Source organism: Streptomyces sp. NPDC033845, from assembly GCF_055576225.1.
The window spans coordinates 43,177-100,020 of sequence record NZ_JBVIRI010000005.1 but is presented as its reverse complement, the minus strand read 5'-3'; the positions used below and the strand labels follow the sequence as shown (position 1 = coordinate 100,020).

Genomic DNA, 56,844 nt, shown 5'->3' with positions numbered 1-56,844 from the left:
CATCGACATCTCCAACGCCAACACCCTGATCGTGGAGCGCGGCGACAACTTCGGCCTCTCCCAGCTGCACCAGCTGCGCGGCCGGGTCGGCCGCGGCCGGGAGCGCGGCTACGCCTACTTCCTGTACCCGCCGGAGAAGCCGCTGACCGAGACGGCGCACGAGCGGCTCGCGACGATCGCCCAGCACACCGAGATGGGCGCGGGCATGTACGTGGCGATGAAGGACCTGGAGATCCGCGGCGCCGGCAACCTGCTGGGCGGCGAGCAGTCCGGGCATATCGCCGGGGTCGGCTTCGACCTGTACGTGCGGATGGTCGGCGAGGCGGTGGCCGACTACCGCAAGTCCCTGGAGGGCGGCGGCGACCAGGAGGAGGCGCCGCTGGAGGTGAAGATCGAGCTGCCGGTGGACGCGCACGTCCCGCATGACTACGCCCCGGGGGAGCGGCTGCGGCTCCAGGCCTACCGGTCGATCGCCGCCGCCACCTCGGAGGCCGACATCAAGGCCGTCCGGGAGGAGCTCACCGACCGGTACGGCAAGCTGCCCGAGCCGGTGGAGAACCTGCTGCTGGTGGCCGGGCTGCGGATGCTGGCGCGGGCCTGCGGGGTCGGGGACATCACCCTGGCCGGTCCCAACATCCGCTTCGGACCGGTGGAGTTGCGGGAGTCGCAGGAGCTGCGGCTGAAGCGGATCTACCCGGGATCGGTGCTCAAGCCGGCCGCCTCGCAGGTGCTGGTGCCCCGGCCGAAGACCGGGAAGATCGGCGGCAAGCCGCTGGTCGGGCGGGAACTGCTGGCCTGGACCGGGGAGTTCCTCACCACCATCCTCGGATCGTGACGGCGCGGCCGGGGACCCGATCGGTCCCCGGCCGTCCGGGCACTGCTCCTTCGGGCGCTACTTGGTGGGGTCGTCGTCGATGCCTAGTCGCTGCTCGGCCTGCTGCTGCGCCTTGTCGATCTGGTCGGCGTACTTGCCGCCGGTGCGCTCGTTGGCCTCCTGCTCGACCTGGTCGGAAATCTGCTTGCCCTTGGACTTGGCCTGGTCCCTGAACCTGTCGAAAATCCCCATGCGAGGACTCCTTCCATTACCCGTTTGCGACGGTACGCCGGATTTGATCCATTCGCCTGCCGGGGGCCGGTCTAGGATCTGCTCCCATGCGCTCACGCCCGCTGGTCACCGCCGTCCTGCTGAGCTGTGCCACCGCCCTCGCGGGCTGTACGGCGGATCCGGCGCCGCCCGCCGCCGGGCCCGGCCGGGGCGGGGGAGGCGGGGCGGCGCTGGCCGCGGTGGGCTCGCTGCCGGTGAAGGGCCGGGCCCCGAAGACCGGCTACGAGCGCGCGGAGTTCGGTGCGGCCTGGCTGGACACCGACTCCAACGGCTGCGGCACCCGGGACGACATACTCAAACGGGACCTGGCCGGCACCGCCTTCAAGGGCGGCAGCTGCAAGGTGGTCTCCGGGGTCCTGGAGAAGGACCCCTACACCGGCGGCCGGATCGAGTTCGAGCGCGGCGGCGGGCAGGGCGTGGACATCGACCACCTGGTGGCCCTCTCGGACGCCTGGCAGAAGGGCGCCCGGTCCTGGGACAAGGGGAAGCGGATCGCCTTCGCCAACGATCCGCTGAACCTGCTGGCCGTCCAGGCCGCCGCCAACCGCCGGAAGGGCGACGGGGACGCCGCGACCTGGCTGCCGCCCGCCAAGTCCTACCGCTGCGCCTATGTGGCCGGGCAGGTCGCGGTGAAGCTCAAGTACGGGCTGTGGGTCACCGCCGGGGAGCGGGACGCGATGGAGCGGGTGCTGGCCGGCTGCCCCGACCAGAAGCTGCCCACCGGCGGGAATCCGACCGCGCCCCCGCCCCGGCTGGTCCGCTGACCTGCCGCCGGGCGGGTCAGCCGCCGAGCTTGTCCAGGTCGACGATGTCCTTGGCGGCCGGGGAGTCGGCCTTGACCGGGGCGTCGAATCCGGAGAAGTCCATCGTGCCGGCCTCCTTGCCGGTGCTGACCACCCGCAGCGGGTAGGGCTTGCCCTCGGTGGCCACGTGCACGGTCTCGGTGCCCTCCGCGGTCTTGGTGGTGATGGCCATCGCGGACCGGCCGCCGACCGTGCCGACCTCGCCCTTGTCGGCGCCGGAGCTCTTGTCGAACTCCTTGGTCAGCTCGTTCAGGTCGCAGAAGGCCGCTATCTCCTTGGAGTCGGCGTCGGAGGCCTTCGACTTGACCCACTTGTTGGCGATCATCCCGAGTGCGAGATCGGCCTCCTCCTTGGGCAGGTCCTTGAACTCGGCCCGGTAGAAGGACTCGTCGGCCCGGATGTAGACCGCTTCGCTGTTCTTGATGACCTCGGCCTTGCCCTGGCCGACGTACTCGAAGCTGCCCGCACACCGGGCGCCGCCCTTGGTCATCGACATGTCCAGGCGCACGGTCTTGCCCTCCTCGTCGGGGAAGGAGCCCTTGACGCTCAGCGAGGAGGAGGCGCGCAGGGTGTCCAGGGAGGAGTTGACCACCTCGGACCCCGACTTTCCGGCGAAGGGCCCGGTCTCGCCGCCGGGGAAGCAGCCGGTGAGGCCGAGGGCGGCGACCGCGGTGAGGGAGGCGGCGGCGGTGGTGGTGCGGAGGGCGGTGCGCATGGCGTGTTCTTCCTACGGGTGAGGTGGGGTGGGCGGGGGGTGGGGACGGCCCCCGGGGGCGGAGCCGGGTCAGCGTACGCGGGGCGCACGGAAATCGGAATCCGGGAGTCCGTTTAATCCCCGTCGGTCCCGGTGTCGGAGCAGGCCCCGGAGGTGGCGAGGGCCAAGGCGACGGCGGCGGTGGTGACGGGTCACATCACAGCAGAAGCTGTGAACCGAGTCAACATGGTTCACGAGGAATCGTCAGTTCACGTTGTGAAGGGGGTTCTCCGCTGTGTACGGGTAGGATCCGCACATGCCGGAGAACACCGCAGAGGTCACCGCCGCCGAGATCGCCCGCCTCGCCGGAGTGGGCCGCGCCGCCGTGAGCAACTGGCGCCGCCGCCACCCCGACTTCCCCAAGCCGGTCGGCGGCACCGACACCAGCCCCTCCTTCGCGCTCCCCGAGATCGAGGAATGGCTGCGCGCCCAGGGCAAACTCGCGGAAGTGCCGCTGCGCGAACGGGTCTGGCAGCAGATCTCCGGCCACCCCGGCGGCCCCGCCGCCGCCCTCCTGGAAGCCGGCCGCGTCCTGCTCCTGGTCCGCGACCGGCCCACCGAATGGCCCGCCCTCGCCGCCGTCTCCGACCTGCGCATGGCCGAACTCCTCGGCCCCCTCCTCGACGGGGTCCTGGCCGACCGGCTCGGCCCCGGACACCCCCTCTCCGGTACCGCGCGACCCGGCCCCGAAGCCATGCCGGCGGCCCGCGCCACCGCCGCCCTCGCCGCCGAACTCGGCGCCCGCCAGGCCTTCGAGTTCCTCCTCGGCCGCCATCTCGACGCCAGCCCCCGCCAGTACACGCCCACCCCGGCCGGCCCCGCCGAGCTGATGGCCGCCCTGGCCGGCCCCGCCGCCCGCACCGTCCTGGACCCGGCCTGCGGCACCGGCGGCCTGCTCCGCGCCCTGCGCACCCCCGCCACCCTCTACGCCCAGGACGACAACCCCGAGGCCGCCGCCCTGGCCGCCCTCCGGCTCGCCCTGCACGGCGGCTCCGAGGTCCGCACCGGCACCGCAGACAGCCTGCGCGCCGACGCCTTCCCCGGCCTCGCCGCCGACGCCGTCCTCTGCCACCCGCCGTTCAACGAACGCAACTGGGGCCACGAGGACCTCGCCTACGACGCCCGCTGGGAGTACGGCTTCCCGGCCCGCACCGAATCCGAACTCGCCTGGGTCCAGCACGCCCTGGCCCACCTCCGGGAAGGCGGCACCGCCGTCCTCCTGATGCCCCCCGCCGTCGCCGCCCGCCGCTCCGGCCGCCGGATCCGCGCCGACCTGCTGCGCCGCGGCGCCCTCCGGGCCGTCGCCGCCCTCCCGGCCGGGGCCGCGCCCCCGCACGGCATCCCGCTCCACCTGTGGGTGCTGCGCCGGCCCGCCGCCCACGCCCCCGCCGCCCCCGGACTGCTGCTGGTCGACACCGCCGCGCTCGCCGCCGACGGCCGCGAACGCGCCGCCTGGCCCGCCGTGCACCAGGCCGTCCTGGACGCCTGGACCGCCTACGACCGCACCGGCACCACCGAGGAGGTCCCCGGCATCAGCCGGGTGGTCCCGGTCATCGAACTCCTCGACGACGACGTGGACCTCACCCCGGCCCGGCACCTGCCCCCGCCGGCCGGCGGGGCCGGCGCCGCCGAACTCACCGCCGTCCGCGACCGGCTCGACCGCACGCTCACCCTGGCCGCCGGACTCACCCCGGAGCCCGCCGAGCAGGCCCCGGCCGATCCCGGACCGGCCCGGCCGCCGTCCACCACCATCGGCGAACTCGCCCGCGCCGGAGCCCTGCTGCTCCGCACCGGCACCGGCGGCGGCGCCGGGGCCCCCGTACCCGTCCTCACCGAACAGGACGTGCACGCGGGCACCGCCCCCTCCGGTACCCCGTCCGGCACCGCCCCCTTCGGCACCGCCTCCTCCGGAACCTCCTCCTCCGGCACCGCCGACGAACCCGTCCTCACCGAGCCCGGCGACGTGGTCGTCCCGGTCATCGGCGGCACCGCCGCCCGGGTCATCGGACCCGACGCGGCCGGCGCCGCCCTCGGCCGCAACCTCCAGCTGCTCCGGCCCGACCCGGCCGCCCTCGACCCCTGGTTCCTGGCCGGCTTCCTGCGCGCCACCGCCAACAACCGGCAGGCCAGCAGCTACGCCTCCACCGCCACCCGGCTCGACGTCCGCCGGCTCCAGCTGCCCCGGCTGCCGCTCGACGAACAGCGCCGCTACGGAGCCCGGTTCCGCGCCCTCGCCGAGTTCGAGGACGCCCTCCGGCTGGCCGCCCGGCTCGGCGAACAGCTCGTCCAGGGCCTCTACGACGGACTGGCCGACGGCACCCTCACCCCCGACACCCCCGTGCGGGCCTCGGTTCCGTCCCCGCCGCGCAACGGTTGAGCACCATCACGCACATCCCCTGACCAGGTGTCGCCCCCCGGCTATACGCTCAGTCCCGAGCGGTTTTCCGCCACCCTCCGTCCGTACGGCCCGTCAGGAGCAGTGAATGCACGGCCCCGGCTATCCGCCGCCGCAGCACCAGAACCACCCGTCCGGCAGCGGGTCCGTGGTGACCTGGCGCGTGCTGTTCGCCCTGCTGCCCCTGCTGAGCTGCGGCATGCTCGCCTTCGGCACGCTCATCAGACTGGCGGTCGTCACCCGCCGCAGCCGTGACTGGTTCCTCTGCGGCGCCAACCTCGTGCTGATCGTGCTCAGCCTCTACCTGGTCGGCAGCGACCCCACCCCCGACGCCGACACCTGGCGCGGCAACACCGGCATGGGCGTGCTCCTCGGCATGGCCGTCGCCGTCATCGCCTACTTCCTCTACGCCGACATCCGGCACCACTCCGGCGCGGACCGGGCCCCCGCCGGCTGGTACCCGCCCGCCGCCCAGGCCCCGCCGGCCCGCCCGCAGTACGGCTACCCGCCGGTCGCCCCGGACACCCACCACACCCCGCCGCCGGCCCACACCCCGCCCCCGGCCCGGACCGGCACCCCCGCGCAGCCTCCGGTGCCGCCGGACCGCACCCCGCCGCCGGCCCCCCGGATCGGCCAGGTCCGCGCCGAACTCGACGAACTCAGTGAACTGCTGCGCAGGCAGGAAGGCCAGGAACGGGACTCGTGACCGAGCGGATCATCGCGGACCGGTACCAGCTCGCCACCGTCCTCGGCCAGGGCGGCATGGGCCAGGTCTGGACCGCCTACGACCGGCGGCTCGACCGGCGGGTCGCCGTGAAGCTGCTGCGCCCCGACAAGATGACCGGCCCCGGCACCGTCGCCGAGGAGCTCCGCCGCCGGTTCGTCCGCGAATGCCGGGTCACCGCCCAGGTCGACCACCCCGGCCTCGTCACCGTGCACGACGCGGGCAGCGACGCCGACGACCTCTACCTGGTGATGGGGTACGTCGAGGGCGCCGACCTCGCCGACCACCTCGCCGAGCACGACCCCTACCCCTGGCACTGGGCCGTCGCGGTCGCCGCCCAGCTCTGCTCGGTGCTCTCCGCCGTACACGCCGTCCCCATCGTGCACCGCGACCTCAAGCCGCGGAACGTGATGGTCCGCCCGGACGGCACCATCCTGGTCCTCGACCTCGGCGTGGCCTCCGTGATGGACAGCGACACCACCCGCCTCACCCACACCGGCTCGCCCATCGGCAGCCCCGCCTACATGGCCCCCGAACAGGCCATGGGCGGTGCCGTCGGCCCCCGCACCGACCTGTACGCCCTCGGCGTGCTCATGTACGAACTCCTCAGCGGAAGCGTGCCCTTCGCCGGTTCCACCGCCCTGGGAGTCCTGCACCGCCATCTGTACGAGCCGCCGCTGCCGGTCCGCCAGCTCCGCCCCGAGATCCCCCAGCAGCTGGAGACCCTGCTGCTGCGGCTGCTCGCCAAGGACCCGCAGGACCGGCCCGGCAGCGCCCAGGAGGTCTACGAGTCCCTCGCCCCCCTGCTGCCCGGCCACGGCACCCCGGCCGGACCCCTCGACCCCACCCGGCCCTTCCTGCGCCCCATGGCCCCCTGGCCCGACCGGGCGGCGGCCACCGTGCTGCCGCCCCGCCCCGCGACCCCGCCCCGCCCGGACATCGCCTCCCAGGTCGACGAGGTGAAGCGGCTGCTGGACCAGGGCCGGCTCACCCAGGCCGTGGACATCCTCGGCTCGCTGCTGCCCGCAGCCGCCGAACGCCACGGGGAGAACTCCCCGGTGGTCCGCAGCCTCCGCAAGCAGTACGCGGCCACCCTGATGGACGACGGCCAGTACCGCCGCGCCCTGCCCGAACTGCGCCGGCTCGCCGACGAACTGCCGCCCGGCGACGCCCAGGCCCTCCGGTTCCGCTACGAGGCGGCCCAATGCCTGGACCAGCTCGGCGAACCCGCCGCCGCACTGGCCGAATACCGGTCCCTGCTCCCGATGTTCGAGAACCACTACGCCAACCCGGACCCGGACCTCCCGCTCCAGGTCCGCCGCCGGATAGGCCACCTGCTGCTGTCCCTCGGGGACCGGCAGGCCGCCCACGACACCCTGGCCCGGCTGCTGTTCGACGCGGAACGGCTGCACGGCCCGGCGCACCCCTTCCCCGCCGAGATCCGCCGCACCCTGCACTGGCTGGGCCAGGTCAGGGGCTGACCCGCACCACCGGCCCGGCCACCGGCCCGTCCGGCACCCGTCCGTCAGGCCCCTGCCCGTCCGACACCCGTCCGCCCGCCGCCGGCCCGTCGGCCCCGGCCCGGCCGGCCCGCCGGCGCAGCGGCGGCCACCCCGCCATCGCCGTCAGCCCCAGCAGCCCGGCGCCCGCCGCCGCCAGCCCGGCGGTCAGCCCCGGCGGACGGAACTCGCAGCTCACCGTGGTGGTCCGGCCGTCCAGCGGGACCGCGACCAGCCCCAGCCGGCTCCCGGCCGGCCGGCCCTCGCAGTACCAGCCCCGGGTCGCCGGCACGGCCAGCACCGCCGTGCCCCCGGCCCGGGCCGCGGCCGCCGGGAGTTCGGCCCGCACCCCCCGGGAGCCCACCGTCACCGACACCGCCGCCGAGGCCCGCAGCCCGGCCACCGCCGACTCCAGCCGGGACCGGTCCAGACAGCCCAGCTGCCAGGAGCCCGGTGTCCCGGCGGTGAACACCAGCCGGGAGGCCGCCCCGTGCGAGGGGCCCAGCGGCTGGAGGGCCGCCCGGTTGCGGGGCGCGTTGCCGTGCAGCCGCACCCCCGGCCCGTCGGCCCGCCGGACCGGTCCGTCGTAGGACGGGGCCCACAGATAGGCCTCGGTGCCGGCCGCGCAGACCCCGGGGGCGACCGGATCCTCGTACACCCGCGCCCCCAGCAGGAGTTCCTGGTTCCGGAAGGGCGAGGAACCGTACTCCGGGACGGTCCCGCCGGGGTCCGGCGGGCGGACCGTGACCAGTGGCAGGGCGTCCCGGCGGGCCACCGTGCCGTCCGGCATCAGCCGGGCCCCGACCCCGAACAGGGCGTCCGTGACCGGGTTGTCGATGCTCTGCACATTGCGGCCGCGCGAGGTCCAGCCGGCCCCCAGCGCCGCCATCGTCCGGGTGTACACCTCCGGGGTGTGGCTGCTGTAGTAGCCGCCGCCCTCCCCGCCCAGCAGCAGCGGATCGTTCCCGGTGAGGGCCGGCCGGCTCGGATCCGTCCGGTACCGGGGCCACCCCTCGGCACCGGCCAGCGCCCGGGCCCGCGCCTGGTGACGCTCCCCCCAGGGCGGGTAGTCGTCCATCCGCACCAGCTTGCCGTGGTGGGCGAAGGAGGCCGTGGCGGCTGCCTGGCCGACCAGCACCAGGGCCAGCAGCCCGGCCGCCGGGAGCGCGAACCGGCGCTGCCGCGGCAGCCGCCAGCACAGCGCGGCCACCGCCAGCCCGCCCAGGAACAGCGCGTAGGAGGCGGCGCCCGGCAGGGCGCTGCCGGTGGACCAGAGCGCCACCGCGGCCAGCACCCCGGCACCCGCGGCCAGCGCTCCGGTCCCCGGCCGGCCGGCCGCCAGCCCGGTCCAGGCGGCGATCACCAGCACCCCGGCCAGCACGAACGTCTGCCGGTACGGACTGCCGTTGGGGGTGGCGAAGACGTGCCAGGCCAGATGGGTGGGCTCCCACTGGAAGGACAGCAGCACCCCCAGGACCAGCCCGGTCCAGCACAGCCGGGCCCGCCGCGGCACCGACCGGTGGAAGGGCAGCGCCGCGGCGAGCAGCAGGGTGCCGGTGCCGACGAACAGGGCGGGGGAGGAGAAGTCGTAGGTGGCGGGCAGCAGCCGGGCCCACAGGTCCGGCCAGGACGCGGGGACGAACTCCCGCACCAGGCCCGGGTAGGCCTGTTTGCTGCCGAGGTACACCGGGACCAGCAGCGGGGCGGCCAGCGCGATGCCCAGCAGGGTCCGGGCGGCGGCCCGCAGCAGCACCCGGGCCCGGTCCCGTACGCCCTCCCGCTCCAGCAGCACCCGGACCAGCAGCACCAGGGCGGCGCCGAGGGTGGCCATGTACGCGGTGTAGAAGTTCGCCGTCCAGCACACCGCGACCACCAGCGGGCCGAGCACCGGGCGGCGGGCCCGCAGCGCCCACTCACCGGTCAGGCACAGCATCGGGAAGGCGATCAGCCCGTCCAGCCACATCGGGTTGTACGAGGCCTCCATCAGCGACCAGCCGCACAGCGCGTACGAGGCCGCCAGCACCGCGGCAGCCCACCGGGGGCCCGGTCGCAGGGTCCGCAGCAGCCAGGCCGTCGCCGCGGCGGCCGCCGCCGTCTTGAGCACGGTCACCACATAGACCGCGAGGTCTATCTCCGACCGGGGGAACAGCGCGACCAGGGGTGCGAACGGGCTGCTCAGATAGGTGCCCAGGTCGGGCAGGAAGCCGGTCCCGTACCCCGACTGCCAGTTGAACAGCAGTCCGCCGGCCGCACGTCCGTGCAGCAGGTCCCAGAGATGGGCGTGGAAGGGCACGAACTGGTTGCCGAGGTCGTTGATGCTGCGGTTGCGCGGACCGTAGGGGAACACCCGTGCGGCCGCGTCCCCGGCGCACACCCCGGCCACGGTGAGCAGCGCCGCGAGCGCCGCTCCGTGCAGGCCCGGGCGGCGGGCGGTGCGGTGCGGTGTCGACATGGTGGGACGACCTTGGCAGGGCGGGAAGACCGGGGCATGGCCACCGGGTGAACACGCACCCCAACACAGCCGGAATCGTTGGTCGAACCAGTGGCTCTGATCAACCTGAGCTCATACCATCGATCACCGCAAGGCCCTTGTGCATGAACGCACAATCTCAGCCCCGGCCCTGGAGGCTCCTTTGCACCGTCGCACTGCGCTCTCCGTATCCGCCGCCCTGCTCCTGGCGGCCCCCCTGCTCTCCGCCTGCTCCGGCGAGGCCCGGCCCGGCACCGCCGCCGTGGTCGGCGGGGAACGGATCACGACCTCGGCGCTCCAGGCACAGGTGAACGACGTCCGGGACGCGCAGAACCGGTCCGCCAACGCCGCCCAGCTGATCTCCGGTTCGGCCCGCCTGGAGCGGGTCAAGCTCAGCAAGATGATCCAGCTGCGGGTGCTGGAGCGGGCGGCGAAGACCGCCGGGATCGGCCTCACCACCAAGGAGATCGAGGAGGTCCGGGCGAACCAGCTGGCCCAGACCGGCGGCCCGGAGAAGATGGCCGAGCTGATGCTCGCCCAGAGGGTGCCGCTGGCGCCCGACCAGCTCGACGACGAGATCCGCTTCCAGCTGCTCTTCGCCAAGCTCAGCGACCGCTACGGCCAGGAGAAGGTGGTCGAGAAGCTCGCCGAGGCCGCCCGCACCCTCGACATCGAGGTCAACCCCCGGTACGGCTCCTGGGACACCAAGCAGATCGCCGTCGGCGACTACCAGACCCCCTGGATCACCCAGAAGACCCGCACCGAGGAACCCCCGGCCGGAGCCTGACCCCGGCCGCGGCGGTAGGTTCGACGGGTGACTGAGCACCCGCCCGCCGAGCCCACCGGCCGCATCGTCCTGCTGACCACCAGCCACCGGGTCGCCCCCGGAGTGCTGTCCTGGCCCGCCTGGCAGGTGCTGCGCACCGCCGACCGGGTCCTGTGCGCCGACCCGGGCCATCCTCAGCTGCCCTATCTGCGGGAGGCCGGGGTGGACGTGGTCCTGGCCGGCGCGGACGCCGAGGGGCTGGTGGCCGAGTGCGCCGGCGGCCGGACCGTGGTGGTGCTGCCCGGCGGCGAGGGCGACCGGGTGCTCACCGACGGACTGGCCCGGCTGGCCGGCTCCGGCCGGTACGCCATGCCCGACCTGGAACTGCTGCCCGGCTCCTACGACCTGCCCGGGGCCCGGCTGCTCGACCTGGTCCAGGTGATGGACCGGGTCCGCCGGGAATGCCCCTGGACCTCCGCCCAGACCCACCGCGGGCTCGCCAAGTACGCCATCGAGGAGGCGTACGAGCTGGTGGAGGCGATCGAGGCCGGGGACCGGGAGGAGCTCCGCGAGGAGCTCGGGGACGTGCTGCTTCAGGTCGTCTTCCACGCGCGGATCGCCGAGGAGGGCGGGCCGGACGAGGAGGACGAGCCGTTCTCCGTCGACGACGTGGCCGGGGCCCTGGTCGCCAAGCTGATCCACCGGCACCCGCACGTCTTCGGCGAGGAGAAGGCCGAGACCCCCGAGGACGTCCAGGAGCACTGGCAGCGCACCAAGGCGGCGGAGAAGCGGCGCGCCTCGGTCACCGACGGGGTGCCGCTGGGCCAGCCGGGCCTGGCACTGGCGGCGAAACTGGCCGGCCGGGTCCGGTCGGCGGCCCTGCCGGTGCCGCTGCCGGTCGGCGAGGGCATCGGATACGAGCTGCTGGCGCTCGCCGCCCGCGCCGAGGAGGACGGGGTGGACCCGGAGACCGCGCTGCGCGCGGCGGCCCGCGCCTACCGGGACGCGATCCGGGCGGCCGAGGGCCTCACCGGCACGCCGTAGCGGCCCTGGCGCCGCGGTGACGTGGTCAGAAGTCCCGGGGGGCGCGGGCCGAGGGGTCGTGCCAGTGGGTGGACGGGGGGTTCAGGAACCATTCGCCGAAGCCCAGCGGGCGGGTCCGGGAGGCCCCGTCCGCCGGGACCGAGTCGTGGAAGACCCGGTCCGGGCGGGCGCCGAGCTCCGCCAGCAGCCGGGCGGTCCCCTCGATGAACCGGGGCGGGCCGCTGAGGTAGGCGTCCTGCTCGGGCCACAGCCCCCGGTTGGAGAGTGCGGTGGCCAGCCGGTCGGTGGCCTGGTTGCGGGGCCGGCCGGGGGCCGGGGTGATGTAGGTGACGCTCAGCCAGGGATAGCGGGCGGCGTACTCGTCGATCAGCGGCCGGTCGTACAGGTGGGGCTGGTCGCGGGCCACCACGAAGAGCCGCACGTCCTGGTCGGGAGGGTGTTCCACCAGCTCCTCCAGGATGGCCAGGATCGGGGCCCAGCCGGTGCCGGCGGCGACCAGGCTGATCGGCCGGCCGTCCCGGCGGAGGGTCATGCGCCCGCCGGGGGCCCCGAGCCGGAGCGTTTCGCCCGGCCGGACCTCCTCGACCAGCGCGGTGCTCAGCCGGCCCGTCTCGATCCGGCTGACGTGCAGGTCGAGGGTGTGGTCGGGGCGTGGTGCGTTGCCCAGCGAGTAGGTGCGCCAGGTGGTGGGCACCCGGTCGCTGCTGACGCTCACGTACTGGCCGGCCCGGAACGGCAGCACCTGGTGCGGGCGGAGGGTGAGGACGGCGATGTCCCGGCCGTACTGGAGGTGGCGCACGACCTCGCTGTCCCACCAGGGCGGGTCCGCGCTGTCGGCGGCCCCGGCCGCCATCGTCTCCGAGATCAGCCGGTAGGCCTCGGCCCAGGCCTTCTCCACGACCGGGTTCCAGGCGTCCCCGGAGGCCTCCGCGAGCGCGGCGAGCAGACTGGCGCCGACGGCCGCGTAGTGCTCGGGGCCGACCAGGAACTTGCGGTGGTCCCGGCCGAGGTCGCGGAGGTAGGGGCCCGCGGTCTCGTCGTCCAGGTGGGCGATGACATGGGTGAGCGCGGCGAACAGCCGGTCCCGCTGGCGTTCCATGTCCTCGGCGGAGGACGGGAAGAGGGCGCGCAGCCCGGGGTGGTGCCAGAACAGGTGGGAGTAGAAGTACTTGACCGCGTGCTCGGCCCGTCTCTCCACCACCGCGAAACTGCTCTTCAAGATCCTCACATCCACAAACCCGAAAGTAGGAAGGCAGCGCGAGGTCAGGTCAAGCTCCCGCCGATCTGCGGACAGCCGCGGCGAAGCTCCCAAATGGGGTCGGCGGTCCGGGCCGGGATACCGTCGGACGGTGCACGAGGAACCCGCAGCCGCCGCCCAGCCCGCCGCCCCCACGCTCTTCGACTGGGAGTTCGCGACCGACCCCTACCCGGCCTACGCCTGGCTCCGCGAGCACTCCCCGGTGCACCGCACCAAGCTGCCCAGCGGGGTCGAGGCCTGGCTGGTGACCCGCTACGCCGACGCCCGGCAGGCCCTCGCCGACCAGCGGCTCAGCAAGAACCCGGCGCACCACGCGGAGCCCGCGCACGCCAAGGGCAGGACCGGGATCCCGGGCGAGCGCAAGGCCGAGCTGATGACCCATCTGCTCAACATCGACCCGCCGGACCACACCCGGCTGCGGAGGCTGGTGTCCAAGGCGTTCACCCCGCGCAGGGTCGCCGAGTTCACCCCGAGGGTGCAGGAGCTCACCGACCACCTGATCGACGGGTTCGCCGCGCGGGGGGAGGCGGATCTCATCCACGAGTTCGCGTTCCCCCTCCCCATCTACGCCATCTGCGAGATGCTCGGGGTACCGCGAGAGGACCAGGACGACTTCCGCGACTGGGCCGGGATGATGCTGCGACACACGAAGGCCGGGCAGGGCGGCGGTCCGCGCGGCGGGGTGGCCCGCTCGGTGAAGCAGATGCGCACCTATCTCGGAGAACTCATCCACCGCAAAAGGGATGATCTGGGCGATGACCTCATCTCCGACCTGATCCGGGCGAGCGACCACGGGGACCACCTCACCGAGGCCGAGGCCACCGCGATGGCCTTCATCCTGCTCTTCGCCGGATTCGAGACCACCGTGAACCTCATCGGCAACGGGGTCCACTCCCTCTTCATGAACCCGGACCAGCGGGCCCGCCTCCAGGCCTCCCTCGCGGCCGGCGAGAGCGACCTGCTGGCCACCGGAGTCGAGGAACTCCTGCGCTACGACGGCCCGGTGGAGCTCGCCACCTGGCGCTTCGCCACCCGCCCGCTGACCCTCGGCGGACAGCGGATCGAGGCCGGGGACCCGGTCCTGGTGGTGCTCGCCGCCGCCGACCGCGACCCCGAACGGTTCACCGCACCCGACACCCTGGACCTCTCCCGCACCGACAATCAGCACCTCGGATACGGACACGGCATCCACTACTGCCTCGGCGCGCCGCTGGCCCGGCTGGAGGGCCAGACCGCGCTGGCCACTTTGCTGACGCGTCTGCCGGACCTCGAACTCGCCGCGGACCCCGCCGACCTGCGCTGGCGCGGCGGGCTCATCATGCGGGGGCTGCGCACCCTGCCGGTCAGGTTCACACCCGCTGATTAACTGACCCGGAGTCAACGATGTGACCTTCGCGTGATCTGCGCTGCATCGACTTGTGACAAGCGTTCGAGGAGCGCTAGGTTCCGTGACCTCCCCGCTGTCACGCGAAAGGTCCACCCTCATGCGTTCCGGGAACGGCCGGCATCGCCGGCCCCGTCAGGTCCCCGCGATAGTCGTCACGGCCGGAGTCACCGGCACCGCCCTGGCGCTCCCGCTGTTCGCCGCCACCGGCGCGAGCGCGGCGGACACCGCCACATGGGACAAGGTCGCCGAGTGCGAGAGCGGCGGCACCTGGAGCGCCGACTACGGCAGCGGGGCCTACGGCGGGCTCCAGTTCACCCAGGAACGCTGGGAGGCGGCCGGCGGACTCGACTACGCCCCGCGCGCCGACCTGGCCAGCCGCTCGCAGCAGATCGCGGTGGCCGAACGGGTGCTGGCCGACGAGGGCCCCCAGGCGTGGTCCTCCTGCGCCGAGTCCGCCGGACTCGCCCGGGGCGGCCCGGCCGCCGCCGTCGACCCCGGCCAGCCGCAGGTGGCCGCCCCGGCGGAGAAGGAGCCGGCCCCGGACTCCTCCGCGGGCTACGAGCTGCCGGCCGCGCCCGGCGGCGCCTACACCCCCGGCGTCCCGATGATGCCGGCCCCGCTGCCGCCCGAGGAGCCGGCCCCGCTGCCGCACGGCCCGCTGGTGCCCGAGGTGCCGACGGCGCCGACTGCCCCGACGAACCCGGACGTTCCGGCTCTTCCGGACGTTCCGACCTCGCCCACCGATCCGACGGACCCGACCGCCCCGACGCGGCCGGTGCCGCCGACCGGCCCCGAGGACCCGACGGCGCCCGCCGACCCCACGGCCCCGCCCACCACCCCGGTGGGCCCGACCGCGCCGGCCCTGCCCACCGACCCGACCGCCCCCGCCGACCCGACGGCCCCGGCCGACCCGACGGCCCCCGAGGGCGGCACGGGCCTGCTGCCGGAGACCGGCGGGACGACCGACCCGGGGACCGGCACCGGAAGACATCGCGGCGCCCCTGCCGCCGAGACACCGGGCACTTCTGATGCAAAGTCGGAAAAAACGGACTCCACCTACACGGTGAAGGCCGGGGACAACCTGACCCGCATCGCCGACGCCAAGGGCGTGACCGGCGGGGTGAAGGCCCTCTACGCCGCCAACGAGCAGGTCATCGGCGAGGACGCGGACCTCATCAAGCCCGGCCAGAAACTGGATGTAACCCCGGAATAGGGGCAGTTCGCCCGACCGGAAAGCGTGCGATGTCCGTTTCGTGTAAGTGAGACATGCGTCTCTTCCGCTCAACTGGCGTGTCCTGTCTGTGACCTTCCGGAAATCGGCCCCTCACCTGCGCAAACGTCCCTCCGGGAAGCGCAAGTAGGGGCCGTTTCGGGCATCTGACGCCGATTGAACATCCGGGCCGGACCTGTCTACCTTCTGAATCGCTCGCCACCGCGGGCCCCTTCGACCGCATCGCCGAATCCTGCCGGCGGACGGAGGGAACAGTCGTCGCGTCAAGCGCCGAAGGCAGGAGCGGGGGAACCAAGGTAAGTGCCGGGCCCGGCCATTGAGAGATGGTCACGGAACGGCTTGGGGTGAAGACGCGCACTGCGCGACCGGGCAACTCACTCGCCCGAACCCGACAGCTCACCTCGTAGGCGTCGGTGAGGAGAACCTCCATGCTGCTTTCCGGCAAGGGCAAGCACCGCCGCGCCTCCAAGGCCACCCGTGTCGTCGCGCTCGCCGGAGTGGTCGGCGCCGCCGCTGCCGCTCCGCTGATGGCCGCGGGCACCGCCAGCGCCGCCACCGCCTCCCAGTGGGACGCCGTCGCCCGCTGCGAGTCCGGCGGCAACTGGTCCATCAACACCGGCAACGGCTACTACGGCGGCCTGCAGTTCTCCGCCTCCACCTGGGCCGCCTACGGCGGCAAGGCCTACGCCTCCACCGCCAACCAGGCTTCCAAGTCGCAGCAGATAGCGATCGCCGAGAAGGTCCTCGCGGGCCAGGGCAAGGGCGCCTGGCCGCACTGCGGCAAGGGCCTCACCGGCGCCGCGTACAACGGCGGCTCCACCGGCACCTCGAACGGCTCCGCCTCGAAGGCGAAGACCGAGACGAAGAAGGCCAAGGTGAAGAAGGAGACCAAGCGCGCCGAGACCACCACCCGGTCCGAGCGCACCACGGTCGCCCCGGCCCCGTCCAAGCCGGCCGCCAAGAAGTCGGCCCCCGCGGCCCCCGTCGCCCCCAAGACCGGCAACGGCTCCTACGAGGTCCAGGCCGGCGACACCCTCGGCGCCATCGCCGACGCCCAGAACGTCAAGGGCGGCTGGGAGCACCTCTACGAGCTCAACAAGGACATCGTCACCGATGCCGACCTGATCTACCCGGGCCAGAAGCTCAACCTCTCCTGACCCTCCGCCGGAACCCCGGCAGCCACGCCCGCCCGGCGCGTCACCGACGCGCCGGGCGGGCGTGCTTCGCGGCTCCGGGCGGGCTCCTCCGCCGAATCTCCAGGGCCCTATGTCCCGGAACCAGGGTATTCGGGCCCTTTTTCGTCCCAGGACCCGGGCGGTCGACCGACCGACCCCCCGGAGCCGGTTAGGCTCTAGTCCGGCAGAGGCCGTGCCACGGCCTCCCATGCCACCGCACACTCAGCGTCACATCCCAGAAGGAGATGCTCGTGCCGTCCATCGACGTCGTCGTAGCCCGGGAAATCCTGGACTCCCGAGGCAACCCCACGGTCGAGGTCGAGGTTGGCCTCGACGACGGGAGCACCGGCCGTGCTGCCGTTCCGTCCGGCGCCTCCACCGGTGCCTTCGAGGCCGTGGAGCTCCGTGACGGGGACTCCAACCGGTACCTCGGCAAGGGTGTCGAGAAGGCCGTCCTCGCCGTCATCGAGCAGATCGGCCCGGAGCTCGTCGGCTACGACGCCACCGAGCAGCGCCTGATCGACCAGGCGATGATCGACCTGGACGCCACCGAGAACAAGGGCTCGCTGGGCGCCAACGCGATCCTGGGCGTCTCCCTGGCCGTCGCGCACGCCGCCTCGGAGGCCTCGGACCTCCCGCTGTTCCGCTACCTCGGCGGCCCGAACGCGCACCTGCTGCCCGTTCCGATGATGAACATCCTCAACGGTGGGTCGCACGCCGACTCCAACGTGGACATCCAGGAGTTCATGATCGCCCCGATCGGCGCGGAGTCCTTCTCCGAGGCGCTGCGCTGGGGTGCCGAGGTCTACCACACCCTCAAGAAGGTCCTGCACACCAAGGGCCTCTCCACCGGTCTGGGCGACGAGGGCGGCTTCGCCCCGAACCTGGAGTCCAACCGCGCCGCGCTCGACCTCATCGTCGAGGCCATCAAGCAGGCCGGCTACGTCCCGGGCAAGGACATCGCGCTGGCGCTCGACGTCGCCGCGTCCGAGTTCTACAAGGACGGCAAGTACGAGTTCGAGGGCCAGTCCCGCTCGGCCGCCGAGATGACCGAGTACTACGAGGAGCTCGTCTCCGCGTACCCGCTGGTCTCCATCGAGGACCCGCTGTACGAGGACGACTGGGCCGGCTGGAAGGTCATCACCGAGCGCATCGGCTCCAAGGTGCAGATCGTCGGCGACGACCTCTTCGTCACCAACCCCGAGCGCCTGTCCCGCGGTATCGAGGAGGGCTCCGCGAACGCCCTGCTCGTCAAGGTGAACCAGATCGGTTCGCTGACCGAGACCCTGGACGCCGTGGAGATGGCCCAGCGCAACGGCTTCAAGTGCATGATGTCGCACCGCTCCGGCGAGACCGAGGACGTCACCATCGCCGACCTCGCCGTCGCCGTGAACTGCGGTCAGATCAAGACCGGCGCCCCGGCCCGCTCGGACCGCGTCGCCAAGTACAACCAGCTGCTGCGCATCGAGGAGATCCTCGACGACGCCGCCGTGTACGCCGGCCGCTCCGCCTTCCCGCGGTTCAAGGGCTAATCACGCCTTGCCTCCCTACGTCCCCGCACTCGGTCCCGTACCGTGTGCGGGGACGTAGTGCGTACCCAGGGGAGGCGGGATCAATGGCCGGGAACCGTGACCGGTTCTCCACCTTCTCGACCGCGACGAGGCTCAGGCAGCTCGGCGAGCGGACCGCGGCCCACGTCTACCGCTCGCAGTCGCGCCGCCAGGTCCGCCGCAGCCGGCTGACCGGCCGGGCGGCACTGCTGGTCCTCGTCCTCTGTACGCTGGTCGTCGCGCTCGCGTATCCGATGCGGCAGTACGTCTCCCAGCGCTCGGAGATCGCGGAGCAGCAGCGGACCGCCGACGAGGCGCGCCAGCGTCTGGAGGAGCTGCGCGACGACAAGGCCCGCTGGCAGGACCCGGCCTACGTGCGCCAGCAGGCGCGCAAGCACCTGCACTTCGTGCTGCCGGGGGAGATCGGCTACACCATGATCGACCCGACCGCGGAGGCGGAGGAGCGCGGCCGCGCCGAACACGGCGCGGCGGACCGCCCCTGGTACTCCAACGTCTGGGACGGCGTCGACCAGGCCGACCGCCCCGAGCGCAGCTGACCGACCGACCCACCGCTAACGAAGAGACTTCTCCAGGCATGCAGACGCCCCCGCCCCAGACCGAACGGACCGAGCCGACCGACGCCGACATCACGGCGTTCGAACAGCAGCTCGGCCGCCCGCCGCGCGGGCTGCGCGCCATCGCGCACCGCTGCCCCTGCGGGCAGCCGGACGTGGTCGAGACGGCCCCCCGGCTCCCCGACGGCACCCCCTTCCCGACCACCTACTACCTGACCTGCCCGCGGGCCGCCTCGGCGATCGGCACGCTGGAGGCCAACGGGGTCATGAAGGAGATGCAGGGCCGGCTGGCCGAGGACCCGGAGCTGGCCGCCGCCTACCGGGCCGCGCACGAGGACTACATCCGGCGCCGGGACGCCATCGAGGTGCTCCAGGGCTTCCCGAGCGCGGGCGGCATGCCGGACCGGGTGAAGTGCCTGCACGTGCTGGTCGGCCACTCGCTGGCGGCGGGCCCGGGCGTGAACCCCTTCGGTGACGAGGCCCTCGCGATGCTGCCCGAGTGGTGGGCCAAGGGCGCCTGTGTGACCGGCTGCGCCGACGGTTCCGGGGCCCCGGCGGCCGCCGGGGGACCGGAGGCGTCCGCGTGACCCGGGTCGCGGCCGTCGACTGCGGCACCAACTCCATCCGGCTGCTGGTCGCGGACTGCGATCCGGCCACCGGCGAGCTGGTCGAACTGGACCGGCGGATGACCGTGGTCCGGCTCGGCCAGGGCGTGGACCGGACCGGGCGGCTGGCCCCGGAGGCCCTCCAGCGCACCTTCGCGGCCTGCCGCGAGTACGCCGGGGTGATCAAGGAGCTGGGTGCCGAGCGGGTCCGCTTCGTGGCCACCTCGGCCTCCCGGGACGCCGAGAACCGCGAGGAGTTCGTCCGGGGGGTGCTGGACATCCTGGGCGTGGAGCCCGAGGTGATCTCCGGCGACCAGGAGGCCGAGTTCTCCTTCACCGGCGCCACCAAGGAGCTGACCGGCAGCGACCACCTGGAGAAGCCGTTCCTGGTGGTGGACATCGGCGGCGGCTCCACCGAGTTCGTGGTCGGCGGGGACCGGGTCCGGGCGGCCCGCTCGGTGGACGTGGGCTGCGTCCGGATGACCGAACGGCACCTGGTGGTGGACGGCGAGGTCACCGATCCGCCGACGGCCGCGCAGATCGCCGCGATGCGCGCGGACATCGAGGCGGCCCTGGACCTGGCGGCGGAGACGGTCCCGCTGTCCGAGGCCCGCACCCTGGTCGGCTTGGCCGGCTCGGTGACCACCGTGGCCGGGATCGCGCTGGGGCTGGCCGAGTACGACTCGGCGGCCATCCACCACGCCCGGATCCCGTACGAGGCGGTCCGCGGGATCAGCGAGCGGATGCTGACGGCCACCCACGCCGAGCGTGCGGCCATCGGCGTGATGCACCCGGGCCGGGTGGACGTGATCGGCGCCGGCGCGCTGGTGCTGCTGGCCGTCATGGAGCGGGTCGGCGCCACCGAGGTCGTGGTCTCCGAGCACGACATCCTCGACGGAATCGCCTGGTCGGCAGCCTGACCCGCCGGCCGGACACGGCGGCGGGACGCGGCGGTGGGCCACTGGGTCTGCCGCCGCCCCGGCCTCAGAGGTCGCGGTAGACCTCCCGGCGGTCGCCGACCCTGACCACCAGGACCACCAGTTCGCCGGCCAGCACCTGGTAGGCGATCCGGTAGGAGCCGACCCGCAGGCGGTAGAGACCGGACGGGCCGGTGAGCTTCTTGACGTCGGCGCCCTCGCGGTAAGGGTCGTCCCCCAGCGAGGTCAGCGCGGCGAGGATGCGCATGGCTGCCGGCCGGTCGATGGCCCGCAGCTGCCGCTGCGCCGCGGCGGTGAAGCGGAACGCGTACTTCACGCCGCGCCGTCACCCCGTTCGTCGAAAAGGTCGGCCAGCAGCTCGGCCATGGTGACGGTCGGCCCGCCCTCGGTCAGCACGGCCTCGGCCTCGCGGGCGAGCAGCTCATCGGCCGCGGCTTCGAGCGCCCGGTAGTCCGCGATGGGGATCAACGCGGCAACCGGCGCCCCATTGCGGGTGATTATGGTTGGAGTGCCCTGTTCGGCACGGTTGATGTGGTCCGCGAGGTGGGCGCGGGCTTCGCGCACGGTCACTGCGTTCTCGCTCATGGGGCCAGCGTACGCGGGTGTGTGTACACGTGCGTCGCAGGTGAAAGGGCTTTGGTCCCGCCGTCCACACGAACTTCGTGAAGTTCTTCACAAGGAAAAGGGGCCTCGAAAGTCGAACGAGGGACCCCTGGACCCGCTCCTGAGGCCTCCAGGCCCTTCCCGTGCGCGCGTTTGTGCGAATAGAGGGGGCTGCGGGTTCCGTGTCGGAGGTATGGACGAATGCGGTGGTCCAGTCCACCTGAGAGGCTGGAGCCCAGGTCGGACGGGGTTCTCAACGACTCCCGGGACCCCTTGGTTCCCGTAGCACCGCATGACCTGGGTCACGTGGGCGGCGCAGTGTAGCAGAGGGTCCCCCGCCCCTTGTGAAGGGGCTCACGAGCAACCCTCCAGCGGGTACTGGATACTCGTTCACATGAGCACCACGGAGCGTCCCAGGATCCTCGTTGTAGGAGGTGGGTACGTAGGCCTGTACGCGGCCAAGCGCATCATGAAGAAGATGCGCTACGGCGAGGCGACCGTCACGGTCGTCGACCCGCGGTCGTACATGACCTACCAGCCCTTCCTCCCCGAAGTGGCCGCAGGCAGCATCTCGCCTCGGCACGTCGTCGTCCCGCTGCGACGCGTGCTGCCCAAGGCTGAGGTTCTCACCGGCCGGGTCACCAGCATCGACCAGGACCGCAAGGTCGCCGTCGTCACGCCGCTGGTCGGCGAGGCGTACGAGCTGCCCTTCGACTACCTGGTGATCGCGCTCGGCGCCATCTCCCGCACCTTCCCGATCCCCGGCCTCGCCGAGCAGGGCATCGGCATGAAGGGCGTCGAAGAGGGCATCGGCCTGCGCAACCACGTCCTCGAACAGCTCGACAAGGCCGAGTCCACGACGGACGACGCCGTCCGCCGCAAGGCCCTCACCTTCGTCTTCGTCGGCGGCGGCTTCGCCGGTGCGGAGACCATCGGCGAGGTCGAGGACATGGCCCGCGACGCCGCGAAGTACTACACCAACGTGAAGCGCGAGGACATGCGCTTCATCCTGGTCGACGCGGCCGACAAGATCCTTCCCGAGGTCGGCCCCAAGCTGGGCACCTGGGGCAAGGAGCACCTGGAGTCCCGCGGCATCGAGATCTACCTCTCGACCTCCATGGACTCCTGCGTGGACGGCCACGTGGTCCTCAAGAACGGCCTGGAGGTCGACTCCAGCACCATCGTCTGGACCGCCGGCGTCAAGCCGAACCCGGTCCTGGCCCGCTATGGCCTGCCGCTCGGCCCCCGCGGCCACGTCGACGCCGCCCCGACCCTCCAGGTCACCGGCACCGACTACATCTGGACCGCCGGCGACAACGCCCAGGTGCCCGACCTCGCCGCCCGCAAGGCCGGCGTGGAGAACGCCTGGTGCCCGCCGAACGCCCAGCACGCGCTGCGCCAGGCCAAGGTCCTCGGCGACAACGTCATCTCCGGCATGCGGGGCTTCCCGCAGAAGGAGTACGCGCACTCCAACAAGGGCGCGGTGGCGGGTCTCGGTGTCCACAAGGGCGTCGCGATGATCGTCATGGGCAGCATGAAGATCAAGCTCAAGGGCCGGCTGGCCTGGTACATGCACCGTGGCTACCACGGCATGGCCATGCCCACCTGGAACCGCAAGATCCGCGTCTTCGCGGACTGGACCCTGGGCATGTTCCTCAAGCGCGAGGTCGTCTCCCTCGGCGCCCTGGAGAGCCCCCGCGAGGAGTTCTACGAGGCCGCCAAGCCGGCCCCGGCCCCCGCCGCCTCGGTTCCGGCCGAGAAGGCCAAGGCCTCCTGACCCTCCGCAGGACCCGCTCGACCCGTACGTCCCCGAAGGGGCTGCCCGCCATCCGTGGTGCGGGCGGCCCCTTCGGCGTACCGGAGGCCCGTTCCGGGTATTCCGATGTGTCGAGCCATTGTGGAGGTGTTCGCCATGACCGGTGCCGCGCCGCGGCTGGCCGCCCTCGCCGAGAACCTGCTGGGTGCACCGCTGCCCGTCCGCATCCGGGCCTGGGACGGCAGCGAGGCCGGCCCCCCGGGCACCCCCACCCTGGTGTTCCGCCACCGCCGGGCCCTGCGCCGAATGCTCTGGAAGCCCGGCGAACTGGGGCTGGCCCGGGCCTGGGTGGCCGGGGACCTCACGGTCGACGGGGACCTCTACGAACTCCTCGGCCGGGTCTCCGGACTCCTCTGGGAACGCCCCCGGCCGGCCGCCGTCGCCCCGGCCGCCGCCACCCCCAGACCGGCCGCCGCGCTGGCCCTGGCCCGGGACCCCGCACGCCGGACCGCCCTGCGGGAACTCCTCGCCCTCGCCGGACCCTGGGTCCCCGTCGCACCCCCCGCCGAGGAGGCCCCGCGGCACCGCGCCGGACGGCTGCACACCCGGACCCGCGACCGGCGGGCCGTCAGCCACCACTACGACGTGGGCAACGCGTTCTACGAACTCGTCCTCGGCCCCTCCATGGTCTACTCCTGCGCCTACTGGCAGCCCGGCGGCACCCTGGAACAGGCCCAGCACGACAAGCTCGACCTGGTCTGCCGCAAACTCGCCCTCGCCGACGGGGACCGGCTGCTCGACGTCGGCTGCGGCTGGGGCTCCATGGCCCTGCACGCCGCCCGCGCCCACGGAGCCCGGGTCACCGGGATCACCCTCTCCCGGGAACAGGCCGCCTACGCCCGCAAGCGGGTCGCCGAGGAGGGCCTCGCCGACCGCGTCGAGATCCGGGTCCAGGACTACCGCGACGTCCGGGACGGCCCGTACGACGCCATCTCCTCCATCGGGATGGCCGAGCACGTCGGCTCCGAGCGGTACCGCGAGTACGCCGCCACCCTCTACTCCCTGCTGCGCCCGCGCGGCCGGCTGCTCAACCACCAGATCGCCCGCCGCCCGGAGCCCGACGAGAGCGCCTACCGGATCGACGCCTTCATCGACCACTACGTCTTCCCGGACGGGGAGCTGTCCCCGCTCGGCGGCACCGTCGGCGAACTGGAACGGGCCGGGTTCGAGGTCCGGGACGTGGAATCGCTGCGCGAGCACTACGCGCTGACCCTGCGCGCCTGGGTGGACCGGCTGGAGGGATCCTGGCCGGAGGCGGTCCGGCTCACCTCCCCGGGCCGGGCCCGGGTCTGGCAGCTCTACATGGCGGCCTCCGCGCTGGGCTTCGAACACGCCCGACTGGGCGTCAACCAGGTCCTCGCGGTCCGGCCCGGGGACGGCGGCCCCTCCGGCCTCCCGCTGCGCACCCGCAGCTGGCCGGCCACCCCGGCCGACCGCCCCGCCGACTGACCCGCCGGACCCGGGCCCGCCGGACCCGGGCCCGGACGCGACGGGGCCCCGCGACCGTCCTGCGGTCGCGGGGCCCCCGCGCGCGTCCCGGGGCGGTCCCCGGGCGCCGCGCTACTCCGTCTTGATGGCGGTCAGCATGTTCAGCCGGGCCGCGCTGCGTGCCGGCCACATCGCGGCCAGCACCCCGACCAGCGCCGCGAGCAGCAGGAACAGTCCGATCCGGTCCCACGGGAGGACCAGCTCGTAGCCCGGCACGGAGGCCGAGAAGGTGGTGCCGCCGGCCCAGGCGAGGAAGACGCCGACCACCACGCCCAGCAGGGCGCCGAACAGGGAGATGACCACCGACTCCAGGCGGATCATGTTCTTGACCCGGCCGCGGTCCAGGCCGATGGCCCGCAGCATGCCGATCTCCTGGGTCCGCTCGAACACCGACATGGCCAGGGTGTTGACCACGCCGAGCACCGAGATGATCAGGGCCATTCCGAGCAGGCCGTACATGATGTTGAGCGCCAGGTTGACCATGCCGCCCATCTCGTTGCGCATGTCCTGCTGGGTGGCGACGGTGATCGCCGGGTTGTTGCCGAGGGCGTCGACGACGGCCTTCTCGGCGGCCGCGGACTCGCCGCCGTCGGTGTTCACGTACACCTCGGGGATGTGCAGCTCGTCGGTGTGCGCGGCGATCAGTTTGTTGTCGATGACGTAGGGGGAGAGCAGCCCGTCGAGGTCCTTGTAGACCGCGCCGACCGTCAGGTCCGCCTTGGTGCCGTCCTCGTAGCGGGCCTTGACCACCGAACCGACGGCGAGGCGGTCGGCCTTGGCGGTGCTCTCGGCTACCGCGAGCTGTCCCTTGCCGAGGGAGGCGAGCTGTCCGCTGACCACCTCGACGTTGAGCAGGTCGCCGATGGTGGCCGGGTTGACCCCGGAGGCGGAGTGGTACTGCTCGCCGACCTTCAGATAGCCGGCCGACTGGGTGGACACCTGCTTGATGCCGGGGGCCTTCGCCAGGGTGTCGGCGACCGACTCGTCCAGCCCGCCGATGCCGCCGGACATGGAGACCTTGTAGTCGGCCTTCAGCTTGTCGGTGCTCATCCGGTCCACGGCCTTGCCCAGGGTGATGCCCATGACCGACATGGCGGTGACCAGGGTGAGGCCGATGGCGAGGGAGGCGGCGGTGACGGCGGTGCGGCGCGGGTTGCGCACCGCGTTCTGCGCGGCCAGCTTGCCGGGGACGCCGAACACCCGCTCCAGCAGCGGCCGGAGGGCGGCGATGACCGGCCGGGACAGCAGCGGCAGCAGCACGATCAGGCCGAGCATCAGGAAGAAGCCGCCGGCCGCGACGGTCTCCCTGCCGTCGCCCTTCATCGAGACCCCGAGCAGGGTGACGCCGACGCCGAGCAGGCCGAGGGCGCAGCCGATGACGTTGCGCAGCACGAGGGACTTGGTGGTGGCGGGGAGGTGGGCGCTGCCCATGGCGGCGACCGGGGGGATCCGGCCGGTGCGCCAGGCCGGGACGAGGGCGGCGAGGGTGGTGACGACCAGGCCGATGACCAGGGCGATGACGATGGTGCCGGGGGCGATGACCAGGTCGCCGGCCGGGATCTTGGCGCCCAGGGAGTCCATGAGGGCGCGGATGCCGACGGCCAGGCCGATGCCGCTGACCAGGCCGATGGTGGCGGAGATCAGGCCGACCAGGCCGGCTTCGGCGAGCACCGAGCGGACCACCTGGCCGCGCTTGGCGCCGACGGCGCGGAGCAGGGCCAGTTCCTTGGTGCGCTGGGTGACCAGCATGGTGAAGGTGTTGTAGATGAGGAAGATGCCGACGAAGAGGGAGATGCCGGCGAAGATCAGCAGGGCGGTGCTCATGCCCGCCATCTCGCGCTCGATGTTCCGCGCCTGCTCGGCGGCGAGCTCGGAGCCGGTGCGGGCGTGGCCGTTCTCCCCGATCAGCGGCTTGATCTCGGCGAGCAGGGTGTCGGCGGAGGCGCCGGCCTCGGCGCCGACCGAGAGCTCCTGGTAGTAGCCGGGCTGGAGGTAGAGCCTCTGTGCTTCGGGGGTGTCGAAGAGGACCAGGCTGCCGCCCGCGTTGACCTGGCCGTCGTCGGTGGTGAACACGCCGGAGAGGGTGTACTCGCGGACCGGGCCGTTGGTGGCGACACGGACCTTGTCGCCGACCGCGTACCCGCCCTTGCGCGCGGTCTCCCGGTCCAGGGCGATCTGGCCGGCCGAGGCCGGGCCGGTGCCCTGGGCGAAGGCGTAGCGGGGGTCCTTGCCGTCCTTGCCGGGTGCGTAGTTCCCGCCCTGGTTGGCCCAGCCGTTGCCGATCAGCCTGCCGTCCTCGTCGCCGACGCCGGCGAAGCCGGAGACCCGGCCGGAGACGGAGGCCACGCCGGGGAGCGCCGCTATCCTGTCCGCCGTCCGGCGGCTGAGGCCCGGCTCGCCCTTCTTGCTGCCGTCCTCCTCGCGGACGGGGCCGTAGGAGCTGACGGAGACGGCGACGCCCTCGTAGCTCTTGGCCGACTGGCCGGAGAGGGCCTTGCTGAGGGTGTCGGTGAAGACGAGGGTGCCGGAGACGAAGGCGACGCCGAGGGTGACGGCGAGCACCGTCATCAGCAGTCGGGCCTTGTGCGCGAGGACGTTGCGCAGGGCGGTACGGAACATGGGGGTCTCAGTCCTGGGGCTGGAAAGTCTGGAGGGGGCGCGGGGTGGGGGCGGGGCCCCGGGTCAGCTGGTGCGGCCCTTGGCGTCGAAGGCCTTCATGCGGTCCAGCACGCCGTCGGCGGTGGGGGAGTGCATCTCGTCGACGATCCGGCCGTCGGCCAGGAAGATGACGCGGTCGGCGTAGGAGGCGGCGACCGGGTCGTGGGTGACCATCACGACGGTCTGGCCGAGCTCGCGGACGGAGTTGCGGAGGAAGCCGAGGACCTCGGCGCCGGAGCGGGAGTCCAGGTTTCCGGTGGGCTCGTCACCGAAGATGATCTCGGGGCGGGAGGCCAGGGCGCGGGCCACGGCCACGCGCTGCTGCTGGCCGCCGGAGAGCTGGGTGGGCCGGTGCGAGAGCCGCTCGGAGAGGCCGACCATCTCGATCACGGTGTTCAGCCACTGCTTGTCGGGCTTGCGGCCGGCGATGTCCATGGGGAGGGTGATGTTCTCCAGGGCGGTCAGGGTCGGCAGCAGGTTGAACGCCTGGAAGATGAAGCCGATCTTGTCCCGGCGGAGCTGGGTGAGCTGCTTGTCCTTGAGGCTGCCGAGCTCGGTCTCGCCGATCCGGACCGAGCCGGAGGAGAAGGTGTCCAGGCCGGCCACGCAGTGCATCAGGGTGGACTTGCCGGAGCCGGAGGGGCCCATGATCGCGGTGAACCGGCCCTGGCCGAAGTCGACGGAGACGTTGTCGAGCGCGACGACCTGGGTCTCGCCCTGGCCGTACACCTTGGAGAGGCCGGTGGCGCGGGCGGCCACCGCCTGGGCGGTGTGCGGGGCGTAGTTCATGGTGGTCACTTCGGGTGCTCCTGTCGGGGCGGGGGCGCGGTCTGCGGGACGTCTCCATCGTCCCGGCGGGCGCTCCCGCGCGGATCAGCCGCCGTGCCTGTTTCCCGGGGGACCCGAGGCTGACCGCCGGGGCCCGGAGTCCTCCTCTGGTATGACGGCCGTCGGGTGGGGCCGGAGGGGCAGGGGCGGCGAAATCCCGTCATTCCCGGACTGGGAGAGATCCGGGGGAGCAGGGGGCCCACCCGGCGTTCTGTTGTCTGACGGGGTCTCAACCCTCAATAAAATAAGACAACATCGGAAAGACGATCACTTGTGACGTGGGGTGCTCCGGCTAGGCTCACCAGTGCGCACAAGGCTTGTGTGGGATGAGCCGGCCGCCCCGCCCGGATGGTGGAATGCAGACACGGCGAGCTTAAACCTCGCTGACCTTCGGGTCGTACCGGTTCGAGTCCGGTTCCGGGCACTTCCACCTCGCCCTGCGGCCGCCACGGATACCCCCCTGCGCTTCGCCGCGCCTTCTCCTAAGATCCTCCTTCAGCGGTAGCGTGCTTTTTTTGCTAACGCATTACTCTTGTATGCAAGGCCGCGCACGGTGGCCACGGAGGAGTGAAATGAGGAGCAGCAACCCGGTCTTCTCGCGACGGGGGTTCAGCCGCGACAACGGCGGTCACGCGGGTTTCGACGCGCAGCCGCAGATGCAGGCCGGGACCGCGACCAACCCGTACGCGACCAACCCCTACGCGGCCGACCCGACCACCGGCCTGCCCCAGGCCCCGGTCGGCGCCAACGTGATGACCATCGACGACGTCGTGAGCCGTACGGCCATGACGCTCGGCACGGTCGTGCTGACGGCGGCCATCTCCTGGATCGTCCTCCCGGTCGACCCGGCCAACATCAACAAGTCGTACGGCATCGCCATCGGCGCCGCGCTCATCGCCTTCGTCTTCGCGATGATCCAGTCCTTCAAGCGCAAGCCGGTTCCCGCGCTGATCCTGGCCTACGCGGCCTTCGAGGGCGTCTTCCTCGGCGTGATCAGCTCGGCCACCAGCACCTACATCGGCGACGGCGTGGTCATCCAGGCCGTGCTGGGCACCATGTGCGTGTTCGCCGGCGTGCTCTTCGCGTACAAGATGCGCTGGATCCGGGTCACCCGCCGCTTCTACGGCTTCGTGATGGCCGCCGCCATGGGCTTCATGCTGCTCATGGTCGTCAACCTGCTGTTCTCGGTGTTCTCGGGCGGCGACGGCCTCGGCTTCCGCTCCGGCGGCCTGGGCATCCTGTTCGGCGTCATCGGCATCATCCTCGGCGCCTGCTTCCTCGCCCTGGACTTCAAGCAGGTCGAGGACGGCGTGACCTACGGCGCCCCCCGCGAGGAGTCCTGGCTGGCGGCCTTCGGCCTCACCATGACCCTGGTGTGGATCTACCTGGAGATGCTGCGCCTCTTCTCCATCCTCTCCGGCGACGACTAGCCGGACCGGCACCCGCAGCCCGGATGCCCCAGGCGAAGGCCCCGCGAGCAGCGCTCGCGGGGCCTTCCCGCGTCCGGAGCGGGTGCGGGTCAGCCGAACTTTCTGGCAGCCCGGCGCAGGTCGTACTCGTGGATGATGGCCTTGGCCTGGCCGTAGGAGAGCTCGTACGCCCCGCGCAGCCAGCTGAGCTTCTCCTCGAACCGGAGGAGGGACGGGCCCTCGTCGACGGCCCGAAGCCAGTCGGACAGCTCACGACCGGTGGTCTCGGGGATCCGGGCGATCATGTTGCGGTGGGTCTGCTCGGAGAACTCTACGGACATGGGCGCCTCCGGGGTGTCGCCGTGCTGTTCTCTTCCCGACACCGTGCCGCAGTGTCCGCCCGTTGGCAATGGTGCCCGGGCGCCGCGTAAGGTCGGCCGGGTGCTCGATACCTCGCCCCTGGACGCCGCCGTGGAACGCTTCGCCGACCGGCTGCGGGCGGCCCCCCAGAGCCGTCTGACCCGCGGTGCGGCGGCCGCCGGCCTGGAGCTGGCGCGGGAGCTCTCCGCGCGCGCCCAGCGGCTGGAGGGGGCCGCACGGCCCCGGCCGATGCCCGACGCGGGGATCTTCACCGTGGGGGATCAGGTGGCGGTGGCCGGCCTGGACCTGTCCGAGGCCCTGCGCGCGGCCCACCGGAACGCGGGAACGGCCCCGTCCGTGGATCTGGACGAGGCCGTCGGGCTGGTGGAGCGGGCGGAACTCACAGCGATGCGATGACGCGGTCCGCCAGGATGTAGACGTTGTCGTCGGGGTTCTCGGTGTCCCCGCAGCAGAAGGTCAGGGCGTACGCCCCGGAGATCCCGGAGCCGCCCAGCAGCACCGGCGCGGTACCGGACCGGAGCGCCTCGGCGAGCCGCTCGGCGGTCTCCCGGTGGCCCGGGGTCATGCAGAGCGTGGTGCCGTCGGTGAACACGTACACGTCCAGGGTGCCCAGCGGGCCGGGACGGACGTCCGCGAGGGCGGTGCGGGCCAGCGCGAGCTCCTCCAGCCGGCTCACCGTGCGCTCGTGGTCGGCGCCCGGGTTGCCCGGCTGCACCGGCACGAAGTCCGGGTGCGAGGGGTGCCGGCGGCGGGCGGCCGCCAGCTCGGCGGAGTCCGCCGCGTGCTCCGGGTACTCGTCCTCGTAGACCAGCTCCTCGGCCGGACGCGGCTCCAGACCCACCAGGTCCGCCTGCCGGGGCAGGAAGACCGGGGCCTCCTCGCCCAGCCCGGTCAGGCCGCCCAGCAGCGAGGGGGCGTCGGCGGCGTCGCGGGCCTCCTGCGCGGCCCAGAAGGCCCGCGCCTCGGCCAGCTCGCGCTCGCGCTCCTCGGCCAGCGCCTCGGCCACGGCGGCCCGTATCTCGGCGGCGGGGGTTTCCACGGCGTGGCGGGCGTGCGGAACAGTCGCACCGCGCGCGTGCGCCGAGACCACGAGATCCCGGCGCAGGGCTGTGACCTGCTTGCGGAGACCGTGGACGGCGTGCAGCGCAGCAGCGCCCACGGCCGTGGCAGCGGCCGTGGTCAGCAGCAGGGCAAGAGACATGGCGCTCACTGACTAACTCCTGAGGTGATTGATCCCCCGACTTCCTACAACAGCTTGACCCGACCTGGGAATGGGATGCAGTGCATTACGTCACGAATTGGACAGGGCTTTGGTCACACCAGCACCCCCGGCACCACCGCTGACCTGCGGAAACGACTCTCCCCCAGGACGTAGGTCACATCCTGGGGGAGATTCGGTCACAGCTAGGCGGCGACGGGGTTGGATCCGGTGTCGGCAGGAGGCCACAAACGCCCCGCTCCCCCTACGGGGACCTGGGCTCGGGCGCCCCTACCCGGCGCTCCGGCTCAGCTCAGACGCTCGATGACCATGGCCATGCCCTGGCCGCCGCCCACGCACATGGTCTCCAGACCGAACTGCTTGTCGTGGAACTGCAGGCCGTTGATCAGCGTTCCGGTGATCCGGGCACCGGTCATCCCGAAGGGGTGACCGACGGCGATGGCCCCGCCGTTGACGTTCAGCTTGTCGAGCGGGATCCCCAGGTCCCGGTAGGACGGGATCACCTGGGCCGCGAAGGCCTCGTTGATCTCGAACAGGTCGATGTCGTCCACCGTCAGCCCGGCCCGCTTCAGCGCCTGCCGGGAGGCCTCGACCGGGCCCAGGCCCATGATCTCGGGGGAGAGGCCGGTGACCCCGGTGGAGACGATCCGCGCCAGCGGGGTCAGCCCCAGCTCCCGGGCCTTGGTGTCGCTCATGATGACCAGCGCCGCCGCACCGTCGTTCAGCGGACAGCAGTTGCCCGCCGTGACCAGCCCGTCCGGGCGGAACACCGGCTTCAGCCCCTGCACGCCCTCCAGGGTGACCCCGGCGCGCGGACCGTCGTCGGTGGCGACCACCGTGCCGTCCGGGGTGGTCACCGGGGTGATCTCGCGCTCCCAGAAACCGTTCTTGATCGCGGCCTCGGCCAGGTTCTGCGAGCGGACGCCGAACTCGTCCATGTCCCGGCGGGTCACGCCCTTCAGCCGGGCCAGGTTCTCGGCGGTCTGCCCCATCGCGATGTACGCGTCCGGGACCAGCCCGTCCTCGCGCGGGTCGTGCCAGTCCGCGCCCTCGCTCTGCGCCACGGCGGCGGTCCGGGCCTCCGCGTCGGCGAACAGCGGGTTGTGGGTGTCCGGCAGGCCGTCCGAGGAGCCCTTCACGGACCGGGAGACCATCTCGACGCCCGCCGAGATGAACACGTCCCCCTCGCCCGCCTTGATGGCGTGCAGGGCCATCCGGGAGGTCTGCAGGGAGGAGGAGCAGTAGCGGGTCACCGTCAGGCCCGGCAGGTGGTCCATGCCCATCTGCACGGCCACGATCCGGCCGAGGTTGTGGCCCTGCTCGCCGCCCGGCAGACCGCAGCCCAGCATCAGGTCGTCGATCTCGCGCGGGTCCAGCCCGGGGACCTTGGCCAGGGCGGCCTGGATGACCGTGGCCGTCAGGTCGTCCGGCCGGACGTCCTTGAGGGACCCCTTGAAGGCGCGCCCGATGGGCGAGCGGGCGGTGGAAACGATGACTGCTTCGGGCATCGGGACTCCAGGGATCGATTGCGCGGCTGTGCGGACCGCATGCGAAGTTACCGCCCCGTACGGTCGGGGTCACCGCCTCGGCGGTGTGACGAGGGCCCCTTTTTCCGGCCGCCCCGGCGCCGGGAAGGCCGCCCGGACCGCCGGGCCCGGGCCTCAGAACACCGGGGACCCCGCGGCCGGCTCGGCCTCCGTCTCCGGCAGCCGCCGCCGGCGCCGGTGCTTGAGCAGTGCCCAGGGCGCCCGCGCGGCCGTCGAGGCCGTCGGCGTCACCTCGGTGCCCGCCTGCCCCGCCGCCGCCGACGCGGCCTCCGCCACGGGCAGCATGTCCTCGTCCCGGGACACCTCCAGCCGGTCCGGGTCCGGCCACACCCCGAGCGCCGCGCACAGCGTCGGCAGCACCGCCATCGCCGCCGTCGCGTACCCCTCCGCCGAGGGGTGGTAGGCGTCCGGGCCGAACATCTCCCGGGGATTGGCCGCGAACTCCGGGCCCAGCAGGTCGCCCATCGACACCGTCCGGCCGCCCTGCCCCACCACCCCGATGGTCTGCGCCGCCGCCAGCTGCCGGGACACCCGCCGGGCCAGCCAGCGCAGCGGCTGGTAGACCGGCTCGATGGTGCCCAGGTCCGGACAGGTCCCGACGACCACCTCGGAACCCGCCAGCCGCAGCCGCCGCACCGCCGAGGTCAGCATCCGCACCGACTGGGTGGGCGGCATCCGACGGGTCACGTCATTGGCCCCGATCATGATCACCGAGACGTCCGGGGGCGGCCCGTCCCCGCCCAGCAGCGCCGAGACCTGACGGTCCAGATCGTCCGACATCGCCCCCGACAGCGCCACGTTCCGCAGCTCCACCGGCCGCTCGGCCACCGCCGCCAGCCCCGAGGCCAGCAGCGCCGCCGGGGTCTGCCGGGCCCGCCGCACGCCCAGCCCGGCCGCGGTGGAGTCCCCCAGCATCGCCAGCCGCAGCGGTCCCGGGCTCAGCTCCGGCCCGCCGAACTCCGTCCCGTACAGCCCGTCCGCCCGCGGCGGATCGCCCAGGCCGGTCCCGACCGTGCGCTTCGCCAGCTGGACCTCCGCCAGGAACACCCCGACCGCCGCCGCGCCGAGCAGGCCGAGCCCGCCGCCGCCGTACGCCGCGCCCGCCGCGATGCGGCGGGCCGTCCTCGCTCTGGACACCCTTCGAGCCACCTCCTCGTCGCCGCCGGACCGGGTCCCGGACCGTCTGTCCCGTACCTGCCCGTTAACGACGCTCGGCCAATCCCTTTCCGCATACTCTGGCGGCACCTCCCGGAGAACCCGTGGAGTCCCGTCCTTGGAGAACATGGTGCAATTCCACGACTCGATGATCAGCCTCGTCGGCAACACCCCGCTGGTGAAGCTCAACCGTGTGACCGAAGGCCTCCAGGCCACCGTCCTGGCCAAGGTCGAGTACTTCAATCCGGGCGGGTCCGTGAAGGACCGGATCGCCGTACGCATGATCGAGGCCGCCGAGCAGAGCGGTGCGCTCAAACCCGGTGGCACCATCGTGGAGCCCACGAGCGGCAACACCGGTGTCGGACTCGCCATCGTGGCCCAGCAAAAGGGCTACAAGTGCATCTTCGTCTGCCCCGACAAGGTGTCCCTCGACAAGATCAACGTGCTGCGCGCCTACGGCGCCGAGGTCGTGGTCTGCCCGACCGCGGTGGACCCCGAGCACCCGGACTCGTACTACAACGTCTCCGACCGGCTGGTGCGCGAGACCCCCGGCGCCTGGAAGCCCGACCAGTACAGCAACCCGAACAACCCCCGTTCGCACTACGAGACCACCGGCCCCGAGCTGTGGGAGCAGACGGACGGGAAGATCACCCACTTCGTCGCGGGCGTCGGCACCGGCGGCACCATCTCCGGCACCGGCGGCTACCTCAAGGAGGTGTCCGGCGGCAAGGTCAAGGTCATCGGCGCCGACCCCGAGGGCTCCGTCTACTCGGGCGGCTCCGGTCGCCCCTACCTGGTCGAGGGCGTCGGCGAGGACTTCTGGCCCACCGCCTACGACCGCAACGTCACCGACGAGATCATCGCCGTGTCCGACAAGGACTCCTTCCAGATGACCCGCCGGCTCGCCAAGGAGGAGGGCCTCCTCGTCGGCGGCTCCTGCGGCATGGCCGTGGTCGCCGCGCTGCGCGCCGCCGAGGGCCTCGGCCCCGAGGACGTGGTCGTCGTGCTGCTGCCCGACAGCGGCCGCGGCTACCTCAGCAAGATCTTCAGCGACGAGTGGATGGCCGGCCACGGCTTCCTGGAGGAGGCCGGCCCCTCCGCCCGCATCGGCCAGGTCCTCGCCGACAAGCAGCAGGGCACCCTGCCCTCGCTGGTGCACATGCACCCCGAGGAGACCGTCGGCCAGGCCATCGAGGTGCTCCGCGAGTACGGCGTCTCCCAGATGCCCATCGTCAAGCCCGGCGCCGGCCACCCCGACGTGATGGCAGCCGAGGTCATCGGCTCCGTCGTGGAGCGCGAGCTGCTCGACGCCCTGTTCACCCAGCGGGCCGCCCTGACCGACCCGCTGGAGAAGCACATGAGCGCCCCGCTGCCGCAGGTCGGCTCCGGTGAGCCGGTCGCGGACCTGATGAAGGTGCTGGGCGGCGCGGACGCCGCCATCGTGCTGGTCGAGGGCAAGCCCACCGGTGTCGTCAGCCGCCAGGACCTGCTGGCGTTCCTGGCCCGCGACGCCAAGTGACCGCCGTGTGACACGCGGTGGACCCGCCGGACGCGCAAACGGTACGAGGCCGACACGTCACGGCAGCACCCGCTTAACACGGCTCCGGCACAGTGGTTCTCGTCGGCGGAACCCCAGCGGCTCACCAGGGCCCGCCGGCACCACCGAACGGCGTCAGCGCACCCCGGAGCGGCTCCCGGAGCGTGCCGGCGCCACGGACGCGGCCACCGGCCCTGACCCGGCCCGTGTCCTCGGCGGGGACCGCCGTCGTCCCGCCCCCCGGGCCCTGCCCGGGGGTGCGGCGGTCCCCGCCGTGTTCCGGTGCCCCGGTCGTCAGTCGCCCGCCGGACGCCGCCCGAGGCTGAACTTGGCGGCGTGGGCGAAGTTCACGCCCAGGATGCCGCCCCAGGAGACCAGCAGGCCGGTCAGCCCGGCCTGGGAGGCGCCGATCGCCGACAGCGGGATCGCCAGCACCAGCGTCAGCGCCGCGAACCCGAAGCGTTCGCCGAACCCCTCCACGCCGATCCCCCCGTCCCGGCCGCCGCCGCGCTCGGCCGCGAGCCGCTGCTCGGCCAGCCGCCGCCGCAGCTGGGTGTCCACCTTCTCGACGAACGAGTCGACGAGCTCCCGCTCGTACTCCGCCCCCAGCTCCCGCCGGGCGTCGAGGGCGGCGTCGAATTCCTTCTTCAGCTCCTGGGCATGGGTATCCATGCGCCCACCGTAGGAAGGCCGGGGCCGTCCCGCACTGGTGCCAGCCCCCGTCTCGCGGACCGGCCGCCGCTTGCCGTCCTGCATAGCTGCATGCAGAGTGCTGCCTGAGTGAATGGGCGTGGTGGAGGGTGGGACGGGATGAGTGACAGCCCGGCGGCGCGGCTGCAGAAGCTGTTCGAGGGGCACCGGCTGACGCCGACCCAGCGCCGGATCGCGCACTGCATGGTGCGCGGGGCCGCCGACGTGCCCTTCCTGTCCAGCGTGGAGCTCGCCGAGCTGGCCGGGGTCAGCCAGCCCTCGGTCACCCGGTTCGCGGTCGCGCTCGGCTTCGACGGCTATCCGGCGCTCCGCAAGTACCTGCGCGAGGTCGCGCCACCGGCCCGGCCCGGAGCCGCGGAGGGCGCCGAGCACAACGCCTACCAGCAGGCCGTCCAGGCCGAGATCGACAACCTGCGGCACCTGTCCGCGATGCTCGCCGACCCCGGACCGGTGGAGCGGGCGGGCCGGCTGCTCGCCGGATCGGTGCCGCTGCCGGTCCTGGGGCTGCGGGCGGCCTCCTCCCAGGCGCGCGGGTTCGCCTACTTCGCGGGCAAGGTCCATCCGGACGTCCGGCTGCTCGACGAGGCCGGCAGCATGCTCGCCGACCGGATCGACGCGGCCGCCTCGGCCGGTGCCTCCGCACTGCTCTGCTTCGCGCTGCCCCGGCACCCGCGCGAGGTCCTCGACGCCCTGGAGTACGCCCGGACGGCCGGGCTGACCGTGGTCACCGTCGCCGACTCCGCGTTCGCCCCGGTGGCCCGCCACTCCGACCTGCTGATCCCGGCCCCGGTCGGCACCGGCCTGGCCTTCGACACGGCCTGTGCGCCGATGCTGCTGGGCCGGGTGCTGCTGGAGGCGATGGCGGACGCCCTGCCGGATGCCCAGGCCCGGCTGGAGGCCTTCGACACCAGGGCGGCGGCCCGCGGCCTGTTCGTGGAGTAGCCCTCCAGCCGACCTCTAGAGCAGCGCGTCCGGGTGGTCGCCGCCCGCCTCGGCGACCAGCTCGGCCGGCCGCTGGGCCGGGCGGGCCAGGGCGAAGCGGACCTCGCCGGCCGGGGAGAGCGAGAAGCCGTGGACGGCCGGGCGGGGCAGGCTGTTGTAGCCGTAGTGGGCGGTGAAGGCGTACGCGCCGGTGTCCGGGACCGCGATCAGGTCCCCCGCGGCCAGCCTCGGCAGCGGCCGGGCCGAGGCCAGCAGGTCCCCCGAGAAGCAGGCCGGGCCGGCGATGTCCTGGACCACCGGCTCGCCGGTGCCCGGGAAGCCCTTGGCGTCGTAGGCCAGGATCCGCAGCGGCCAGGCCTGGGGGGCGTAGACGGTGCGGGTGGCCAGCTGGACCCCGGCGTGGGTGACGGCGATCGGCCGGCCCCCGCTGGTCTTGGCGTACTCGACCCGGGCCAGGACCAGGCCGTGCTTGGCGGTCAGGGACCGCCCGAACTCGGTCACCAGGCCGTACGAGCCGTCGAACAGGGCGGGCGCGGCGGCGCGCAGTGCCGCCACGTACTCGGCGTACGTCGGGCGGTGCGCGTCCGAACCGAAGTCGACGGGCAGCCCGCCGCCGATGTCCAGGGTGTCCACCTGGCGGCGGCCGGCCGCGGCGTTGATCTCCTCGGCCAGCGCGTGCAGCTCCCGGACTCCGGCGGCGATCTGCGCGAGGGGGACGCCCTGGGAGCCGGAGTGGGCGTGCAGCCGGGTCAGCCAGGGGCGGGCGAGGAAGGCCGCGACCAGCCATTCCCGGGCGCCGGGGTCCCGCAGCGGCACCCCGAACTTGGCGGTCGGGGTGGCCGTGGAGAGGGCGTCGATGGCCCCGGCCCCGGTCTGCGGGTTGACCCGGATCCCGACCGGGGAGACGGGGCCGGCCGCCCGGGGCGGGGTGACCAGGGAGTCCAGCCGGTCGAGTTCCTGCGGGTTGTCGGCGTTCACGGCGATGCCGAGGGCGAGGGCCTCGCGGAGTTCGCCGGCGGTCTTGGCGGGGGAGTCCAGCACGGTCCGCTCCGGGGGCACCCCGGCCGCCCGGGCCAGTGCCAGTTCGCCGGGGCTGGCCACCTCGCAGCCGATGCCGGCCGAGGCGAGCAGCCGCAGCACCGGGACCAGCGGGGTGGCCTTCACGGCGAAGGCGTGCAGGACGGGGGTGCCGGGCGGCAGGGCGGCCGCGAAGGCGGCGGTGAGTCCGGCGGCGGAGGCCCGGATGCCGTCGGTGTCCAGCAGGCAGGCCAGCGGGCCGGCCGGGCCGTCGAGGAGGCCCCGGGCGACGGCGGCCCGTACGACCAGGTCGCGGCGGGCGGCGGGACCGGGCGGCGGGGGAGCGGGCTGCGTCGGATCGGCCATGGGTGCCAGCCAACCACCCGGTGGGACCGCCCGCAGCTGTTGACTGAATCTATTCATGGCGCGAGGATGTGAATGGATTGACCAACATCTCCAGGAGGCACAGCCATGTCAGGACCCCGCCCCGTCCGGGCCGCGCGAGGCACCGAGCTCAGCACCCTGGGATGGCAGCAGGAAGCCGCCCTGCGGATGCTCCAGAACAACCTCGACCCCGAGGTCGCCGAGCACCCCGACAAGCTGGTGGTCTACGGCGGCACCGGCAAGGCCGCCCGGGACTGGCGCTCCTACGACGCCATGGTCCGCACCCTGCGCACCCTCAAGCAGGACGAGACCATGCTGGTCCAGTCCGGCCGCCCGGTCGGCGTGATGCAGACCCACGAATGGGCCCCCCGGGTGCTGCTCGCCAACTCCAACCTGGTCGGCGACTGGGCCAACTGGGAGGAGTTCCGCCGCCTGGAGCACCTCGGCCTCACCATGTACGGCCAGATGACCGCCGGTTCCTGGATCTACATCGGCACCCAGGGCATCCTCCAGGGCACCTACGAGACCTTCGCCGCCGTCGCCGCCAAGAAGTTCGGCGGCACCCTCGCCGGCACCATCACCCTCACCGCCGGCCTCGGCGGCATGGGCGGAGCCCAGCCGCTGGCCGTGACCATGAACGACGGCGTCGCGATCTGCGTCGACGTGGACCCGCGCGCCATCGACCGCCGCATCGAGCACCGCTACCTGGACGTCCGGGCCAACGACCTCCGGCACGCCCTCCAGCTGGCCGTCGAGGCCCGCGACGCCCGCCGCCCGCTCTCCATCGGGCTGCTCGGCAACGCCGCCGAACTGCTCCCGCAGATGCTCGCCGAGGGCGCCCCGGTCGACATCGTCACCGACCAGACCTCGGCCCACGACCCGCTCGCCTACCTCCCCGTCGGCGTGGCCTTCGAGGACATGGCCGAGTACGCGGCCAAGGACCCGGCCGGGTTCACCACCCGCGCCCGCGAGTCCATGGCCCGGCACGTGGAGGCCATGGTCGGGTTCATGGACGCCGGCGCCGAGGTCTTCGACTACGGCAACTCCATCCGCGGCGAGGCCCAGCTGGCCGGCTACGACCGCGCCTTCGCCTTCCCCGGCTTCGTCCCCGCCTACATCCGCCCGCTGTTCTGCGAGGGCAAGGGCCCCTTCCGCTGGGCCGCCCTGTCCGGCGAGGCCTCGGACATCCACAAGACCGACAAGGCGATGCTGGAGCTCTTCCCGGAGAACGAGTCCCTGCACCGCTGGATCAAGATGGCCGGCGAGCGGGTCCACTTCCAGGGCCTGCCCGCCCGCATCTGCTGGCTCGGCTACGGCGAACGCGACAAGGCCGGCGAGCGCTTCAACGAGATGGTCGCCGACGGCACCCTCGCCGCCCCGCTCGCCATCGGCCGCGACCACCTCGACTGCGGCTCGGTGGCCTCCCCCTACCGGGAGACCGAGGCCATGCTGGACGGCTCCGACGCGATCGCCGACTGGCCGCTGCTCAACGCCATGGTCAACGTGGCCTCCGGTGCCTCCTGGGTCTCCATCCACCACGGCGGCGGAGTCGGCATGGGCCGCTCCATCCACGCCGGCCAGGTCACCGTCGCCGACGGCACCCCGCTGGCCGGCGAGAAGATCCGCCGGGTCCTCACCAACGACCCGGGCATGGGCGTCATCCGCCATGTCGACGCCGGCTACGACATCGCCGAGACCGTCTCCGACGAGCGCGGCGTCCGCGTCCCGATGCGCGAGGGCGACGACGCGTGACCTTCCACCGGATGTGGGCGGAGCTCGCGCCGATCGGCCGCGACGCCGGTACCGGCGGCTACCGCCGCTACGCCTGGACCGGTGCCGACACCGACTGCCGGACCTGGTTCCGGGAGCAGGCCGAGGCGCGCGGGCTGACGTACGAGACGGACCGCAACGGCAACCAGTGGGCCTGGCTCGGCGACCCCCTCGCCGGGGACGCCGTGGTCACCGGCTCGCACCTGGACTCCGTCCCCGACGGCGGGGCCTTCGACGGCCCCCTCGGGGTGGTGTCCTCCTTCGCGGCCCTGGACGAGCTCCGCGGCCGGGGCGCGAAGTTCTCCAGGCCGCTGGCCATCACCAACTTCGGTGACGAGGAGGGGGCCCGCTTCGGGCTCGCCTGCGTCGGCTCCCGGCTCGCCGCCGGACAGCTGACCAGGGAGAAGGCCTACGAGCTGCGCGACGCCGACGGCGTCTCGCTGCCCCGGGCCATGGAGGCCGCCGGACACGACCCCGAGGCCATCGGGGCCGACCCCGAGCGGCTCGCCCGGATCGGCGCCTTCGTCGAACTGCACGTGGAACAGGGCCGGGCCCTGGACCTGTCCGGGGACCGGGTCGGCATCGCCTCCGCGATCTGGCCGCACGGCCGCTGGCGGTTCGACTTCCGCGGCGAGGCCAACCACGCCGGCACCACCCGGCTGGTGGACCGCCGGGACCCGATGCTCACCTACGCGTCCACCGTGCTGGCCGCCCGCACGGAGGCGGCCCTCGCCGGGGCCGTCGCCACCTTCGGGAAGGTCTCCGTCGAGCCCAACGGGGTCAACGCCATCCCCTCGCTGGTGCGCGGCTGGCTCGACTCCCGCGCCGCCGACCAGGCCACCCTGGACACCGTGGTCACGGCCGTGGAGAAGGCCGCCCGCGAACGCGCCGACCAGGACGGCATCGACCTCGCGATCGTCCGGGAGTCCTTCACCCCGGTCGTCGAGTTCGAGCACGCCCTGCGCGACGAGATCAACCGGATCCTGGGCGGTTCGGTCCCCGTGCTCGGCACCGGGGCGGGACACGACGCCGGGATCCTCTCGGCGGCCGTCCCGACCGCCATGCTGTTCGTACGGAACCCGACCGGCGTCTCCCACTCCCCGCGGGAGTTCGCCGCCGAGGACGACTGCGCGGCGGGCGTCCTCGCCCTCGCCGACGTACTGGAAGGCCTGGCATGTCGTTGACGACGTACTGGCTGGAGCACGCCTGGCTCGGCACCCACGTCGAGCCGGGCGTCGCCTTGGAGGTGACCGCGGACGGGCGGATCGGCGCCCTGCGCACCGGGGTGCCGGCCCCGCCGCCCGGCGCCGAGGTGCTGCGCGGCCTGACGGTCCCCGGGCTGGCCAACGCGCACAGCCACGCCTTCCACCGGGCCCTGCGCGGCATCGTCCAGGTCGGCTCGGGCACCTTCTGGACCTGGCGCGACCAGATGTACAAGGTCGCCCAGAACCTCACCCCCGACAGCTACTTCGCGCTCGCCCGGGCGACGTACGCGGAGATGGCCCTGGCCGGCATCACCGCCGTCGGCGAGTTCCACTACCTCCACCACGCGCCCGGCGGCACCCCCTACGCCGACCCGAACGCCATGGGCGAGGCCCTGATCGAGGCCGCCGCCGCGGCCGGCATCCGGATCACCCTGCTGGACACCGCGTACCTGTCCGCCGGCTTCGGCGCGGCCCCCGACAGCCACCAGCTGCGCTTCTCCGACGGCACCGCCGAGGCCTGGGCCGAGCGGGCGGGCGCGCTCAAGCCCCGCGAGCACGCCCTGATCGGCGCGGCCGTCCACTCGGTCCGCGCGGTACCCGCCGCCGAACTGGCCACCGTGGCCGGCTGGGCCGAGGAGCGCCGGGCACCCCTGCACGTCCACCTCTCCGAGCAGACCGCCGAGAACGACGCCTGCCGGGCCGCCCACGGACGCACCCCCACCCAGCTGCTCGCCGACCACGGGGTGCTCGGCCCGCGCACCACCGGCGTCCACAACACCCACCTCACCGACGCCGACATCGCCCTCCTCGGCGGCACCGGCACCGGCACCTGCATGTGCCCCACCACCGAACGCGACCTCGCGGACGGCATCGGCCCCGCCACCCGGCTCCAGCGCGCGGGCAGCCCGCTCTCCCTGGGCAGCGACAGCCACGCCGTCATCGACCTCCTCGAAGAGGCCCGGGCGATGGAGCTGAACGAGCGTCTGCGCAGCCGCACCCGGGGCCACTGGACGGCGAACGCCCTGCTGACCGCCGCCACCGCCGACGGCCACGCGGCCCTCGGCCGGCCGGAGGCGGGACGCCTGGAGGCGGGCGCACCCGCCGACTTCACCACGGTCGCGCTGGACTCCGTCCGCACCGCCGGCCCGGTGCCGCGGCTCGCCGCCGAGACGGCCGTGTTCGCCGCCACCGCCGCGGACGTCCGCCACACCGTGGTCGCCGGCCGCCACATCGTCCGCGACGGCCGCCACACCCTGGTCGAGGACGTCCCGTCGGCCCTGGCCGAATCCATCGCCGCCGTCCGCCGCTGACCGCGGGGCCGGTCCCCCGAGAGGATCCCCATGACCACCACTGCCATCACCCACATCGGCAGTCTCGTCACCAACGACCCGTCCGCCGGTGACGGTTCGCCCCTGGGCCTGATCGAGGACGCCGCCGTCGTCCTCGACGGCGACAAGGTCGCGTGGGTGGGGTCCACCGCCGACGCCCCGGCCGCCGACACCGCGTTCGACGCGGGCGGCCGGGCCGCCGTCCCCGGCTTCGTCGACTCCCACTCCCACCTGGTGTTCGCCGGCGACCGCACCCAGGAGTTCAACGCCCGGATGTCGGGCCGCGCCTACTCCGCCGGCGGCATCCGCACCACCGTCGCCGCCACCCGCGCCGCCACCGACGCCGAGCTGGAGGCCAATCTGCTGCGCCACCTCCACGAGGCCCGGCGCCAGGGCACCACCACCTTCGAGACCAAGTCCGGCTACGGACTGACCGTGGTCGACGAGGCCCGCGCCCTGCGGATCGCCGCCGCGCACACCGAGGAGGTCACCTACCTCGGCGCGCACATCGTCTCCCCGGACCATGCGGGGGACCCGGCGGCCTACGTGGAGCTGGTCACCGGCGAGATGCTGGCCGCCTGCGCCCCGTACGCCCGCTGGGTGGACGTGTTCTGCGAGAAGGGCGCCTTCGACGGGGACCAGGCCCGGGCGATCCTCACCGCCGGCGCCGCCGCCGGACTGATCCCGCGGATCCACGCCAACCAGCTGTCCCACGGCCCCGGGGTCCAGCTCGCCGTCGAGCTCGGGGCGGCCTCCGCCGACCACTGCACCCATCTCACCGACGCCGACGTGGACGCCCTCGGCCAGGCCTCGGCCACCACCGTGGCCACCCTGCTGCCCGGAGCCGAGTTCTCCACCCGGGCGCAGTGGCCGGACGCCCGACGGCTGCTGGACGCCGGGGCCACCGTCGCCCTGTCCACGGACTGCAACCCCGGCTCCTCCTACACCAGCTCCATGCCCTTCTGCATCGCGCTGGCGGTCCGCGACATGGGCATGACCCCGGACCAGGCGCTGTGGTCGGCCACCGCGGGCGGCGCGCGCGCCCTGCGCCGCCCCGACCTCGGCGCGCTGATCCCGGGCGCCCGCGCGGACCTGGTGCTGCTGGACGCCCCGAGCCATGTCCACCTGGCCTACCGGCCGGGGGTCCCGCTGGTCTCGCGGGTGTGGCAGCGCGGGGAGCTGGTCCACTCCGTCGCCGGCTGACGGACGCTGTCGCCGGTTGACGGGCCGGCTGACGGGCCGTCCGGCGGGCCCCGTCGCGGGCCCGCCGGCGCACCGACGATCCGGGGCTGTCCTTTGTCTTCCCTCCGTAGGGTCCCGGGCGTACCTTGAGCCACCAATCTGATGTGCCGTCAGTAACTTGTGGTCCGAGGGGAAGACGAAGGTGTCCAACCGGAAACGCTCCACCGCGCTCGCGCTCGCGCTCGCCTGCGCACTGGCCGCCCCGGCCGTGCTGCTCGCCGCCCCCGCCGCCCACGCCGAGGTCATCGACGTCAAGTACGACTGCAAGACGCCCATCGGCGACAAGTCGGCGGTCTCGCCCATCGACATCAAGGCGGTCGGGGCCCCCGACGCGGACGGCTCCGTGAAGCTGACCATGTCCTTCCAGAAGGGCGTCTCCTCCAGCCCCATCGAACTGGGCAAGGGGGCGATGAGCCCCAGCGCCCTCATCAAGGTCACCGGCGCCGAGCAGGCCAGCGTCCCGGTCTCCGGCCCGCCCAACCCGGTGGCCGCCCCCGCCAACACCCCCATCAAGATCACCGACCTCTCCGGGACCTACACCCCCAAGAAGTCCGGAAAGGTCGCCTTCACCGCCGGGGTGCTCACCATCAAGGCCATGGGGACCGTCACCACCTGCACCCCCGGCAACGCCCCCGGCCCCTCCCTGGAACTCACCGTGACCGCGGCCGGCGCCAAGGAACCCGCCGCCGCCCCCGCCGGACCCCCGACCGCCGGGACCCTCCCGCAGACCGGCCCCGCCGACTCCGCCCTCGCCCTCGGCACCCTCGGCGGCACCGTCCTGCTCACCGGAGTCTGCGGGGTCCTCTGGCTGACCCGGCGGCGCGCCGGAACCCGGCCGGCCGGAACGCCCCGGGCCGGGGTCTGAGAGACCCCCGGGCCTCCCCGTGCGCCACCGCACCCGGCCGGCCGCCGCCCCGCTGACCGGGGCCCTGGCCGCCCTGCTCCTCGCGCTCCAGCTGTCCGCGCCCGCCCCCGCCCGGGCCGCGGAACCCGGCTGGACGGCCGAACCCGCCACCGCCGGCGCCGCCGCCCGCCCGTTCTTCTACCTGGAAGGAGTCCCCGGCACCGTGCTGGAGGACCGGCTGGCCCTGGCCAACCCCACCGACCGGGCGCGCACCCTCACCCTGCGCGGGGCCGACGCCTTCAACACCGCCGACGGCGCCCTCGCGGTGCGCCCCGCCACGGCACCCGGCCGGGCCGGCGGCTGGATCAGCTTCGGCGCCCACGGCACCGTCCGGATCCCGCCGCGCCAGCGGGCGGTGGTCCCCTTCACCGTGACCCTGCCCCCCGACGCGGTCCCCGGGGACCACCCGGCCGCCCTGGTCGCCACCGAGGACGGCCGGGACACCGGAGTACGGGTGCACCTGCGGGTCAGCGGCCCCGCCCTGGCCGCCCTCACCGTGGAGAAGGTCTCGGTGACCGGCCGCGGACGCGCGGCCCGGGTCCACTACACCCTGGTCAACCGCGGCAACGTGGCCCTCGCCCCCGAGCTGGCCCTGCGCGCGGAAGGACTGTTCGGCGAACTGCCGGGCCGCCCGGTGCGCCGGCTGCCGGTGGAACTGCTGCCGGGCCAGCGGGTGGAGCTGACCGAACCCTGGCCGGGCGCCCCGGTGCTGGACGCGACCGAGGTCACCCTCACCGTCACCGCCCCCGGCGGCGCCCGGGCCACCGGCCGGGCCACGGCCCGCTTCGTGCCCTGGCCGGTGGCCGGCTGGACCGGGGCCGGCCTGCTGGTCCTGGCCGCCACCGGCTGGACCGCCCACCTGCTGCTGCGCACCCGCCGCCCCCGGCCCGCCGCCGGACCCGAGGCGGCCGAAACCCCCGCACGGGAACCCGAGCTGACGGGAGCCTCGAAGTGACCGGCAAGCCCAGCCCCCGACGGGGCACCCCGCCCGGCCGTCCGCCGCTCGGCAGGGTCCTCGCCACGGCCGCCCTGGCCGCCGTCGCCGCGGTGCTCGGGGGCGTCCTCCTCGCGGCCGGGCCCGCCGGGGCGGTGCCCGCCGCCGACGGCGGGGCGGCCGCCGAACTCTCCCTGAAGGAAGCCGCCAAGGGGACCGAGGTCACCGTCACCGGGCGGGGCTGGCCGGCCGGCAGCGTGGTCATGCTGCTGCTCTGCGGACAGAACATGATCGGCGGCACCAACAGCTGCGCCAACGACTCCGGACAGGCCGCCTCGGTCGGCGCCGACGGCGGCTTCCGCAAGGCGCTCTCCGTGGTCGCCCCGCCCAAGCCCTGCCCCTGCGTGGTCAACGTGACCTCCGTCAACGGGGACCGGTCCACCGTCGCGCTGCCCTTCAGGATCACCGACCATCCGGTCGCCGAGCTCCCCAAGGAGTCCGGACAGGCCCGGCTGGCCGTGCTCACCGGGGTCAGGCTCACCGGCGACGACGGGATCCTCACCTGGTTCGGTGCCCCGCCCAGCCGGAAGTTCACCGTGACCGTCGGCAATCTGGGCTCCGCCCCGGTCAAGGACCCGGTGTTCCAGATCGGCACCGCGCACGGGGTGTTCGCCCCGCTGTGGGAGGAACAGCAGTGGAAGGGCACCATCCGGCCCGGCGGCAAGGCCGAGGTGGAACTGACCGCGGAGCTCACCGCCGGCGCCCACGGCGACTACACCGTCTCCCTCAAGTACGGGGACAAGGTGCTGGCCGCCCAGCCCTGGGGCGTGGACCGGCCGTACGGGGTGCTGCTCTTCTGGGGCCTGCTGTTCCTGGTGGTCCCGGCCGCGCTGTTCCGCATCGGCATGGCGGTGGTGGACCGGGCCCGGCCGCGCACCGAGGCCCCGGCCGGCGGCCGGCACCGCGGGCCCGCCGGCCGGCTGCCCGAGGCGGCCGCCGCGGTCACCGCCCGGCTGCCGCGCGTCCCCGCGCTCCGCGCCCCCCAACCGCCGCCGCCGTCCGGGACCGCCACGGCACCCCTGCCGTGGTTCACCCCGGAGGACGCGCCGGAAGCACCACCGGCACCACCAACACCACAGACATCCGCACCGGAAGCAAACCGTTCGACGACGAAGGGACATCCGTGAAGAGCCAACGGAGGATGGGCGCGGCCGTATTCGCGCTGCTGCTCGGCGGTGCGGGCATGGTCGTGGCGGCCTCGCCCGCCCAGGCCGCCGAGATCTCGTTCAAGGTCCGGTGCGTACCGCCGGCCGGCGGCGGCGGACCGGTGGAGGGCACGACCACCGCCCGGATCACCGCCCCCGCCAACGCCAAGGTCGGCGACACGGTCGACGTGGTCTGGAAGACCGTCAAACCGGCTTCCAACAACTCCAAGCTGACGGTGATCCCCAAGGACTCGGTGCAGCCGACCGGATGGATCACCCTGGGCTCGGGCCTCGGCGAGGCCAAGCTGGTGGGCGAGAAGAAGAACCCGGAGATCGCCAAGGAAGCACCCATGGTGATGTCGGACATGAAGGGCAAGGTCAAGCTCACCAAGGCCGGCAAGATCACGCTGACGCCCGGCAAGTACGACGTGTCCGTGACCCTGTCCTTCGGCACCTTCGTCACCAAGTGCGCCCCGACCGGAGCGGTGGCCTCGGCCGGCACCATCGAGGTCTCGGGCACCGGATCCGGCGGCACCAGCAGCGGCACGAGCAGCGGCACCAGCAACGGCAACACCACCAGTGGCAACACCGACGGCGGCCAGAACGGCGGCAAGACCGACTTCCCGGGCAAGGCCGTCAACGTGAAGTTCGACTGCGGGGACTTCGTCCCCGGCGGCATCACCACCCCGGTCACGGTGAACGCCAAGAAGAACGGCGGCAGCTACGCCCTGACGGTGAAGACCGCCAAGGACGCCATGAAGGCCCCGGTCAAACTGCCCCCGGGCGCCCTCAAGCCCTCGATGGACATCAAGCTGGGCGGGGCCGACAGCGGCACCGTCAAGGTCACCGGACCGGCCAACTCGGCGGAGATCCCGGCCGGCGGCGGGGTCAGCCTGAGCGAGATGACCGGCACCTACACCCCGGGCAAGACGGGCAGGACCACGCTCAGCCCGGCCGACATGTCCATCGCCGTGACCATGGTGGCGGGCGGCGAGCCGCTCAACGTCCCCTGCAAGGCGTCCACCACCGCGGTCTCCCTGGAACTCGACACCACCGCCCAGCAGGGCGGCTCCGGCTCGGGCTCCGGTTCCGGCTCCGGGTCCGGGTCCGGCTCCGGGTCCGGTTCGGGCTCCGGTTCGGGCTCCGGCTCGGGCGGCAACGGCGGCAACGGCGGACTCGCCGACACCGGCGCCGAGGACGAGGGCGGCATCAAGGCCCTCGCCCTGGTCGCCGGCACCGTCATCCTGCTCGGCGGCGCGGTGTTCACCTTCACCCCATGGCGCCGCCTCCGCGGCACCCGCTGACGGGTCCGCCCGACACGGAAGGGCCCGGCACACGGAAGGGCCCGGCACACCCTCAGGTGTGCCGGGCCCTTCCCCGCGTCAGGTGCCGTGCGTCAGTGCACGCCGCCCATCAGCGGCTGGACCTTCTTGCGGTACATGTAGATCGCGATACCGGCCAGCGCGGCCAGCGCGCCCTGGCTGGCGAACCAGCCCTGGGTGTCGGTGGGCACACCGCACAGCTGGAGCAGCGCGATGGTGGAGTCACCGGCGGTCACCGCGAGGAAGAAGACGCCCATCATCTGGGAGCCGTACTTCTGCGGGGCCAGCTTGGTGGTCAGCGACAGGCCGACCGGGGAGAGGCACAGCTCGCCGACGGTCTGGATGAAGTACACCGAGACCAGCCACATCGGGCTGACCTTGCCGTCGCCGGCCGCACCCTGGGCCATCATCATGACGCCGAAGGACAGGCCGATCATGACGAGCGCGAAGGAGAACTTCGCCAGGGTGCTCGGCTCCTTCTGGCGGCGGGCCCAGAAGACCCACAGCCAGGCGAACAGCGGCGCCAGCGCCATCACGAACAGCGGGTTCAGCGACTGGAACCAGCTCTCCGGGAAGTTGAACCCGAACAGGGTGCTCTCGGTGTTGTCCTTGGCGAACAGGGCCAGGGTCGAACCGGTCTGGTCGTAGATCGCCCAGAAGATCGCGGCGGCGGCGAAGAACCACACGTACGCCGACATCCGGGACTGCTCCACCTGGGTCAGGTCGCGGTCGCGCTTGATCCGCAGCAGCGCCCAGGCGGGGAGGACCAGACCGAGGACGGTCAGCGGCCACAGGGCGTAGTTGATGGTGAAGATGCCGGCCAGACCGATCACCGCGTAGGCGGCGACGGCGACGCCCAGCCAGATCAGGCCCTTCTTGACGACCGCGGACTTCTGCTCGGCGGTGAGCGGGTCCGGGACCGTGTTGGAGACCGGGTTCAGGTGGCGGAAGCCGAAGAAGTAGAACAGCAGGCCGATCGCCATGCCGACACCGGCCATCGCGAAGCCCAGGTGCCAGTTGACCTCCTGGCCGACCCAGCCGACGGTCAGCGGGGCGAAGAAGGCACCGAGATTGATGCCCATGTAGAAGATCGTGAAGCCGCCGTCGCGCCGCGGGTCGTTCTTGTCCCGGTACAGCTGGCCGACCATCGTGGAGATGTTGGCCTTCAGCACGCCGGAACCGGCCGCGATCAGCGCCAGACCGATGAAGAACGTGACCGACGAGGGCACGGCGAGGAGGAAGTGGCCCGTCATGATGACGACACCGGCCACGGCCACGGCCTTGCGGGCACCCCACACGCGGTCGCCCAGCCAGCCGCCCGGGAGGGCGAGCAGGTAGACCATCGCGTTGTACACGGAGTAGATCGCGACCGCGGTCGCGTCCTTCATCCCGAGACCACCGTCGGCCACGTTGGTGGCCAGGTAGAGCACGAGCAGCGCGCGCATTCCGTAGAAGCTGTACCGCTCCCACATCTCGGTCATGAAGAGGAAGGCGAGGCCGCTGGGGTGGCCGAGGAAGGTCTTCTCGCCGGTACCGGCCGAGTCCTTCGTCAGGCTGGAAGCCATGGTCGATCCTTGCTTGCTCGGGACGCCGTGCTTCGTGAGCGGGTGGCGCCCGGGGAGGGGGTGGCCTGTCACGCATCTTCGCGCACAGGGCCCGGCCCACAGGTTTCATCACTGTCATCAAGGAGGGGCAGGTCAGTCTGTCGAGACTGTCAGCCCACCTGAGATAGAAATAGAGACCTTAGGCCGTTTTAAGACACAAAGGTCCCTGAGGTAGTGCATCAGGTGTCTCGCCACCATACGACACGACAGGGCGGCATAAGGAAGGACTTGAGATATGGATCACAGGTTTTATGGGAACCGATTCCCCATATTCGAAGGCCGTTAGTAGTCAATAAGACCAGATCGACGGGGGTGCCTCGGCCCGGCCCGGGCGGGACCTGTGTCGCATTACCATCACCCCCATGACGCGTGTACTGCTCGCCGAGGACGACGCATCCATCTCGGAACCCCTGGCCCGCGCCCTGCGCCGGGAGGGGTACGAGGTCGAGGTCCGGGAGGACGGACCCACCGCGCTGGACGCGGGACTGCAGGGCGGCGTCGATCTGGTCGTACTCGACCTGGGGCTGCCCGGCATGGACGGCCTGGAGGTGGCCCGGCGACTGCGCGCCGAGGGCCACGGCTTCCCGATCCTGGTGCTCACCGCCCGCGCCGACGAGGTCGACACCGTCGTCGGCCTGGACGCGGGCGCCGACGACTACGTCACCAAGCCGTTCCGGCTCGCCGAGCTGCTGGCCCGGGTCCGGGCCCTGCTCCGGCGCGGCGCCGCCGAACCCGCCCAGCCCCCCGCCACCCACGGGGTGCGGATCGACGTCGAGTCGCACCGCGCCTGGATGGGCGAGGAGGAGCTGCAGCTCACCGCCAAGGAGTTCGACCTGCTGCGGGTCCTGGTCCGCGACGCCGGCCGGGTGGTCACCCGCGATCAGCTGATGCGCGAGGTCTGGGACACCACCTGGTGGTCCTCCACCAAGACCCTCGACATGCACATCTCCTGGCTCCGCAAGAAGCTGGGCGACGACGCCGCCAACCCCCGCTACATCGCCACCGTCCGCGGGGTCGGCTTCCGTTTCGAGAAGAGCTAGCCACCGCCGTGCGCCGCCGCCTGATCAACTCCACGCTCGCCGTGGTGCTCGTCGTGATCGCCGTGTTCGGGGTCTCCCTCGTCATCGTGGAGACCCGCACCATCACCAACAGCGCCCAGGAGAGCGTCGAGACCGAGGCCCTCAGCCTGCTCGGAAGCGTCGAGTCCGACGTGCTGGAGCACAAGCAGGTCGACGCGGAGGCACTCGCCGACCGGCTCGGCCCGGACCGCTGGGCCCGTATCGAGATCCCGGGCCGGCCCGACACCGAACTGGGCCGGCCGGTCGACGGCGGGGCCATCCGGGGCAGCGCGGTGGGGGACCGGGGCGAGACCGTCACCGTCGAGGAGCCCCGCTCCACGGTCACCCGCGAGGTCGGCCGGACCCTGCTGGTGGTCGGCGCGGTCGCGCTGCTCGCCGTGGTGGCCGCCGTGCTCCTCGCCGTACGCCAGGCCAACCGGCTCGCGTCCCCGCTCACCGATCTCGCCGAGACCGCCGAACGCCTCGGCTCCGGGGACCCCCGGCCGCGGCACCGCCGGTACGGGGTCCCCGAGCTGGACCGGGTCGCCGACGTCCTGGACGCCAGCAACGAGCGGATCGGCCGGATGCTCACCGCCGAGCGGCGGCTCGCCGCGGACGCCTCGCACCAGCTGCGGACCCCGCTGACCGCCCTGTCCATGCGGCTGGAGGAGATCACCGTCACCGAGGACCTGGACACCGTCCGGGAGGAGGCGACCATCGCCCTCACCCAGGTGGAGCGGCTCACCGACGTGGTGGAACGGCTGCTGACCAACTCCAGGGACCCCCGGACCGGCTCCGCCGTGGTCTTCGACCTGGACGAGGTGGTCAAACAGCAGCTGGAGGAGTGGCGGCCCGCCTACCGCAGCGCCGGACGGGCCATGGTGCGCTCCGGGAAGCACGGTCTGCGCGCGGTGGGCACCCCCGGCGCGGTGGCCCAGGTCCTGGCGGCCCTGGTGGAGAACTCGCTGATGCACGGGGGCGGCACGGTGGCGCTGCGCACCCGGGTCACCGGGAACCAGGCGGTCATCGAGGTCACCGACGAGGGGCCCGGGGTGCCGGCCGACCTGGGCAACCGGATCTTCGAACGGGCGATCAGCGGACGGAACTCCACCGGCATCGGCCTGGCCGTGGCCCGGGACCTGGCGGAGGCGGACGGCGGACGGCTGGAGCTGCTCCAGGCCCAGCCGCCGGTCTTCGCCCTGTTCCTCAGCCGGACCGCCCCGGAGCGGCCGGAACGGGAACAGACGATCCGCTGACCGGCGCGGAGGAGGGTGCGGTGGCGGGCGCGGCGGTGGTCACGCGCTGTCCGACGACCTGGCTGGGCACCGGCACCGGCAGCGCCCGGAACACCCAGGTCCGGTAGGACCAGAACCGGAAGACGGTGGCGACCCCGATGCCGACGAACTTGAAGATGTTGCTCTGCAGCGGGCTGTCCCAGCCGAACCCGTAGGTGGCCGCGTACAGCACCCCGCTCTCGATCACCATCCCGATCGTGCTGAACGCCACGAACAGGGTCAGCTCCCGGCGGCCCCGCCCCCGGTCGCGGTCCCGGTAGGTGAAGTAGCGGAAGCCCAGGTAGTTGCAGGCGATGGCGACCACGATGGCTATCGCACTGGCCCGCACCACCGCGAGGTCGGTGGTGTGCCGGATCAGGTTGAACACCCCGAGGTTGACCAGCACGCCCACCCCGCCGACGGCGCCGAACTTCAGGACCTCACGAGCGAGACCGCGCACCCGCTGGACGAGTGCCCTCTTCGTCACGCTCATCTGATCCTTCGCCCCTGTCGGTAGAACTCGGTGGTCGACGGTCCGGTCCAACCCGGCCATGTTAAGTGTCGGCCCGTTGCCCCGTCTGCGCTCTCCGGAACAGATGTGACGAGGGAGTCAGCCGGGACATTCCGGCCAGGCCCCCGTCCGGATGGCGGAATACCGGCGGATACCCTGGAGGAGTGACGTTCCCGGTAGTCGGCATGGTCGGCGGCGGACAGCTCGCCCGCATGACCCACGAGGCGGGTATCCCCCTCGGCATCAGATTCAAGATCCTCAGTGACAGTCCGCAGGACTCGGCGGCCCAGGTGGTGAGCGAGGTCGTCGTCGGCGACTATCGCGACCTGGACACCCTGCGCGCCTTCGCGCGCGGCTGCGACGTGATCACCTTCGACCACGAGCATGTCCCGACGGAGCACCTGCGGGCCCTGGAGGCGGACGGCATCCCCGTCCGCCCGGGGCCCGACGCGTTGGTGCACGCCCAGGACAAGGGGGTGATGCGCGCCCGCCTCGACGAGATCGGCGCGCCCAGCCCCCGCCACCGGATCGTCTCCGATCCGGCGGACGTGGCCGCCTTCGCGGCGGAGGGCGACGGGTTCCCCGTCATCCTCAAGACCGTGCGCGGCGGCTACGACGGCAAGGGCGTGTGGTTCGTCCGCACCCCCGAGGAGGCGTCCGCCCCCTTCCAGGCCGGCGTGCCGGTCCTCGCGGAGGAGAAGGTGGACTACGTCCGCGAGCTCGCCGCGAACATCGTCCGCTCCCCGCACGGCCAGGCCGTGGCCTACCCGGTGGTGGAGTCCATCCAGGTGGACGGGGTCTGCGACACGGTGATCGCCCCCGCCCCCGGGCTCTCCGAGGAGCTCGCGGGCGAGGCCCAGGCCCTCGCCCTGCGGATCGCCAAGGAACTCGGGGTGACCGGCCACCTTGCCGTGGAGCTCTTCGAGACCCCGGACGGCCGGATCCTCGTCAACGAACTGGCCATGCGCCCGCACAACAGCGGGCACTGGACCCAGGACGGCGCCATCACCTCCCAGTTCGCCAACCACGTCCGGGCGGTCCTGGACCTCCCGCTGGGCGACCCGCGCCCGCGCGCGACCTGGACGGTCATGGCCAACGTGCTCGGCGGGGACTACCCCGACATGTACGCGGCGTACCTGCACTGCATGGCCCACGACCCGCAGCTGAAGATCCACATGTACGGCAAGGACGTGAAACAGGGCCGCAAGGTCGGCCACGTCAACACCTACGGCGACGACCTGGACGATGTGCTGGAGCGCGCACGTCACGCTGCCGGCTACCTGCGAGGGACGATCACCGAATGAGCAGCCAGAACAGCCAGACCGGGCCGGTCGTCGGCATCGTCATGGGCTCCGACTCGGACTGGCCCGTCATGGAGGCCGCCGCCCAGGCCCTCGACGAGTTCGAGATCCCCTACGAGGTCGACGTGGTCTCCGCGCACCGGATGCCCCGCGAGATGATCGCGTACGGGGAGCGGGCCGCGGGCCGCGGCCTGAAGGCCGTCATCGCCGGCGCGGGCGGCGCCGCCCACCTGCCCGGCATGCTCGCCTCGGTCACCCCGCTGCCGGTCATCGGCGTCCCGGTCCCGCTGAAGTACCTCGACGGCATGGACTCGCTGCTGTCGATCGTGCAGATGCCCGCCGGGGTCCCGGTCGCCACCGTCTCGGTGGCCGGCGCCCGCAACGCCGGCCTGCTGGCCGTCCGGATGCTGGCCGCCCACGACCCCGAGCTGATGGCCCGGATGACCGAGTTCCAGCAGGAGCTCAACGACCAGGCCACCGAGAAGGGCAAGCGGCTGCGGACCAAGGTCGCGGGCGCCGACTCCTTCGGGTTCGGCAAGTGAGCGCCGCGCAGCGCCTGGCGGAGGCGCGCGAGCTGCTGGCCGCCCACCCCGTGGTGGACGGACACAACGACCTGCCCTGGGCGCTGCGCGAGCAGGTCCGCTACGACCTGGCCCGGCGGGACATCGCCGGGGACCAGTCGGCCCATCTGCACACCGACCTGCCCCGGCTGCGGTCCGGCGGGGTCGGTGCCCAGTTCTGGTCCGTCTACGTCCGGTCCGACTTCGCCGGGGACGAGGCGGTCAGCGCCACCCTGGAGCAGATCGACGCGGTCGGCCAGCTGATCGACCGCTACCCGGCCGACCTGGTGGCCGCCCTGACGGCGGACGACATGGAGGCGGCCCGCGCCTCCGGCCGGATCGCCTCCCTGATGGGCGCCGAGGGCGGCCACTCCATCAACAACTCGCTCGCCACCCTGCGGGCCCTGCACCGGCTGGGCGTCCGCTACATGACGCTCACCCACAACGACACCATCGACTGGGCGGACTCGGCCACCGACGAGCCCCGGCACGGGGGACTGACGGAGTTCGGCCGGGAGGTGGTCCGGGAGATGAACCGGACCGGCATGCTGGTGGACCTCTCGCACGTGGCCCCGAGCACCATGCGGGACGCCCTGGACACCTCGGTGGCCCCGGTGGTCTTCTCGCACTCCTCGGCCCGGGCGGTCTGCGACCACCCGAGGAACATCCCGGACGAGATGCTGGAGCGGCTGCCCGCCAACGGCGGGGTGGCCATGGCCACCTTCGTGCCCAAGTTCATCCTGCCGGCGGCGGTGGAGTGGACCCTGGCGGCGGACGAGAACCTGCGCGCGCACGGCTTCCACCACCTGGACACCACCCCGGAGGCGATGGCCCTGCACCGGGCCTTCGAGGCCGCGCGGCCCCGCCCGGTCGCGACCGCCGCGACCGTGGCCGACCACCTCGACCACATGCGCGAGGCGGCCGGGGTCGACCACATCGGCATCGGCGGGGACTTCGACGGCACCGCCTTCGTCCCGGACGGGCTGGACGACGTGGCGGGCTACCCCAACCTGATCGCGGAGCTGCTGCACCGCGGCTGGTCCAGGGCCGACCTGGCCAAGCTCACCTGGTCCAACGCGGTCCGCGCGCTGCGCGACGCGGAGGCGGTGGCCCGGGACCTGTCGGCGTCCCGCGGACCGTCGAACGCGGTGCTGGTGCCGTAGGGGGCCGGGCCGGGCCGTGCCGCGGCGGGTCAGGGCCGGGCCCGGCGGGTGTCGCGTCGGGGACCACCCGAACGCCACACCCGCCGCGAACCCGCAGGGCCCACGTGTCACGGTGGCAACAACCTGCCGTCCCCGCCGCCGCCGAGACCGGAGCGAACCCCCTATGGCCGACCTCCAGGACGAACCCCACACGGGCCGCTTCGGCGGCCCCGTCCCCGGCCCGCCGGCCGGACCCGCCGTGGGCGCCGAGGACCCTCCGGGCGCCCTCAGCCAGGGCGCCCTGGAACGGGCCGCCGCGCTGCTGGCCGTCCATCCCGTGGCGGACGGCCACAACACCCTGCTCTGGACGCTGCGCACCAGCCCGTACCACGACATCGAGACCCGGGACGCGGGTGTGGACACGGACATCCCCCGGCTCCGCGGCGGGGGCGTGGCCGCCCAGTTCTGGTCCCTGCTCACCCCCGGCGGCGGGACCTCGGACACCCTGGAACAGATCGACGTCGCCCACAAGCTGATCCGCCGCTACCCGGACTGCCTGAGCCTGGCGCTGACCGCCGACGACCTGGCCGACGCCCGCAACCGGGGCCGGATCGCCTCCCTCCTCGGCCCGGTGCCGGGAGCCACCGTCGACGACTCCCTGGGCACCCTGCGCGCCTACCACCAGCTGGGCGTACGCAGCCTGGCCCCGGCGGGTGCGCCCTGGGTGCGGGACGGGCTCAGCCCCTTCGGGCACGAGGTGGTCCGGGAGGCGAACCGGCTGGCCGTGCTGCTGGACCTGACCGGCTGCGAACCGGACGTGGCCTGCCAGATCGCGGGCGCCTCCAAGGCGCCGGTGATCGTCTCGCACGCCGCCGCGGCGGCGCTGACCCCGCATCCGGGCAATGTCACCGACGACGTGCTGGCCGCCCTGCGGGCCACCGACGGGCTGTGCATGGTCACCTTCTCGGCCGACCGCACCGGAGACTCCCTGCACGCCGTCGCCGACCATCTGGAGCACGTCCGGGCGGTCGCCGGTCCGCACTGCATGGGCCTCGGCGCCGCCTTCGGCACCGAGGGCGGCACCCGCCGCCCGGCCGGACTCACGGACCCCTCCGGCTATCCCCGGCTGGTCGCCGAGCTCCTGGACCGGGGCTGGCCGGAGACCGAGGTCGCGCTCCTCACCTGGGGCAACGCCCAACGGGTGCTCCGCGCGGCGGAGTTCACCGCCCGGGCCGCCCAGCACAAGGCCGCCTCCTCCTGACGGAATCAGCAGGCGCAGAGGCAGACCGGGTGGCCGGCCGGGTCCCCGTTCTTCACGCGCTCCTCGCGCCGGTTCCCGGGCTTCGGGGCGCTGCGCCGGACTCCGTCCGTCGGCCTCCCGGGCTTCGGGGCGCCGTGCCCGTGCCGGGTCAGCAGGCGCAGAGGCAGACCGGGTGGCCGGCCGGGTCCCCGTTCTTCACGCGCTCCTCGCGCCGGTTCCCGGGCTTCGGGGCGCTGCGCCGGACTCCGT

At 73.1% G+C, this 56,844-nt stretch carries 50 protein-coding genes, 1 tRNA gene and 1 riboswitch (1 of these 52 only partly in view); of the genes, 35 read left to right on the top strand and 16 right to left on the bottom strand.

Annotated elements, in window-relative coordinates; translation table 11 throughout:
• Positions 1-835 carry the end of a transcription-repair coupling factor gene (gene mfd / locus ACZ50K_RS12770; protein WP_468901419.1) on the top strand. It extends 2,708 nt beyond the left edge of the window, so only the last 835 of its 3,543 coding nucleotides appear in the window; its start codon lies beyond the left edge, outside the window; its stop codon occupies positions 833-835.
• Between the two features lie 57 nt (positions 836-892).
• Here mfd and ACZ50K_RS12765 read toward each other — a convergent pair whose 3' ends face one another.
• The gene (locus tag ACZ50K_RS12765; protein ID WP_468901416.1) at positions 893-1,066 is read right to left on the bottom strand and encodes an antitoxin; all 174 of its coding nucleotides are present in this window, start codon (positions 1,064-1,066) and stop codon (positions 893-895) included.
• 86 nt (positions 1,067-1,152) lie between these two features.
• Here ACZ50K_RS12765 and ACZ50K_RS12760 point away from each other — a divergent pair, with 86 nt between their 5' ends.
• A complete protein-coding gene (locus tag ACZ50K_RS12760) occupies positions 1,153-1,869 on the top strand; it encodes an HNH endonuclease family protein (RefSeq protein ID WP_468901413.1) in 717 nt (238 codons plus the stop codon).
• Between the two features lie 16 nt (positions 1,870-1,885).
• Here the strand turns inward: ACZ50K_RS12760 and ACZ50K_RS12755 are convergent, their stop codons facing one another.
• The gene (locus ACZ50K_RS12755) at positions 1,886-2,623 is read right to left on the bottom strand and encodes a hypothetical protein (protein ID WP_468901410.1); all 738 of its coding nucleotides are present in this window, start codon (positions 2,621-2,623) and stop codon (positions 1,886-1,888) included.
• A 295-nt stretch (positions 2,624-2,918) separates the two neighbouring features.
• Between ACZ50K_RS12755 and ACZ50K_RS12750 the strand changes: the two genes are divergently transcribed.
• The 3 genes from ACZ50K_RS12750 (at position 2,919) to ACZ50K_RS12740 (ending at position 7,262) form a co-directional block, all read left to right on the top strand.
• Positions 2,919-5,039, top strand: a complete 2,121-nt coding sequence (locus ACZ50K_RS12750) for an N-6 DNA methylase (protein ID WP_468901407.1) — start codon at positions 2,919-2,921, stop codon at positions 5,037-5,039.
• Between the two features lie 106 nt (positions 5,040-5,145).
• Positions 5,146-5,763, top strand: a complete 618-nt coding sequence (locus ACZ50K_RS12745) for a hypothetical protein (protein ID WP_468901404.1) — start codon at positions 5,146-5,148, stop codon at positions 5,761-5,763.
• Entirely contained in the window at positions 5,760-7,262 is a 1,503-nt protein-coding gene (locus tag ACZ50K_RS12740) for a protein kinase domain-containing protein (RefSeq protein WP_468901401.1), read from the top strand. The genes ACZ50K_RS12745 and ACZ50K_RS12740 overlap by 4 nt, the downstream gene beginning before the upstream one ends.
• Here ACZ50K_RS12740 and ACZ50K_RS12735 read toward each other — a convergent pair.
• Positions 7,252-9,732 (bottom strand): YfhO family protein, encoded by a 2,481-nt coding sequence (locus tag ACZ50K_RS12735; protein ID WP_468901397.1) that lies wholly within the window; start codon positions 9,730-9,732, stop codon positions 7,252-7,254. The genes ACZ50K_RS12740 and ACZ50K_RS12735 overlap by 11 nt on opposite strands.
• Before the next feature lie 181 nt (positions 9,733-9,913).
• Between ACZ50K_RS12735 and ACZ50K_RS12730 the strand changes: the two genes are divergently transcribed.
• Positions 9,914-10,537 carry a SurA N-terminal domain-containing protein gene (locus ACZ50K_RS12730; protein WP_468901395.1) on the top strand — a complete coding sequence of 208 codons (624 nt, stop codon included), beginning with the start codon at positions 9,914-9,916 and terminating at the stop codon, positions 10,535-10,537.
• A 27-nt stretch (positions 10,538-10,564) separates the two neighbouring features.
• Complete coding sequence (locus tag ACZ50K_RS12725) at positions 10,565-11,560, top strand: nucleoside triphosphate pyrophosphohydrolase (protein ID WP_468901392.1); 996 nt, start codon at positions 10,565-10,567, stop codon at positions 11,558-11,560.
• Between the two features lie 25 nt (positions 11,561-11,585).
• On the opposite strand, the gene ACZ50K_RS12720 is transcribed toward ACZ50K_RS12725, so the two are convergent.
• Positions 11,586-12,788 (bottom strand): globin domain-containing protein, encoded by a 1,203-nt coding sequence (locus ACZ50K_RS12720; protein ID WP_468901389.1) that lies wholly within the window; start codon positions 12,786-12,788, stop codon positions 11,586-11,588.
• Between the two features lie 121 nt (positions 12,789-12,909).
• On the opposite strand from ACZ50K_RS12720, the gene ACZ50K_RS12715 reads away from it, so the two are divergent.
• The 7 genes from ACZ50K_RS12715 to ACZ50K_RS12685 all read left to right on the top strand — a co-directional run bounded on the left by ACZ50K_RS12715 (position 12,910) and on the right by ACZ50K_RS12685 (position 20,261).
• Positions 12,910-14,184, top strand: coding sequence for a cytochrome P450 family protein (locus ACZ50K_RS12715; RefSeq protein WP_468901386.1), 1,275 nt, complete (start codon positions 12,910-12,912; stop codon positions 14,182-14,184).
• Between the two features lie 118 nt (positions 14,185-14,302).
• On the top strand, positions 14,303-15,418 hold the full coding sequence (locus tag ACZ50K_RS12710; protein WP_468901383.1) for a LysM peptidoglycan-binding domain-containing protein: 1,116 nt from the start codon (positions 14,303-14,305) through the stop codon (positions 15,416-15,418).
• A 276-nt stretch (positions 15,419-15,694) separates the two neighbouring features.
• Positions 15,695-15,861, top strand: a riboswitch (cyclic di-AMP (ydaO/yuaA leader).
• A 3-nt stretch (positions 15,862-15,864) separates the two neighbouring features.
• Positions 15,865-16,593, top strand: coding sequence for a transglycosylase family protein (locus tag ACZ50K_RS12705; protein ID WP_468901380.1), 729 nt, complete (start codon positions 15,865-15,867; stop codon positions 16,591-16,593).
• A gap of 263 nt (positions 16,594-16,856) precedes the next feature.
• The gene (gene eno / locus ACZ50K_RS12700) at positions 16,857-18,143 is read left to right on the top strand and encodes a phosphopyruvate hydratase (RefSeq protein ID WP_468901377.1); all 1,287 of its coding nucleotides are present in this window, start codon (positions 16,857-16,859) and stop codon (positions 18,141-18,143) included.
• 83 nt (positions 18,144-18,226) lie between these two features.
• Entirely contained in the window at positions 18,227-18,718 is a 492-nt protein-coding gene (locus ACZ50K_RS12695) for an FtsB family cell division protein (protein WP_468901375.1), read from the top strand.
• Between the two features lie 38 nt (positions 18,719-18,756).
• Positions 18,757-19,323 (top strand): DUF501 domain-containing protein, encoded by a 567-nt coding sequence (locus ACZ50K_RS12690; RefSeq protein WP_468901372.1) that lies wholly within the window; start codon positions 18,757-18,759, stop codon positions 19,321-19,323.
• Positions 19,320-20,261 carry a Ppx/GppA phosphatase family protein gene (locus ACZ50K_RS12685; RefSeq protein WP_468901369.1) on the top strand — a complete coding sequence of 314 codons (942 nt, stop codon included), beginning with the start codon at positions 19,320-19,322 and terminating at the stop codon, positions 20,259-20,261. Before ACZ50K_RS12690 ends, ACZ50K_RS12685 begins: the two co-directional genes overlap by 4 nt.
• Positions 20,262-20,325: 64 nt before the next feature.
• On the opposite strand, the gene ACZ50K_RS12680 is transcribed toward ACZ50K_RS12685, so the two are convergent.
• Positions 20,326-20,595 (bottom strand): type II toxin-antitoxin system RelE family toxin, encoded by a 270-nt coding sequence (locus ACZ50K_RS12680; protein ID WP_468901366.1) that lies wholly within the window; start codon positions 20,593-20,595, stop codon positions 20,326-20,328.
• Positions 20,592-20,864, bottom strand: coding sequence for a type II toxin-antitoxin system Phd/YefM family antitoxin (locus ACZ50K_RS12675; protein WP_468901363.1), 273 nt, complete (start codon positions 20,862-20,864; stop codon positions 20,592-20,594). The genes ACZ50K_RS12680 and ACZ50K_RS12675 overlap by 4 nt, the downstream gene beginning before the upstream one ends.
• 412 nt (positions 20,865-21,276) lie before the next feature.
• On the opposite strand from ACZ50K_RS12675, the gene ACZ50K_RS12670 reads away from it, so the two are divergent.
• Together ACZ50K_RS12670 and ACZ50K_RS12665 are read left to right on the top strand one after the other, a co-directional pair.
• Positions 21,277-22,659, top strand: coding sequence for an NAD(P)/FAD-dependent oxidoreductase (locus tag ACZ50K_RS12670; protein WP_468901361.1), 1,383 nt, complete (start codon positions 21,277-21,279; stop codon positions 22,657-22,659).
• A 135-nt stretch (positions 22,660-22,794) separates the two neighbouring features.
• Complete coding sequence (locus tag ACZ50K_RS12665) at positions 22,795-24,147, top strand: class I SAM-dependent methyltransferase (protein WP_468901358.1); 1,353 nt, start codon at positions 22,795-22,797, stop codon at positions 24,145-24,147.
• A 111-nt stretch (positions 24,148-24,258) separates the two neighbouring features.
• On the opposite strand, the gene ACZ50K_RS12660 is transcribed toward ACZ50K_RS12665, so the two are convergent.
• A complete protein-coding gene (locus ACZ50K_RS12660; RefSeq protein WP_468901355.1) occupies positions 24,259-26,805 on the bottom strand; it encodes an ABC transporter permease in 2,547 nt (848 codons plus the stop codon).
• 63 nt (positions 26,806-26,868) lie between these two features.
• The gene (locus ACZ50K_RS12655) at positions 26,869-27,633 is read right to left on the bottom strand and encodes an ABC transporter ATP-binding protein (protein WP_468902388.1); all 765 of its coding nucleotides are present in this window, start codon (positions 27,631-27,633) and stop codon (positions 26,869-26,871) included.
• A gap of 381 nt (positions 27,634-28,014) precedes the next feature.
• On the opposite strand from ACZ50K_RS12655, the gene ACZ50K_RS12650 reads away from it, so the two are divergent.
• A tRNA-Leu gene (locus ACZ50K_RS12650) sits at positions 28,015-28,096 on the top strand.
• A 148-nt stretch (positions 28,097-28,244) separates the two neighbouring features.
• A complete protein-coding gene (locus ACZ50K_RS12645; RefSeq protein WP_468901352.1) occupies positions 28,245-29,102 on the top strand; it encodes a Bax inhibitor-1/YccA family protein in 858 nt (285 codons plus the stop codon).
• Positions 29,103-29,191: 89 nt separating this feature from the next.
• Here ACZ50K_RS12645 and ACZ50K_RS12640 read toward each other — a convergent pair whose 3' ends face one another.
• A complete protein-coding gene (locus ACZ50K_RS12640; RefSeq protein ID WP_468901349.1) occupies positions 29,192-29,422 on the bottom strand; it encodes a DUF4287 domain-containing protein in 231 nt (76 codons plus the stop codon).
• Positions 29,423-29,522: 100 nt separating this feature from the next.
• On the opposite strand from ACZ50K_RS12640, the gene ACZ50K_RS12635 reads away from it, so the two are divergent.
• A complete protein-coding gene (locus ACZ50K_RS12635; RefSeq protein WP_468901346.1) occupies positions 29,523-29,858 on the top strand; it encodes a hypothetical protein in 336 nt (111 codons plus the stop codon).
• Here ACZ50K_RS12635 and ACZ50K_RS12630 read toward each other — a convergent pair.
• The 3 genes from ACZ50K_RS12630 to ACZ50K_RS12620 form a co-directional block, all read right to left on the bottom strand.
• Positions 29,842-30,663, bottom strand: a complete 822-nt coding sequence (locus tag ACZ50K_RS12630; protein ID WP_468902385.1) for a hypothetical protein — start codon at positions 30,661-30,663, stop codon at positions 29,842-29,844. The genes ACZ50K_RS12635 and ACZ50K_RS12630 overlap by 17 nt on opposite strands.
• Before the next feature lie 305 nt (positions 30,664-30,968).
• A complete protein-coding gene (locus ACZ50K_RS12625) occupies positions 30,969-32,189 on the bottom strand; it encodes an acetyl-CoA C-acetyltransferase (RefSeq protein WP_468901343.1) in 1,221 nt (406 codons plus the stop codon).
• A 153-nt stretch (positions 32,190-32,342) separates the two neighbouring features.
• A complete protein-coding gene (locus tag ACZ50K_RS12620; protein ID WP_468901340.1) occupies positions 32,343-33,365 on the bottom strand; it encodes an SGNH/GDSL hydrolase family protein in 1,023 nt (340 codons plus the stop codon).
• A 148-nt stretch (positions 33,366-33,513) separates the two neighbouring features.
• Here ACZ50K_RS12620 and ACZ50K_RS12615 point away from each other — a divergent pair, with 148 nt between their 5' ends.
• Positions 33,514-34,902, top strand: a complete 1,389-nt coding sequence (locus ACZ50K_RS12615; RefSeq protein ID WP_468902383.1) for a cystathionine beta-synthase — start codon at positions 33,514-33,516, stop codon at positions 34,900-34,902.
• A 312-nt stretch (positions 34,903-35,214) separates the two neighbouring features.
• Here ACZ50K_RS12615 and ACZ50K_RS12610 read toward each other — a convergent pair whose 3' ends face one another.
• Positions 35,215-35,592 carry a hypothetical protein gene (locus ACZ50K_RS12610; RefSeq protein WP_468901337.1) on the bottom strand — a complete coding sequence of 126 codons (378 nt, stop codon included), beginning with the start codon at positions 35,590-35,592 and terminating at the stop codon, positions 35,215-35,217.
• 138 nt (positions 35,593-35,730) lie between these two features.
• On the opposite strand from ACZ50K_RS12610, the gene ACZ50K_RS12605 reads away from it, so the two are divergent.
• Complete coding sequence (locus ACZ50K_RS12605) at positions 35,731-36,573, top strand: MurR/RpiR family transcriptional regulator (RefSeq protein ID WP_468901334.1); 843 nt, start codon at positions 35,731-35,733, stop codon at positions 36,571-36,573.
• A gap of 15 nt (positions 36,574-36,588) precedes the next feature.
• On the opposite strand, the gene ACZ50K_RS12600 is transcribed toward ACZ50K_RS12605, so the two are convergent.
• Entirely contained in the window at positions 36,589-37,956 is a 1,368-nt protein-coding gene (locus tag ACZ50K_RS12600) for a type III PLP-dependent enzyme domain-containing protein (protein WP_468901331.1), read from the bottom strand.
• Positions 37,957-38,061: 105 nt separating this feature from the next.
• On the opposite strand from ACZ50K_RS12600, the gene hutU reads away from it, so the two are divergent.
• From hutU to ACZ50K_RS12560, 8 genes are all read left to right on the top strand, one after another.
• Positions 38,062-39,726 carry a urocanate hydratase gene (hutU, locus tag ACZ50K_RS12595; protein ID WP_468901328.1) on the top strand — a complete coding sequence of 555 codons (1,665 nt, stop codon included), beginning with the start codon at positions 38,062-38,064 and terminating at the stop codon, positions 39,724-39,726.
• Positions 39,727-39,737: 11 nt separating this feature from the next.
• Positions 39,738-40,928, top strand: a complete 1,191-nt coding sequence (locus ACZ50K_RS12590) for an allantoate amidohydrolase (RefSeq protein ID WP_468902380.1) — start codon at positions 39,738-39,740, stop codon at positions 40,926-40,928.
• Entirely contained in the window at positions 40,919-42,259 is a 1,341-nt protein-coding gene (locus tag ACZ50K_RS12585; protein WP_468901325.1) for a formimidoylglutamate deiminase, read from the top strand. The genes ACZ50K_RS12590 and ACZ50K_RS12585 overlap by 10 nt, the downstream gene beginning before the upstream one ends.
• 30 nt (positions 42,260-42,289) lie before the next feature.
• On the top strand, positions 42,290-43,480 hold the full coding sequence (gene hutI, locus ACZ50K_RS12580; protein WP_468901322.1) for an imidazolonepropionase: 1,191 nt from the start codon (positions 42,290-42,292) through the stop codon (positions 43,478-43,480).
• 181 nt (positions 43,481-43,661) lie between these two features.
• Entirely contained in the window at positions 43,662-44,384 is a 723-nt protein-coding gene (locus tag ACZ50K_RS12575; RefSeq protein ID WP_468901319.1) for an LPXTG cell wall anchor domain-containing protein, read from the top strand.
• A gap of 19 nt (positions 44,385-44,403) precedes the next feature.
• Positions 44,404-45,378 carry a COG1470 family protein gene (locus tag ACZ50K_RS12570; RefSeq protein ID WP_468901317.1) on the top strand — a complete coding sequence of 325 codons (975 nt, stop codon included), beginning with the start codon at positions 44,404-44,406 and terminating at the stop codon, positions 45,376-45,378.
• A complete protein-coding gene (locus ACZ50K_RS12565) occupies positions 45,375-46,544 on the top strand; it encodes a hypothetical protein (protein WP_468901314.1) in 1,170 nt (389 codons plus the stop codon). Before ACZ50K_RS12570 ends, ACZ50K_RS12565 begins: the two co-directional genes overlap by 4 nt.
• Before the next feature lie 14 nt (positions 46,545-46,558).
• Positions 46,559-47,866 (top strand): hypothetical protein, encoded by a 1,308-nt coding sequence (locus ACZ50K_RS12560; protein ID WP_468901311.1) that lies wholly within the window; start codon positions 46,559-46,561, stop codon positions 47,864-47,866.
• Positions 47,867-47,958: 92 nt separating this feature from the next.
• On the opposite strand, the gene ACZ50K_RS12555 is transcribed toward ACZ50K_RS12560, so the two are convergent.
• Positions 47,959-49,449, bottom strand: coding sequence for a peptide MFS transporter (locus tag ACZ50K_RS12555; RefSeq protein ID WP_468901308.1), 1,491 nt, complete (start codon positions 49,447-49,449; stop codon positions 47,959-47,961).
• A gap of 401 nt (positions 49,450-49,850) precedes the next feature.
• Between ACZ50K_RS12555 and ACZ50K_RS12550 the strand changes: the two genes are divergently transcribed.
• A complete protein-coding gene (locus ACZ50K_RS12550) occupies positions 49,851-50,528 on the top strand; it encodes a response regulator transcription factor (protein ID WP_283450654.1) in 678 nt (225 codons plus the stop codon).
• Positions 50,529-50,536: 8 nt separating this feature from the next.
• Complete coding sequence (locus ACZ50K_RS12545) at positions 50,537-51,802, top strand: ATP-binding protein (protein ID WP_468901304.1); 1,266 nt, start codon at positions 50,537-50,539, stop codon at positions 51,800-51,802.
• Here ACZ50K_RS12545 and ACZ50K_RS12540 read toward each other — a convergent pair.
• Entirely contained in the window at positions 51,753-52,313 is a 561-nt protein-coding gene (locus ACZ50K_RS12540; RefSeq protein WP_468901301.1) for a GtrA family protein, read from the bottom strand. The two genes, ACZ50K_RS12545 and ACZ50K_RS12540, sit on opposite strands and share 50 nt — an antisense overlap.
• Positions 52,314-52,516: 203 nt before the next feature.
• On the opposite strand from ACZ50K_RS12540, the gene ACZ50K_RS12535 reads away from it, so the two are divergent.
• The 4 genes from ACZ50K_RS12535 (at position 52,517) to ACZ50K_RS12520 (ending at position 56,595) form a co-directional block, all read left to right on the top strand.
• A complete protein-coding gene (locus tag ACZ50K_RS12535; RefSeq protein ID WP_468902378.1) occupies positions 52,517-53,635 on the top strand; it encodes a 5-(carboxyamino)imidazole ribonucleotide synthase in 1,119 nt (372 codons plus the stop codon).
• Positions 53,632-54,174, top strand: a complete 543-nt coding sequence (purE, locus tag ACZ50K_RS12530; RefSeq protein WP_468901298.1) for a 5-(carboxyamino)imidazole ribonucleotide mutase — start codon at positions 53,632-53,634, stop codon at positions 54,172-54,174. The genes ACZ50K_RS12535 and purE overlap by 4 nt, the downstream gene beginning before the upstream one ends.
• Positions 54,171-55,355: a dipeptidase gene (locus tag ACZ50K_RS12525; RefSeq protein WP_468901295.1), complete on the top strand. Its 1,185-nt coding sequence runs from the start codon at positions 54,171-54,173 to the stop codon at positions 55,353-55,355. Before purE ends, ACZ50K_RS12525 begins: the two co-directional genes overlap by 4 nt.
• 163 nt (positions 55,356-55,518) lie before the next feature.
• A complete protein-coding gene (locus ACZ50K_RS12520) occupies positions 55,519-56,595 on the top strand; it encodes a dipeptidase (RefSeq protein WP_468901292.1) in 1,077 nt (358 codons plus the stop codon).
• The last annotated feature ends 249 nt before the right edge of the window (positions 56,596-56,844 follow it).

Bases quoted from the DNA above. Each gene is read 5' to 3' on its own strand.
- ACZ50K_RS12765 (WP_468901416.1), bottom strand. From the start codon at position 1,066: ATGGGGATTTTCGACAGGTTCAGGGACCAGGCCAAGTCCAAGGGCAAG.
- ACZ50K_RS12760 (WP_468901413.1), top strand. From the start codon at position 1,153: ATGCGCTCACGCCCGCTGGTCACCGCCGTCCTGCTGAGCTGTGCCACC.
- ACZ50K_RS12755 (WP_468901410.1), bottom strand. From the start codon at position 2,623: ATGCGCACCGCCCTCCGCACCACCACCGCCGCCGCCTCCCTCACCGCG.
- ACZ50K_RS12750 (WP_468901407.1), top strand. From the start codon at position 2,919: ATGCCGGAGAACACCGCAGAGGTCACCGCCGCCGAGATCGCCCGCCTC.
- ACZ50K_RS12745 (WP_468901404.1), top strand. From the start codon at position 5,146: ATGCACGGCCCCGGCTATCCGCCGCCGCAGCACCAGAACCACCCGTCC.
- ACZ50K_RS12735 (WP_468901397.1), bottom strand. From the start codon at position 9,732: ATGTCGACACCGCACCGCACCGCCCGCCGCCCGGGCCTGCACGGAGCG.
- ACZ50K_RS12710 (WP_468901383.1), top strand. From the start codon at position 14,303: ATGCGTTCCGGGAACGGCCGGCATCGCCGGCCCCGTCAGGTCCCCGCG.
- ACZ50K_RS12705 (WP_468901380.1), top strand. From the start codon at position 15,865: ATGCTGCTTTCCGGCAAGGGCAAGCACCGCCGCGCCTCCAAGGCCACC.
- eno (WP_468901377.1), top strand. From the start codon at position 16,857: ATGCTCGTGCCGTCCATCGACGTCGTCGTAGCCCGGGAAATCCTGGAC.
- ACZ50K_RS12695 (WP_468901375.1), top strand. From the start codon at position 18,227: ATGGCCGGGAACCGTGACCGGTTCTCCACCTTCTCGACCGCGACGAGG.
- ACZ50K_RS12690 (WP_468901372.1), top strand. From the start codon at position 18,757: ATGCAGACGCCCCCGCCCCAGACCGAACGGACCGAGCCGACCGACGCC.
- ACZ50K_RS12675 (WP_468901363.1), bottom strand. From the start codon at position 20,864: ATGAGCGAGAACGCAGTGACCGTGCGCGAAGCCCGCGCCCACCTCGCG.
- ACZ50K_RS12670 (WP_468901361.1), top strand. From the start codon at position 21,277: ATGAGCACCACGGAGCGTCCCAGGATCCTCGTTGTAGGAGGTGGGTAC.
- ACZ50K_RS12665 (WP_468901358.1), top strand. From the start codon at position 22,795: ATGACCGGTGCCGCGCCGCGGCTGGCCGCCCTCGCCGAGAACCTGCTG.
- ACZ50K_RS12660 (WP_468901355.1), bottom strand. From the start codon at position 26,805: ATGTTCCGTACCGCCCTGCGCAACGTCCTCGCGCACAAGGCCCGACTG.
- ACZ50K_RS12655 (WP_468902388.1), bottom strand. From the start codon at position 27,633: ATGAACTACGCCCCGCACACCGCCCAGGCGGTGGCCGCCCGCGCCACC.
- ACZ50K_RS12645 (WP_468901352.1), top strand. From the start codon at position 28,245: ATGAGGAGCAGCAACCCGGTCTTCTCGCGACGGGGGTTCAGCCGCGAC.
- ACZ50K_RS12640 (WP_468901349.1), bottom strand. From the start codon at position 29,422: ATGTCCGTAGAGTTCTCCGAGCAGACCCACCGCAACATGATCGCCCGG.
- ACZ50K_RS12630 (WP_468902385.1), bottom strand. From the start codon at position 30,663: ATGTCTCTTGCCCTGCTGCTGACCACGGCCGCTGCCACGGCCGTGGGC.
- ACZ50K_RS12625 (WP_468901343.1), bottom strand. From the start codon at position 32,189: ATGCCCGAAGCAGTCATCGTTTCCACCGCCCGCTCGCCCATCGGGCGC.
- ACZ50K_RS12610 (WP_468901337.1), bottom strand. From the start codon at position 35,592: ATGGATACCCATGCCCAGGAGCTGAAGAAGGAATTCGACGCCGCCCTC.
- ACZ50K_RS12605 (WP_468901334.1), top strand. From the start codon at position 35,731: ATGAGTGACAGCCCGGCGGCGCGGCTGCAGAAGCTGTTCGAGGGGCAC.
- ACZ50K_RS12600 (WP_468901331.1), bottom strand. From the start codon at position 37,956: ATGGCCGATCCGACGCAGCCCGCTCCCCCGCCGCCCGGTCCCGCCGCC.
- hutU (WP_468901328.1), top strand. From the start codon at position 38,062: ATGTCAGGACCCCGCCCCGTCCGGGCCGCGCGAGGCACCGAGCTCAGC.
- ACZ50K_RS12590 (WP_468902380.1), top strand. From the start codon at position 39,738: ATGTGGGCGGAGCTCGCGCCGATCGGCCGCGACGCCGGTACCGGCGGC.
- ACZ50K_RS12585 (WP_468901325.1), top strand. From the start codon at position 40,919: ATGTCGTTGACGACGTACTGGCTGGAGCACGCCTGGCTCGGCACCCAC.
- hutI (WP_468901322.1), top strand. From the start codon at position 42,290: ATGACCACCACTGCCATCACCCACATCGGCAGTCTCGTCACCAACGAC.
- ACZ50K_RS12560 (WP_468901311.1), top strand. From the start codon at position 46,559: ATGGGCGCGGCCGTATTCGCGCTGCTGCTCGGCGGTGCGGGCATGGTC.
- ACZ50K_RS12555 (WP_468901308.1), bottom strand. From the start codon at position 49,449: ATGGCTTCCAGCCTGACGAAGGACTCGGCCGGTACCGGCGAGAAGACC.
- ACZ50K_RS12550 (WP_283450654.1), top strand. From the start codon at position 49,851: ATGACGCGTGTACTGCTCGCCGAGGACGACGCATCCATCTCGGAACCC.
- ACZ50K_RS12540 (WP_468901301.1), bottom strand. From the start codon at position 52,313: ATGAGCGTGACGAAGAGGGCACTCGTCCAGCGGGTGCGCGGTCTCGCT.
- ACZ50K_RS12535 (WP_468902378.1), top strand. From the start codon at position 52,517: ATGGTCGGCGGCGGACAGCTCGCCCGCATGACCCACGAGGCGGGTATC.
- purE (WP_468901298.1), top strand. From the start codon at position 53,632: ATGAGCAGCCAGAACAGCCAGACCGGGCCGGTCGTCGGCATCGTCATG.
- ACZ50K_RS12520 (WP_468901292.1), top strand. From the start codon at position 55,519: ATGGCCGACCTCCAGGACGAACCCCACACGGGCCGCTTCGGCGGCCCC.